At 33.6% G+C, this 57,671-nt stretch carries 43 protein-coding genes, 6 tRNA genes, 7 rRNA genes, 1 pseudogene, 1 riboswitch and 2 other annotated features (2 of these 60 cut by a window edge); of the genes and pseudogenes, 12 read left to right on the forward strand and 45 right to left on the reverse strand.

Annotation, left to right across the window (positions count from 1 at the left end):
- From disA to EBB51_RS12545, 18 genes are all read right to left on the reverse strand, one after another.
- Positions 1–999: the 5' portion of a DNA integrity scanning diadenylate cyclase DisA gene (gene disA / locus EBB51_RS12460; protein WP_123054753.1), read on the reverse strand. The gene continues 60 nt to the left of window position 1, outside the view; the window shows 999 of its 1,059 coding nt (coding positions 1–999); its start codon is at positions 997–999; its stop codon lies off the left edge, out of view.
- A 15-nt stretch (positions 1,000–1,014) separates the two neighbouring features.
- Positions 1,015–2,370: a DNA repair protein RadA gene (gene radA / locus EBB51_RS12465; protein WP_123054754.1), complete on the reverse strand. Its 1,356-nt coding sequence runs from the start codon at positions 2,368–2,370 to the stop codon at positions 1,015–1,017.
- Between the two features lie 192 nt (positions 2,371–2,562).
- On the reverse strand, positions 2,563–5,010 hold the full coding sequence (locus EBB51_RS12470; protein ID WP_123054755.1) for an ATP-dependent Clp protease ATP-binding subunit: 2,448 nt from the start codon (positions 5,008–5,010) through the stop codon (positions 2,563–2,565).
- Between the two features lie 19 nt (positions 5,011–5,029).
- Positions 5,030–6,061, reverse strand: a complete 1,032-nt coding sequence (locus EBB51_RS12475) for a protein arginine kinase (protein WP_123054756.1) — start codon at positions 6,059–6,061, stop codon at positions 5,030–5,032.
- Between the two features lie 12 nt (positions 6,062–6,073).
- Positions 6,074–6,592 carry a UvrB/UvrC motif-containing protein gene (locus EBB51_RS12480; protein ID WP_123054757.1) on the reverse strand — a complete coding sequence of 173 codons (519 nt, stop codon included), beginning with the start codon at positions 6,590–6,592 and terminating at the stop codon, positions 6,074–6,076.
- A 27-nt stretch (positions 6,593–6,619) separates the two neighbouring features.
- On the reverse strand, positions 6,620–7,084 hold the full coding sequence (locus tag EBB51_RS12485) for a CtsR family transcriptional regulator (protein ID WP_123054758.1): 465 nt from the start codon (positions 7,082–7,084) through the stop codon (positions 6,620–6,622).
- A gap of 189 nt (positions 7,085–7,273) precedes the next feature.
- Positions 7,274–8,224, reverse strand: a complete 951-nt coding sequence (locus tag EBB51_RS12490; RefSeq protein WP_123054759.1) for an ROK family protein — start codon at positions 8,222–8,224, stop codon at positions 7,274–7,276.
- 57 nt (positions 8,225–8,281) lie between these two features.
- Entirely contained in the window at positions 8,282–8,524 is a 243-nt protein-coding gene (locus tag EBB51_RS12495; protein WP_123054760.1) for a hypothetical protein, read from the reverse strand.
- 140 nt (positions 8,525–8,664) lie between these two features.
- The gene (gene fusA, locus EBB51_RS12500) at positions 8,665–10,749 is read right to left on the reverse strand and encodes an elongation factor G (protein ID WP_123054761.1); all 2,085 of its coding nucleotides are present in this window, start codon (positions 10,747–10,749) and stop codon (positions 8,665–8,667) included.
- A gap of 327 nt (positions 10,750–11,076) precedes the next feature.
- Positions 11,077–11,151, reverse strand: a tRNA-Asn gene (locus EBB51_RS12505).
- A 14-nt stretch (positions 11,152–11,165) separates the two neighbouring features.
- Positions 11,166–11,282: ribosomal RNA gene (gene rrf, locus EBB51_RS12510) — 5S ribosomal RNA — on the reverse strand.
- 238 nt (positions 11,283–11,520) lie between these two features.
- Positions 11,521–14,420, reverse strand: a 23S ribosomal RNA gene (locus tag EBB51_RS12515).
- A gap of 244 nt (positions 14,421–14,664) precedes the next feature.
- Positions 14,665–14,741: transfer RNA gene (locus tag EBB51_RS12520), tRNA-Ile, on the reverse strand.
- Between the two features lie 90 nt (positions 14,742–14,831).
- Positions 14,832–16,344, reverse strand: a 16S ribosomal RNA gene (locus EBB51_RS12525).
- Positions 16,345–16,634: 290 nt separating this feature from the next.
- Positions 16,635–16,710 (reverse strand) — tRNA-Ala (locus EBB51_RS12530).
- Between the two features lie 4 nt (positions 16,711–16,714).
- A tRNA-Ile gene (locus EBB51_RS12535) sits at positions 16,715–16,791 on the reverse strand.
- 6 nt (positions 16,792–16,797) lie between these two features.
- Positions 16,798–16,914 (reverse strand): 5S ribosomal RNA (rrf, locus tag EBB51_RS12540).
- The 16S, 23S and 5S rRNA genes sit together here with 4 tRNA genes alongside, the layout of an rRNA operon.
- Positions 16,915–17,066: 152 nt before the next feature.
- Positions 17,067–18,206, reverse strand: coding sequence for a glycerate kinase (locus EBB51_RS12545; protein WP_123054762.1), 1,140 nt, complete (start codon positions 18,204–18,206; stop codon positions 17,067–17,069).
- A gap of 313 nt (positions 18,207–18,519) precedes the next feature.
- On the opposite strand from EBB51_RS12545, the gene fsa reads away from it, so the two are divergent.
- Positions 18,520–19,167, forward strand: a complete 648-nt coding sequence (fsa, locus tag EBB51_RS12550; protein ID WP_123054763.1) for a fructose-6-phosphate aldolase — start codon at positions 18,520–18,522, stop codon at positions 19,165–19,167.
- Positions 19,168–19,293: 126 nt separating this feature from the next.
- Here the strand turns inward: fsa and EBB51_RS12555 are convergent.
- The 5 genes from EBB51_RS12555 to murD all read right to left on the reverse strand — a co-directional run bounded on the left by EBB51_RS12555 (position 19,294) and on the right by murD (position 26,506).
- Positions 19,294–19,368: transfer RNA gene (locus EBB51_RS12555), tRNA-Asn, on the reverse strand.
- Between the two features lie 14 nt (positions 19,369–19,382).
- Positions 19,383–19,499, reverse strand: a 5S ribosomal RNA gene (rrf, locus tag EBB51_RS12560).
- A gap of 239 nt (positions 19,500–19,738) precedes the next feature.
- Positions 19,739–22,638 (reverse strand): 23S ribosomal RNA (locus EBB51_RS12565).
- 376 nt (positions 22,639–23,014) lie between these two features.
- A 16S ribosomal RNA gene (locus EBB51_RS12570) occupies positions 23,015–24,527 on the reverse strand.
- 599 nt (positions 24,528–25,126) lie between these two features.
- The gene (murD, locus tag EBB51_RS12575) at positions 25,127–26,506 is read right to left on the reverse strand and encodes a UDP-N-acetylmuramoyl-L-alanine--D-glutamate ligase (RefSeq protein ID WP_123054764.1); all 1,380 of its coding nucleotides are present in this window, start codon (positions 26,504–26,506) and stop codon (positions 25,127–25,129) included.
- 201 nt (positions 26,507–26,707) lie between these two features.
- On the opposite strand from murD, the pseudogene EBB51_RS12580 reads away from it, so the two are divergent.
- Positions 26,708–27,193, forward strand: a pseudogene (locus EBB51_RS12580) (nicotinamide-nucleotide amidohydrolase family protein); the annotation flags it as partial.
- 154 nt (positions 27,194–27,347) lie between these two features.
- On the opposite strand, the gene EBB51_RS12585 reads toward EBB51_RS12580, so the two are convergent.
- The 15 genes from EBB51_RS12585 to EBB51_RS12660 form a co-directional block, all read right to left on the reverse strand.
- Positions 27,348–28,127, reverse strand: a complete 780-nt coding sequence (locus tag EBB51_RS12585) for an alpha/beta hydrolase (RefSeq protein ID WP_123054766.1) — start codon at positions 28,125–28,127, stop codon at positions 27,348–27,350.
- A gap of 60 nt (positions 28,128–28,187) precedes the next feature.
- Positions 28,188–28,709, reverse strand: coding sequence for a cysteine hydrolase family protein (locus EBB51_RS12590; protein WP_123054767.1), 522 nt, complete (start codon positions 28,707–28,709; stop codon positions 28,188–28,190).
- A gap of 90 nt (positions 28,710–28,799) precedes the next feature.
- Positions 28,800–29,054 (reverse strand): CPCC family cysteine-rich protein, encoded by a 255-nt coding sequence (locus EBB51_RS12595; protein ID WP_123054768.1) that lies wholly within the window; start codon positions 29,052–29,054, stop codon positions 28,800–28,802.
- A gap of 469 nt (positions 29,055–29,523) precedes the next feature.
- Positions 29,524–32,109: an FtsX-like permease family protein gene (locus EBB51_RS12600; RefSeq protein WP_123054769.1), complete on the reverse strand. Its 2,586-nt coding sequence runs from the start codon at positions 32,107–32,109 to the stop codon at positions 29,524–29,526.
- Complete coding sequence (locus EBB51_RS12605; protein WP_123054770.1) at positions 32,096–32,788, reverse strand: ABC transporter ATP-binding protein; 693 nt, start codon at positions 32,786–32,788, stop codon at positions 32,096–32,098. Before EBB51_RS12605 ends, EBB51_RS12600 begins: the two co-directional genes overlap by 14 nt.
- A gap of 124 nt (positions 32,789–32,912) precedes the next feature.
- Entirely contained in the window at positions 32,913–33,932 is a 1,020-nt protein-coding gene (locus tag EBB51_RS12610; RefSeq protein ID WP_123054771.1) for a HAMP domain-containing sensor histidine kinase, read from the reverse strand.
- Entirely contained in the window at positions 33,919–34,614 is a 696-nt protein-coding gene (locus tag EBB51_RS12615) for a response regulator transcription factor (protein WP_123054772.1), read from the reverse strand. The genes EBB51_RS12610 and EBB51_RS12615 overlap by 14 nt, the downstream gene beginning before the upstream one ends.
- Before the next feature lie 156 nt (positions 34,615–34,770).
- Complete coding sequence (locus EBB51_RS12620) at positions 34,771–35,016, reverse strand: GIY-YIG nuclease family protein (RefSeq protein WP_123054773.1); 246 nt, start codon at positions 35,014–35,016, stop codon at positions 34,771–34,773.
- Positions 35,017–35,734: 718 nt separating this feature from the next.
- Positions 35,735–36,358: an endonuclease III gene (gene nth / locus EBB51_RS12630; protein WP_123054774.1), complete on the reverse strand. Its 624-nt coding sequence runs from the start codon at positions 36,356–36,358 to the stop codon at positions 35,735–35,737.
- Positions 36,359–36,469: 111 nt separating this feature from the next.
- Complete coding sequence (locus EBB51_RS12635) at positions 36,470–37,168, reverse strand: lysophospholipid acyltransferase family protein (protein ID WP_123054775.1); 699 nt, start codon at positions 37,166–37,168, stop codon at positions 36,470–36,472.
- 258 nt (positions 37,169–37,426) lie between these two features.
- Positions 37,427–38,020, reverse strand: a complete 594-nt coding sequence (gene epsC, locus EBB51_RS12640; protein ID WP_123054776.1) for a serine O-acetyltransferase EpsC — start codon at positions 38,018–38,020, stop codon at positions 37,427–37,429.
- 116 nt (positions 38,021–38,136) lie between these two features.
- The gene (cysK, locus tag EBB51_RS12645; protein ID WP_123054777.1) at positions 38,137–39,048 is read right to left on the reverse strand and encodes a cysteine synthase A; all 912 of its coding nucleotides are present in this window, start codon (positions 39,046–39,048) and stop codon (positions 38,137–38,139) included.
- 138 nt (positions 39,049–39,186) lie between these two features.
- Positions 39,187–39,420: a binding site (T-box leader), on the reverse strand.
- Between the two features lie 97 nt (positions 39,421–39,517).
- Positions 39,518–40,228 carry a spore cortex-lytic enzyme gene (sleB, locus tag EBB51_RS12650; protein WP_123054778.1) on the reverse strand — a complete coding sequence of 237 codons (711 nt, stop codon included), beginning with the start codon at positions 40,226–40,228 and terminating at the stop codon, positions 39,518–39,520.
- Positions 40,229–40,452: 224 nt separating this feature from the next.
- Positions 40,453–41,676, reverse strand: coding sequence for an Nramp family divalent metal transporter (locus tag EBB51_RS12655; protein ID WP_123054779.1), 1,224 nt, complete (start codon positions 41,674–41,676; stop codon positions 40,453–40,455).
- A 16-nt stretch (positions 41,677–41,692) separates the two neighbouring features.
- A complete protein-coding gene (locus EBB51_RS12660) occupies positions 41,693–42,955 on the reverse strand; it encodes a CBS domain-containing protein (RefSeq protein WP_123054780.1) in 1,263 nt (420 codons plus the stop codon).
- 244 nt (positions 42,956–43,199) lie between these two features.
- A riboswitch (M-box (ykoK) riboswitch) is annotated at positions 43,200–43,366 on the reverse strand.
- Between the two features lie 384 nt (positions 43,367–43,750).
- Here EBB51_RS12660 and EBB51_RS12665 point away from each other — a divergent pair.
- Positions 43,751–45,601 (forward strand): YgiQ family radical SAM protein, encoded by a 1,851-nt coding sequence (locus EBB51_RS12665; protein ID WP_123054781.1) that lies wholly within the window; start codon positions 43,751–43,753, stop codon positions 45,599–45,601.
- A 27-nt stretch (positions 45,602–45,628) separates the two neighbouring features.
- On the opposite strand, the gene EBB51_RS12670 is transcribed toward EBB51_RS12665, so the two are convergent.
- From EBB51_RS12670 to EBB51_RS12685, 4 genes are all read right to left on the reverse strand, one after another.
- Complete coding sequence (locus EBB51_RS12670; protein ID WP_123054782.1) at positions 45,629–46,282, reverse strand: hypothetical protein; 654 nt, start codon at positions 46,280–46,282, stop codon at positions 45,629–45,631.
- 64 nt (positions 46,283–46,346) lie between these two features.
- Positions 46,347–47,237 carry a YegS/Rv2252/BmrU family lipid kinase gene (locus EBB51_RS12675; protein ID WP_123054783.1) on the reverse strand — a complete coding sequence of 297 codons (891 nt, stop codon included), beginning with the start codon at positions 47,235–47,237 and terminating at the stop codon, positions 46,347–46,349.
- Between the two features lie 132 nt (positions 47,238–47,369).
- The gene (locus tag EBB51_RS12680) at positions 47,370–47,798 is read right to left on the reverse strand and encodes a CBS domain-containing protein (protein ID WP_123054784.1); all 429 of its coding nucleotides are present in this window, start codon (positions 47,796–47,798) and stop codon (positions 47,370–47,372) included.
- A 70-nt stretch (positions 47,799–47,868) separates the two neighbouring features.
- The gene (locus EBB51_RS12685) at positions 47,869–48,528 is read right to left on the reverse strand and encodes a TVP38/TMEM64 family protein (protein ID WP_123054785.1); all 660 of its coding nucleotides are present in this window, start codon (positions 48,526–48,528) and stop codon (positions 47,869–47,871) included.
- 217 nt (positions 48,529–48,745) lie between these two features.
- Between EBB51_RS12685 and pssA the strand changes: the two genes are divergently transcribed.
- A complete protein-coding gene (pssA, locus tag EBB51_RS12690) occupies positions 48,746–49,291 on the forward strand; it encodes a CDP-diacylglycerol--serine O-phosphatidyltransferase (RefSeq protein WP_123054786.1) in 546 nt (181 codons plus the stop codon).
- 59 nt (positions 49,292–49,350) lie between these two features.
- Here the strand turns inward: pssA and EBB51_RS12695 are convergent, their stop codons facing one another.
- Together EBB51_RS12695 and EBB51_RS12700 are read right to left on the reverse strand one after the other, a co-directional pair.
- Complete coding sequence (locus EBB51_RS12695; RefSeq protein WP_123054787.1) at positions 49,351–49,734, reverse strand: hypothetical protein; 384 nt, start codon at positions 49,732–49,734, stop codon at positions 49,351–49,353.
- 199 nt (positions 49,735–49,933) lie between these two features.
- Positions 49,934–51,595, reverse strand: a complete 1,662-nt coding sequence (locus EBB51_RS12700) for a nucleoside kinase (RefSeq protein ID WP_123054788.1) — start codon at positions 51,593–51,595, stop codon at positions 49,934–49,936.
- 178 nt (positions 51,596–51,773) lie between these two features.
- Between EBB51_RS12700 and EBB51_RS12705 the strand changes: the two genes are divergently transcribed.
- The 3 genes from EBB51_RS12705 to fba all read left to right on the forward strand — a co-directional run bounded on the left by EBB51_RS12705 (position 51,774) and on the right by fba (position 53,990).
- A complete protein-coding gene (locus tag EBB51_RS12705) occupies positions 51,774–52,460 on the forward strand; it encodes a DUF421 domain-containing protein (RefSeq protein WP_123054789.1) in 687 nt (228 codons plus the stop codon).
- A 41-nt stretch (positions 52,461–52,501) separates the two neighbouring features.
- Entirely contained in the window at positions 52,502–52,882 is a 381-nt protein-coding gene (locus tag EBB51_RS12710; protein ID WP_123054790.1) for a DUF4363 family protein, read from the forward strand.
- A gap of 184 nt (positions 52,883–53,066) precedes the next feature.
- Complete coding sequence (gene fba / locus EBB51_RS12715) at positions 53,067–53,990, forward strand: class II fructose-1,6-bisphosphate aldolase (protein ID WP_123054791.1); 924 nt, start codon at positions 53,067–53,069, stop codon at positions 53,988–53,990.
- A gap of 67 nt (positions 53,991–54,057) precedes the next feature.
- Here the strand turns inward: fba and EBB51_RS12720 are convergent, their stop codons facing one another.
- Positions 54,058–54,555, reverse strand: a complete 498-nt coding sequence (locus EBB51_RS12720; RefSeq protein WP_123054792.1) for a DUF6106 family protein — start codon at positions 54,553–54,555, stop codon at positions 54,058–54,060.
- A gap of 153 nt (positions 54,556–54,708) precedes the next feature.
- Between EBB51_RS12720 and EBB51_RS12725 the strand changes: the two genes are divergently transcribed.
- The 5 genes from EBB51_RS12725 to EBB51_RS12745 all read left to right on the forward strand — a co-directional run bounded on the left by EBB51_RS12725 (position 54,709) and on the right by EBB51_RS12745 (position 57,433).
- Positions 54,709–55,245 (forward strand): CYTH domain-containing protein, encoded by a 537-nt coding sequence (locus tag EBB51_RS12725; RefSeq protein ID WP_123054793.1) that lies wholly within the window; start codon positions 54,709–54,711, stop codon positions 55,243–55,245.
- A gap of 55 nt (positions 55,246–55,300) precedes the next feature.
- Complete coding sequence (locus EBB51_RS12730) at positions 55,301–56,182, forward strand: DUF5685 family protein (RefSeq protein ID WP_123054794.1); 882 nt, start codon at positions 55,301–55,303, stop codon at positions 56,180–56,182.
- Entirely contained in the window at positions 56,166–56,768 is a 603-nt protein-coding gene (locus EBB51_RS12735; RefSeq protein ID WP_123054795.1) for a DnaJ domain-containing protein, read from the forward strand. Before EBB51_RS12730 ends, EBB51_RS12735 begins: the two co-directional genes overlap by 17 nt.
- Positions 56,769–56,786: 18 nt before the next feature.
- Positions 56,787–57,302: a hypothetical protein gene (locus tag EBB51_RS12740; protein ID WP_123054796.1), complete on the forward strand. Its 516-nt coding sequence runs from the start codon at positions 56,787–56,789 to the stop codon at positions 57,300–57,302.
- A 56-nt stretch (positions 57,303–57,358) separates the two neighbouring features.
- A tRNA-Gln gene (locus tag EBB51_RS12745) sits at positions 57,359–57,433 on the forward strand.
- A 136-nt stretch (positions 57,434–57,569) separates the two neighbouring features.
- Positions 57,570–57,671: a binding site (T-box leader), on the forward strand; it runs 101 nt beyond the window's last position.

Raw genomic sequence — 57,671 nt, forward strand, 5'->3', positions numbered from 1 at the left:
CCTTGCTTCACCTATACCTTCAACATTATCAAGCTGTTCATAGGAAGCTTCCATTACTCCCTTCAATTGTTTGAAATTTTTAACAAGGTTTTCTATTACATTTGAAGGTATTCGCGGTATCTTATTAAGCATCCTATAACCCCTCGGTGATATTAGTGTATCGACAAGCGGGACACCCACATAGCCTAATGCTCTTGATATACAATCTAAATTTAGTATTTCTTCTGATGTCATCTTCTGAATATTTTTATATATTTCGTCATAATTCATATCATCTCGACAGTAATCTCTTATTAAGAAAATACCATCTTCTTCAACACTTCGTATTAGCTCATTTAGCTGCATAGAAATAAGTCTGCCTTCATTGCCAAGCTCACATATATATCTTTCTATTTCCGAAACTATCCTCATAACCATCTCAGTTCTTTGAATTGCTGTCATAACATCAAATAGAGTAACTAAATCTTGAAATTCAAGAACATTAAGATTAACTACAACCCTATCTAATACAGAAATGTATTTTTCTAAAGTCTGCAGCGCTTGATTTGCTTTTGCTAAAATAACACTGCTGTCCCTTAGTACATACTTAATATTGCCCTTATATACTGTTATTATATTTCTTCTCTGTGATATAGCAATGACTATAGCTCCTAGCTGCTTAGCAACTCTATCTGCAGTTCTGTGCCTAGTACCAGTCTCAAATGTTTGTACGTTCGATTCAGGTATAAGTTGGGCATTTGCACAAACTATTCTCTTTAAATCGCTGCTTAAAACTATTGCACCATCCATCTTTGCTAGTTCGTATATATAAGATGGGCTGTATTCAGAATTTATCTTAAATCCTCCGTCTACTATTTTTAATATCTGCTCGCTGTCACCTAATACAATTAATCCACCGGTCTTTGCCCTTAAAATATTCTCAAGTCCATCTCTAAGCTGGGTACCTGGTGCTAAAAGCTTAAGGATACCCATAAGTTCCTTATCCTTTTCTAATCTCAATATTATCACCCTATACTAAAAAACTTTATTTATTGCCTCTACCAAAGAAGATACCCCAATTACATCAATATTTTTATTTTTTATTTTACCCTTATTTCTAAATGGTATTATAGCATTTTTAAACCCCATCTTTTCTGCCTCATTTATAAGTCTGTCACAAAAGGTAATAGGTCTTACCTCTCCTGTGAGTCCTATTTCTCCAACTACAATAAGCCTTTCAAGTGATATTGCCTTTGATTTAACACTGGACAAAAGAGCCAATGCCAACCCCAAGTCTCCAAAAGTTCCATCTATATTGAGCCCACCTACTACATTAACATAAACATCACAATTGTAAAAGTAGACTTTCAGTTTTTTTTCTAAAACTGCTAATATTAAACTCAATCTTGAACTGTCAACTCCTACAGCTGTTCTTCTTGGTATGACTGCTTTAGTTTCAGTTACAAGAGCTTGTATTTCAACTAATATTGGTCTTGTTCCTTCAATTATCCCTATTACAATAGAGCCCTCTTTTTGAAATCCTGTTTCCTCTAGGAATGCAGCTGATGGATTTGATATTTGCCTTAATCCTTCTTGGGACATCTCAAATACACCAATTTCACTAGTATTACCAAAACGATTTTTTATGGTTCTAAGTATTCTGAATTCTTCAGTCCTTTCGCCTTCAAAAGAAAGTACAGTATCTACCATATGTTCTAGCACCCTTGGTCCTGCTAATTCTCCTTGTTTTGTTATATGTGCTACTATAAAAAATGGTATATTTTTTGTTTTGCCTATACGCATAATATCGTTAGAATTTTGTCGTACTTGAGATACACTTCCCGGTGCTGAAGTCATAGACTGTTTAAAAAGCGTTTGTATTGAGTCAATTACAACAAATATTGGATTTGTATTTTTTATATGTTCCTCGATTTTTTCCATATTGGTTTCAGAAATTATGTAAAGATTTTCTGATAGAGAATTTAATCTATCTCCCCTCATCTTTATCTGTTCCTCAGATTCTTCTCCTGATACATATAATACCTTACCATATTTATTGGCAATATTGTTTGCTGTCTGTAGAAGTAACGTTGACTTTCCTATACCTGGTGCACCTGATATCAATGTAAGTGATCCTTTAACTACCCCCCCACCTAACACTCTATTTAACTCAGATATTCCAGTATCAAGTCTCTCATATTCTCCAGATTTTATACTTGTTATGCTGCGCGGTACACTGTCTAATGCAGTACTCAATTTAGAAGAGCTTTTTTCCTCTTTTGCTTCTTCAACCATACTGTTCCATGTATTACAATTAGGGCACTTACCAAGCCATCTTAACGATTCATATCCACATTCCTGACAAACAAAAATGCTTTTGTTTTTTGCCATTAATTTTACCACCCATCGCTCAAATTATAACCGTTTATTATTATTTCCTTTTATTGCTGATAATAACTAAAAGTTATAAAAATATTTCCTTCATTATAATTTATTCTTAAACTAATTTAAATATATCAATTCAAAATTATAAAAATACTATCAAATCCATAGTATACACTAAATGGACTTGATAGTATTATATTAAACATTCTCATTACAACTTACAAATTCTAAATCATCATTGTTTACATCAACCTTAACAATATCACCTTTTTTAACATTGCCTTTTAACATTTCTTCTGAAAGCTTATCTTCTACAGTTTTAGTTATAGCACGTCTTAAAGGCCTTGCCCCATAAGTTAAATCTGTTCCCTGCTTTGCAAGAAATTTTTGAGACTCTTCGCTAAATTTTATCTTTATACCCTGCTCTTCAAGCCTCTTTGAAACTGTCTTTAACATGAGTCCTACTATCTTCTTCAAATCTTCCTCTTGAAGCTGATGGAATACTATTATATCATCAATTCTATTCAAAAATTCAGGTCTAAATGATCTCTTAAGTTCTTCCATGACGTTATCTTTCATTTTTTCATATTCATCCTTAGATGCTGAACTATTATCAAGTGCAAATCCCATGGATTTTTGTCTCTTTATAGTGGATACTCCAACATTTGAAGTCATGATTATTATAGTATTTTTGAAATTTATAGTTTTTCCTTTTCCATCTGTAAGTCTTCCATCTTCAAGTATTTGAAGTAATATATTAAATACTTCTGGATGAGCTTTTTCTATTTCATCAAACAATACTACGGAATAAGGATTTCTTCTAACCTTTTCGGTAAGCTGTCCTCCTTCTTCAAAACCAACATATCCTGGAGGCGATCCTATAAGTCTAGATACTGTGTGTTTTTCCATGTATTCTGACATATCTATCCTTATCATATTATTTTCATCACCAAACATTGCCTCTGCAAGTGCTTTAGATAGTTCAGTTTTTCCAACTCCTGTAGGACCTAAGAATATAAATGAGCCAATAGGTCTCTTAGGATCCTTTAATCCAACTCTAGCTCTCCTAACAGCTCTTGCTATGGATTTTACAGCTTCATCCTGTCCTATAACTCTATTATGAAGTATTTCTTCAAGCTTTAATAACCTTTCAGATTCTTTTTCGGTAAGTTTTTCTACCGGTATATTGGTCCATCTTGATACTGCCGCTGCTATTTGCGGTTCACCTACAGTAAGATTTGATACTTCCTTTTCAGTTTTCCAATTTTTCTTCAGATTTTCCAGCTTATTTTTCATTTCTTTTTCTTTATCTCTTAGTCTAGCAGCTTTTTCAAAATCTTGAACTCTTATGGAATCTTCTTTTTCCTTTGTTACATTGTCTAATTCACTTTCTAAGTTCTTTAAATCAGGTGGAGCAACTAAATTTTCAATTCTAATTTTTGCCGCTGCCTCATCCATCAAATCTATAGCCTTGTCAGGCAAATATCTATCAGTTATATACCTGTCAGATAAGTTAACTGCTGCTTCTATAGCTTCATCTGTTATCTTTACTCTGTGGTGTGCCTCATATTTGTCTCTAAGTCCCTTTAATATGAGTACAGCTTCTTCCTTAGTAGGTTCACCTACAATTATAGGTTGAAATCTTCTCTCCAAAGCTGAATCCTTTTCTATATACCTTCTGTATTCGTCTATAGTTGTAGCACCAATACATTGAATTTCTCCCCTTGCTAGTGCAGGCTTCAATATATTAGATGCATCTATAGCTCCTTCTGCTGCTCCTGCCCCTATTATGGTATGAATTTCATCTATAAACAATATTATATTACCTGACTTCCTTATTTCATCCATAACTTTCTTTAATCTCTCTTCGAATTCTCCTCTATATTTTGAGCCAGCAACTACGGATGACAATTCTAGGGTAACAACTCTCTTATTTTTGAGTATTTCAGGAATATTACCAGACATAATTCTTTGAGCCAAGCCTTCAGCTACAGCTGTCTTTCCCACTCCAGGATCCCCTATAAGACATGGATTATTTTTAGTCCTTCTACATAATATTTCAAGTACTCTTTGAGTTTCCTTATCTCTTCCTATTACAGGATCTAACTTACCTTCTTTAGCCATGTTTGTTAAATCTCTGCCAAACTGATCCAATGTTGGTGTAGATTCACCCGCATTTTTGTTCACGTCTCCGTTTGATGTATTTTGTTCTCCAGAAAGTACATCTATTAACTCTTTTCTAAGCTTATCAAAATCTGCTCCAAGATTATTTAAAATAGTAAAAGCAACACCTTCACCTTCTCTTATAAGCGCCAGTAATATATGCTCAGGACTAATATAATTATGATTCAAATTACGTGCTTCAAATAAACTTAATTCTAAAAGCCTTTTTGTTCTAGGAGTAAGTGGTATTTCATTCTTATATAAATCCATATCACCTCTTCCTTCATATTCTTCCACCAATCTTCTTACATCATCTGCTGTTATATTTATACTATTAATTAGCTCTTTAGCTGCACCATCTTCTCTTAATATCCCTAAAAGTATATGCTCTGTTCCTACATATCCATGTCGTAAATTTTGTGCTTCTTCTTGAGCGTAAAACAATACTTTTTGAGCTCTTTCAGTAAACCTTCCAAACATCATACTCTTCTCACCTTCCTTTTTATTTATTCTGAGTTAAGGTTTCCCTAACAATCTTTGCTCTATTAAAACTCATCTTTTCTTCAGCCGAATTTCGAGGTTTTGAATCATTAATTAAAAGGCACTGTGTTTTTACTAATAGTTCATTCAACATAACTAAATCAACATCTTTAATTATTCCCATTTCAACTCCTAATCTTACATCAGATAAAAATTTTAAGCATTCATCTGAATTTAAAAGTACAGCCGATTTTAATATGCCTAATGCCCTATATATTCTATCTTCTATACTATATTTATAGGTTTTAAACATAGTATTTCTCGCTATAATTTCTTCATTTACAATTTGATTTACAACTCCACTCAAGTTGTTGATTATTTCTTTTTCATTAAGTCCTAAACTTACCTGATTGGATATTTGATAAATGTTACCATAAACTTTCGAACCCTCACCATATAGTCCTCTTATAGTCATACCAACTTGACTTATTGCATTTAATATACCTGCTATCTTGTTGCTAAGTGACAATGCCGGTAAATGAACCATAACAGATGCTCTAAGACCAGTTCCAACATTAGTAGGACAAGAAGTTAAATATCCTAACTTTTCATCAAATGCATAATTTAAGTCCTCTTCCAATAAATCATCTATCTTATCGCAATAGTCATATGCCTCTTCCAAATTTAATCCTGCTGTTATACATTGAATTCTTATATGGTCTTCTTCGTTTATCATTATGCTAGTAGTTTCATCATTATCCACAATAAAAGCACTTTTACTACTATTATTTAAAAGATTTTTACTTATAAGATGTTTATCAAAAAAAATCCTATTAGAAGCAGCATCATTTTGCCATAAATATTTAGTACTAAATTTATCGTTTATTGCCTGTGATTTATAAAATGCATCTTCTACTAACTTTACTATCTTTCTTCCTCTTTCTTCATCTAATCTATGTGGAAAAGGAGCTGTATCAATATTTCTGGCAAGCCTTATCCTGCTGCTAAGTACAAGTTTATTATTATCATTACTCGATTTGATCCAATTCTCCATAACACACATCTCCTATTCCTTATTGATTTCTTTTATCTCATCTCTAATTTTAGCTGCTTTTTCATATTCCTCATTATCTATACATTTTTGGAGCTCATTCTTTAACTCTAATAACTTGTTCTTGTGTATAAGGTTTTTACCAACTCGTTTAGGTATCTTACCAGTATGCTCTAGGTTACCCTGTACTCTTTTTATTATAGGAATTAAAGTTGAGCCGAAGTTTTTATAACAATTACTACATCCAACTAAACCTGTCCTCTTAAACTCTTCAAAGTTCAAATTACAATTACTGCAAGTGACATTGAAATTATACTGAGCTGTATTATTAGAATTACCTATATAATCCATCATTCCACTTAACACATTTTGAAAAGTAAATGGTGCTGAAAAAAAATCTATTTGAGGAACAAAATTAAATTCCCCATTTTCATTTGCACACTTTTCACATAAATTAAGTTCTTTTTTAACACCATTTATTATTTTAGTTATGTGAACAGTAGCTTCATTTTTTTTACAAGATTCACAAAGCATAAATACCACCTCTTAATTACATAAAAATTATATATCGCTCAATACTACTAGCATTGCAGCTTTTAGAATATTGGCTCTTAGTATGTTTTTATTTTCTTGGAAACTAATTAAAGTCCTATCATTAATAACTGCTTTTAATATATAAGCCTCCCTCTTAGTGATAATCTTTGACTCAAGTAACCCATTTATTATTTGAATAGAAGAATTATATGTTATACTTTCACCAATTTTATCATTTATAATTTCAGCAAGTGACTTATTGTCATTCATTTCCACCTTTTTTATTATTATACATCCTCCACCGCCTCTTCTGCTTTCTATATAATATCCCTTATCTACAGTAAACCTCGTTGTAAGTACATAATTTATTTGTGAAGGGGCACAGCTAAAATAATTTGCAAGTTCATTTCTAACTATTTGGAGTTCACTTTCTTGACTGTTATCCATCGCTTGTTTTATAAAATCTTCTATTACATCTGATAACCTTGCCATAAAATCACCTTCTTGACTTTGCCTTTCTTTGACCTTAGTTACATAATAATATTTTTGCTTTATAATTTCAATATTAACATTCCATTAAATTATGCATTTTATGATAAAAAATATCGATTATATAATATTATCTATTATATAATCCACATTTTCTTTCATTTACTATCTATTATAGTATATCTATGTAAATTAACCTTTTACTATTGCAGTGGCAACTGCACCAACTAATCCACTATCATCACCTAAACCAGCTTTAACTATTTTGCAAGATTTAGCCATTGAAGCAAAGCACCTTTTTTCAACAACTTCTTTGATTTTATCAAAAACTATTTGTCCACCTTTCGAAACTCCACCGCCTATTACTATAATCTCAGGATCAAATATGGTAACTAAGTTAGCTATTCCTATTCCTAAGAATCCAAGACTCTTGTCTAATATATTTTTAGACACCTCATCTCCATTTGCTGCTTCTTTAAAGACCTCAAAAGAAGTAACCTTTTCATACTTTGAAAGTGAAGTATCCTTTCCATCCTTGATGGCTTGTACTGCCTGATTTTTTATAGCTGTTCCAGACGCTGCAGCTTCAAGGCATCCATAATTTCCACAATTGCATTTAGGCCCATCTGGCAATACTGTCATATGACCTATTTCAAGTGCATTACAAGTGTTTCCTTCGTAAAGTTTTCCATCTAATACAGCACCTCCCCCTATACCAGTACTTACAGTAACATACAGCATGTTTTTACTGCCTTTTCCTGCTCCAAACATAAATTCACCTATAGTTGCTGCATTAGCATCGTTTTCCAGGTAAGTCTTTATTCCATAACTATCTTCCAACTTTTTCACAAGCTCAAAATTCTTAAATGGTAAATTAGATGATTTTAAAATAACACCTTTTTTTACATCAAGTGGTCCTGGAGAGCCTATCCCTATTGACTTTATATCGCTTATTTTAAGACTTGACTTTTCAATAACTTGATCAATAACGCTTTTTATATTTTTAAATACTTCATCGCTGCCTTTTTGGGAATTAGTAGGTGTCTTATACCTGCTTACTATATTTCCACTACTATCGGCAGCAGCACCACTTATTTTTGTTCCACCTAGATCTATTCCAACTATGTATTTATCTTTTTCCATAATATTTACCTCCAACACATAAAGTTACTTTTTATCTTTTACGTACAAATTAACCTCCTATCCATAGTATTTCTTGGTAGCATTTATATAATACTTACCATTTGGATTTTTTACTGATGAAACTACATTAAATCTATTTTTCTCCAATATTTTATAAATCATTTTAGCTTCATTATCATTATTATCGTCGAAAGTAACTAAAAGATTATCATTTTCATTAACTATAGCCATATAATCGTCAATACTGCTATAATCCATTAAACGTATTTTACCATTTATATCTATCTGATATTGTGACATAAGGCATCTCCTCAAAAATAAAATTTTCAATTTAAATAATAAGATTATTTTCTGTCATATACTCTTAAAATATTCAATAATTTATCACTAAATAAAAGTCAAACAAAGACGCCATTAAATTTTAACAGCGCCTTTGTAAATCATTCGGCAAGTTTTACCTTTTTACTACATATTATTTTCTTTGCCTCAACCTCCGGAACTTCTTCATATCTTTCGAACTTCATACTAAAGTTTCCTCTTGCTTGAGTCATAGATCTTAAATCAGTAGCATACTTAAACATTTCTGCTTGAGGAACTTCTACTATTATCCTTTGGTTGTTTCCGCAGGGTTCCATTCCTAAAACTCTACCTCTCTTTTTATTTATATCACCTATTATATCTCCCATGTATTCATCAGGTACTACTATTTCAGCATGCATTATAGGTTCTAACAATATAGGTTTAGCTTCCGTAAGTCCTTTTTTATAAGCTATTGAAGCTGCAACTTTAAAAGCCATTTCAGATGAATCAACCGAATGGTAAGAGCCATCATGAAGTGTAGCCTTTAATCCTATAACTGGATATCCTGCAAGTACCCCATGCTTCACACAATCTTTTAGTCCTTTCTCAACTGCTGGTATATACTGTCTTGGAACAACTCCCCCTACTACTTTATCCACAAACATCAAATCTGTCTCACCATCGCATCTAGGTTCAAACTTGATTACAACATCACCATATTGACCATGTCCGCCGGACTGCTTTTTATGTTTTCCTTGAACATCTGAGGTCTTTTTGATAGTTTCTCTATAAGGAATTTTTGGTACCTGCAGTTCAACGTCTGTTCCAAACTTTGTTTTAAGTTTGGATGCTATTACATCTAAGTGAGTTTCTCCAAGCCCAGAAATTATAGTTTCAGCATTTTCTACATCTTGTGACACTTTAAATGTTGGATCTTCATCCATAAGCTTATTTAAGCCATTTGATATTCTATCCTCATCATTTTTAGATTTAGGTAATACTGCCATTGACATTACAGATTCAGGAAATTCAACTTTGTCGAATATTATAGACATATCTCTAGAACATAATGTATCCCCAGTTGTCGTAAATTGTAATTTTGAAACAGCACCTATATCTCCTGCTGTAATTTCACTAGTTGGTATCTGTTGTTTTCCTTTTAAGTAATACATACTTCCTATTTTTTCATTTTTATCCTTTTGAGAATTATATACAACCGAGTCTGATGTCATTTTGCCCGTCATTACCCTGAAGAGAGATAACTTACCAACGAAAGGATCTGCTATAGTTTTAAATACAAAAGCAGATAGTGGAGATTTATCATCTATCTTGACTTCTAACCTAGAATCATCCTTAGCATACCTTGCCCCTAAACTTGCTGACTTTTCGGGAGAAGGAAAACATTCAACTATATCCTCGAGAAGGGTTTCAATCCCAATAATCTTTACTGCTGATCCACACATAACTGGAGCTATATCACCTTGAGCACATCCATTTATGAGTCCATTATATATTTCATCATCACTTAATTCTCCATCATTAAAATACTTGTCAAGTAATTCTTCATCTGTCTCTGCTACAGCTTCTACTATCATGTTTTTGCATTCTTCAACTTTTGAAATAAGCTCCTCAGGTATTTCAACTTCTTTCATTGATTTAGTTTTGTAATCGAAAATTCTAGCCTTACCAGATATTACATTTACTACACCTTTAAAGTTTTCCTCATTTCCTATAGGATATTGTACAGGGACAACTGACATTCCAAACTTGTCATTTAATCCTTTAAATACTTTATCAAAATTAGAATTTTCTCTATCAAGTTTATTTATATAAAATGCTCGTGGAAGTTTACATTTATTTATATATTCCCATGACTTCTCAGTGCCTACTTGTATTCCTGATACGCCTGACGTAACGATTACAGCTACATCTACAGCCTTAAGTCCTTCATAAACTTCTCCAATAAAATCAAAATACCCTGGCATATCAACTAAATTAATTTTTACACTATTCCATTCACAAGGTATTATGGATGTATTTATAGAAATTGTTCTCTTTTTTTCTTCTGCATCATAATCACTAATAGTATTGCCATCTTCAACTCTACCAAATCTATCTGTACCTTTTGTGTAATAAAGTATTGATTCTGTTAAAGTAGTTTTTCCTGAACCACTATGACCTATTATACCTATATTTCTTAGATTTTTAGTTGCATAATTTTTCATAAGTAATTCCTCCTCTCACTTTCACTTAAATATATAATTCTACTTCAACTTTAAAAATCCTCTTAAGTTAATTAAATTTTCTAAATACTTTAATTAGGGTAATATTTACATAAATAGAGAACAGAAAACATAAAAACAGATGACAGAGGACAATTGACAGAGTTGGAATTTGTTATTTAGTTAAGAACTATTACTTCTTAACTCAACGATAAATTTTGCTTTATATATTAGATTATATTGATTAAACCGTAAAAATAAAAGCTATAAAATTAAGTACTCTTTCTTAATTCTACAGCTACATATATCAACTTTTACAAAAAATAAAAATGGCTCCGCGAAAAGGATTCGAACCTTCAACCCTTCGGTTAACAGCCGAATGCTCCACCGTTGAGCTATCGCGGAACAATATGTTTTACACCTGGCAGCGACCTACTCTCCCGCAGGGTCTCCCCTGAAGTACCATCGGCACTGTAAAGCTTAACCTACCTGTTCGGTATGGGAAGGAGTGTTACCTTTACGTCATAACCACCAGATCTATTTAAAAATTGCTATAAGCTTCACAATACTGCTTCAAAATTCTCCTTGCGGTGCTCATTTACATTATAGTAAACTCCGCTCCTCACTCAAATTTTTCATTGTCTTGCTCGCTTCTATCAATTTTTATTGCTAATTGATACATATTGCATATTGTGTATATCATTTTTATTGAGAAATTGTTCTCTCAAAATTGCACAGTTAAGTTAAAAGTCAAATTAAATGATTTAAGTTAATTTGGTCAAGCCCTCGACCTATTAGTATCAGTCAGCTGAATATGTTGCCATGCTTACACCTCTGACCTATCAACCTTGTGTTCTTCAAGGGGTCTTACTAGCTTGTGCTATGGGAAATCTAATCTTGAGGTGGGCTTCACGCTTAGATGCTTTCAGCGTTTATCCCGTCCCGACATAGCTACCCAGCCGTGCTCCTGGCGGAACAACTGGTACACCAGAGGTCAGTCCATCCCGGTCCTCTCGTACTAAGGACAGCTCCTCTCAAATTTCCTGCGCCCGCAGCGGATAGGGACCGAACTGTCTCACGACGTTCTGAACCCAGCTCGCGTGCCGCTTTAATGGGCGAACGGCCCAACCCTTGGGACCTACTTCAGCCCCAGGATGCGACGAGCCGACATCGAGGTGCCAAACCTCCCCGTCGATGTGGACTCTTGGGGGAGATCAGCCTGTTATCCCCGAGGTAGCTTTTATCCGTTGAGCGATGGCCCTCCCACGAGGTACCACCGGATCACTAAGCCCGACTTTCGTCCCTGCTCCACCTGTATGTGTCGCAGTCAGGCTCCCTTCTGCCTTTGCACTCTTCGAACGATTTCTAACCGTTCTGAGGGAACCTTTGGACGCCTCCGTTACTTTTTAGGAGGCGACCGCCCCAGTCAAACTGCCCGCCTAACAATGTCCCGTGGCCAGTTTCATGGCCTCCGGTTAGAATCTCAGTACTGTCAGGGTGGTATCCCAAGGATGACTCCGCTAGGGCTGACGCCCTAGTTTCTAAGTCTCCCACCTATCCTGTACAGACAATACCGAAACTCAATGTTAAGCTGCAGTAAAGCTCTACGGGGTCTTTCCGTCCAACTGCGGGTAGCAAGCATCTTCACTTGCACTACAATTTCGCCGGATTTGCTGTTGAGACAGTGCCCAAATCATTACGCCATTCGTGCGGGTCGGAACTTACCCGACAAGGAATTTCGCTACCTTAGGACCGTTATAGTTACGGCCGCCGTTTACTGGGGCTTAAGTTCATACCTTCGCTTGCGCTAAGTATTCCCCTTAACCTTCCAGCACCGGGCAGGCGTCAGCCCCTATACTTCAGCTTTCGCTTTAGCAGAGACCTGTGTTTTTGCTAAACAGTTGCTTGGGCCTATTCTCTGCGGCCGTCCGTAAGGACGGCACCCCTTATCCCGAAGTTACGGGGTCAATTTGCCGAGTTCCTTAACAGCAATTCTTCCGATGGTCTTAGGATTCTCTCCTCACCTACCTGTGTCGGTTTGCGGTACGGGCACCAGTTTCCTCCATAGAGACTTTTCTTGGCAGCGTGGAATCGGATACTTCTTTCTTAGAAAAGAAATCCCTGTAACACCTCAACTAATCCCAGCGGATTTACCTTCTGGGCACGTCTAAGTGCTTAGACACACATCCAACAGTGTGCACATCCTATCCTCCTGCGTCATCCCATCTGTCAAATGGAAGCTGGCGGTATTGGAATGTCAGCCAATTGTCCATCACCTACGCCTTTCGGCCTCGGCTTAGGTCCCGACTAACCCTGGGAGGACGAGCCTTCCCCAGGAAACCTTAGGTTTTCGACCAATAAGATTCTCACTTATTTCTCGCTACTTATGCCAGCATACTCACTCCTGTACAGTCCACCGCTCCTTACGGTACAGCTTCAATCCATACAGGAAGCTCCTCTACCACTCTTTCGAGTCCATAGCTTCGGTGGTAAGTTTTAGCCCCGGACATTTTCGGCGCAGGATCTCTCGACTAGTGAGCTATTACGCACTCTTTAAATGAGTGGCTGCTTCTAAGCCAACATCCTAGTTGTCTTAGAAATCCCACATCCTTTACCACTTAACTTACACTTTGGGACCTTAGCTGATGATCTGGGCTGTTTCCCTTTTGACCGCGGATCTTATCATTCGCAGTCTGACTGCCGAGATACGAGTATATGGCATTCGGAGTTTGATAAGGTTCAGTAACTGTTTTCAGCCCTTAGCCTATTCAGTGCTCTACCTCCATTACTCAATCTCGACGCTAGCCCTAAAGCTATTTCGAGGAGAACCAGCTATCTCCGAGTTCGATTGGAATTTCTCCGCTATCCACAGCTCATCCCATGGTTTTTCAACACCAACGCGGTTCGGACCTCCACGGAATTTTACTTCCGCTTCATCCTGTCCATGGATAGGTCACTCGGTTTCGGGTCTGCAGCATGCAACTAGTCGCCCTATTCAGACTCGGTTTCCCTTCGGCTCCATACCTTAAGTATTTAACCTTGCTGCATACCGCAACTCGCTGGCTCGTTCTACAAAAAGCACGCCGTCGCACTTAAATGTGCTTCGACCGGTTGTGGACACACGGTTTCAGGTTCTATTTCACTCCCCTTCCGGGGTTCTTTTCACCTTTCCCTCACGGTACTGCTTCACTATCGGTCACCAGGTAGTATTTAGCCTTGGGAGGTGGTCCTCCCAGCTTCCCACAAGGTTTCACGTGTCTCGTGGTACTCTGGAATAGATCTAACTTAAATTTCTTTTTATTTACAGGGCTTTTACCTTCTGCGGCGGAGCCTTCCAGCTCTCTTCAATTAGGAAATAAAAGTGTTTATGATCTACCCGCAACCCCAGGAACAAGTTCCTGGTTTGGGCTCTTTCTCTTTCGCTCGCCGCTACTTAAGAAATCGATTTTTCTTTCTCTTCCTCCGGGTACTTAGATGTTTCAGTTCCCCGGGTTTGTCTCTATAAACCTATGAATTCAGTTTAAAGTACATGACGTTAGTCATGTGGGTTTCCCCATTCGGAAATCTCCGGATCACAGGCTATTTGCGCCTACCCGAAGCTTATCGCAGCTTATCACGTCCTTCTTCGACTCCTGGTGCCATGGCATTCACCATGCGCCCTTTGTAGCTTGACCTTTAAGTTAAAAATTGCTATAAGCAATTTTTATTTCATTAATAATAAGTTATACACTATTATTAATGTTTGTTTGTTAGTTGATATATTATTACACCAACTATAACTATAAGAATCTTTTAATTCTACAAAGTACGATTAATTATATTAATCTTCATTCAGTATAAATATTCTTTTTAGAATAAATATACATGAATATGCTTTACTTTTAACTTATTTTCTCTGTGCAATTTTCAAAGAACAAATGGTGGGCTTAAATGGACTCGAACCATCGACCTCACGCTTATCAGGCGTGCGCTCTAACCAGCTGAGCTATAAGCCCTCAAAAAAAAATAAACATTAGTGCATCAAACAGAGTATCGACATTAAACCAGTCTTTTAAGATAGAATTAACTATCTTACGACTCCTTAGAAAGGAGGTGATCCAGCCGCAGGTTCTCCTACGGCTACCTTGTTACGACTTCACCCCAATTATTAACCCCACCTTCGGCCGCTGGCCCCTTACGGTTGCCCCACGGACTTCGGGTGTTGCCAACTCTCATGGTGTGACGGGCGGTGTGTACAAGGCCCGGGAACGCATTCACCGCGGCATTCTGATTCGCGATTACTAGCAACTCCAGCTTCATGCAGGCGGGTTTCAGCCTGCAATCCGAACTGAGGTGAATTTTGAAGTTTGGCTCACCCTCGCGGGTTTGCATCTCTCTGTATTCACCATTGTAGCACGTGTGTAGCCCTAGACATAAGGGGCATGATGATTTGACGTCATCCCCACCTTCCTCCCGGTTAACCCGGGCAGTCTCACTAGAGTGCTCAACTTAATGGTAGCAACTAATGATAAGGGTTGCGCTCGTTGCAGGACTTAACCTAACATCTCACGACACGAGCTGACGACAACCATGCACCACCTGTCTCCCTGCCCCGAAGGGCTTCCCTAATTACAGGTAATTCAGGGGATGTCAAGTCTAGGTAAGGTTCTTCGCGTTGCTTCGAATTAAACCACATGCTCCGCTGCTTGTGCGGACCCCCGTCAATTCCTTTGAGTTTTAATCTTGCGATCGTACTTCCCAGGCGGAGTACTTACTGCGTTTACTGCGGCACAGAAGGGGTCGATACCTCCTACACCTAGTACTCATCGTTTACGGCGTGGACTACCAGGGTATCTAATCCTGTTTGCTACCCACGCTTTCGTGCCTCAGCGTCAGTTACAGTCCAGAAAGCCGCCTTCGCCGCTGGTGTTCTTCCTAATCTCTACGCATTTCACCGCTACACTAGGAATTCCGCTTTCCTCTCCTGCACTCTAGATATCCAGTTTGAAATGCAGTCCCCAGGTTGAGCCCGGGGTTTTCACATCCCACTTAAATATCCGCCTGCGCACCCTTTACGCCCAGTAAATCCGGACAACGCTCGCCACCTACGTATTACCGCGGCTGCTGGCACGTAGTTAGCCGTGGCTTCCTCCTTTGGTACCGTCATTATCGTCCCAAAAGACAGGGCTTTACAATCCGAAAACCTTCATCACCCACGCGGCGTTGCTGCATCAGGCTTTCGCCCATTGTGCAATATTCCCCACTGCTGCCTCCCGTAGGAGTCTGGACCGTCTCTCAGTTCCAATGTGGCCGATTACCCTCTCAGGTCGGCTGCGCATCGCTGCCTTGGTAAGCCGTTACCTTACCAACTAGCTAATGCGCCGCGGGCCCATCTCAAAGTGGATTTCTCCTTTGGTTATTTTACCATGCGATAAAATAACTTTATGCGGTATTAATCTCCCTTTCGGGAGGCTATCCCCCTCTTTGAGGCAGGTTGCCCACGTGTTACTCACCCGTCCGCCGCTAGATCCATTCCCGAAGGAATTTCTCTCGCTCGACTTGCATGTGTTAGGCACGCCGCCAGCGTTCGTCCTGAGCCAGGATCAAACTCTCAATTTAATTTCTTATATATAAACTCTTTTCAGAGTTTCAAGTTCAATTTAAGCTCATTTACTTACTCTTAAGCTGTTTTCACAGCTTTCAAAAGAATTGCTGGTTTATTATTCTCTTCTCTGTTTGATTTTCAAGGTTCACTAACATTTACAACGACTAATATGTTATCATATTGAATTTGTATTGTCAAGAAAATATTTTAAATAAAATTCAAAAATATTTTAATTACATTTTCTTTATAACAATACTACATAATAGAAGAAAAAATAAGAGATACTAAGTATCTCTTGCTTTTTTGGTGGAGATAAAGAGACTCGAACTCTTGACCCTCTGCGTGCAAGGCAGATGCTCTCCCAACTGAGCTATACCCCCATAATGGTGGACCTTCAGGGACTCGAACCCCGGACCAACCGGTTATGAGCCGGTTGCTCTAACCAACTGAGCTAAAGATCCATTAAAACCTGGCAACAACTTACTCTCCCACAGAGTCTCCTCTGCAGTACCATCAGCACTATAAAGCTTAACCTACCTGTTCGGCATGGGAAGGAGTGTTACCTTTACGTAATAACCACCAGATATATTTACCTTATCAACAGTAATTAAATTACTACTGATTACATTTAAAAATTATACTAGACTTATATTATTTTGTCAATAGACCTTTTATTAATTTTTAGACATAATTTAGTGTAATTATTGCATGACTTGCTAACTTTATTTTAAGCTTATTAAAAATTCATCAACCTCATTATATTTTCAATAGTTTTTTCTACATTGCTTTGTCCATTTTTTAATGCATTATCTAAAGTTGTAACACCTCTGACTATGCTAAAAATTGAATCTATGCCCTTTTCATAAAGTATATCTATGTCATCTCCAACACTTCCAGCTACTGCTATAACATGTTTCCCATACTTTTTTGCTAACCTTGCAACTCCAACTGGAGTTTTTCCATATTGCGTCTGAAAGTCTATGCTGCCTTCACCTGTGAAAACTATATCGGCATCTTTTAATTTTTCCTCCAGTTTAGAATATTTAATAACTATGTCTGCTCCATTTTCAAGCTTTCCATTTAAAAATGCAATAAGAGCTGTTCCCAACCCTCCGGCAGCTCCAGCACCTGGTACATTCATGACATCTATTTTAAATTGCTCTTTGATTACATTTGCATAATGTCTTAAATTATTATCTAAAATAGCTATCATTTTAGGAGCGGCACCCTTTTGTGGTCCGAAAACATTAGATGCTCCATCTTTCCCACAAAGTGGATTTGTTACATCACAAGCTACTTCTACATTTAGATCTTTTAAACGAGGGTTAAGATTAGTTAAATCAATTTTGTATAATTTGTTTAATTCACCTCCGCCAAAGCCAATTTCATTTCCATGTTCATCTAAAAATCTTCCACCTAAAGCTTGAATTGCACCTACTCCTCCATCATTGGTACAACTTCCTCCAATACCTATTAATAGTTTTTTTATTCCGTGATCTAAACAATTTCTTATTAATTCTCCTGTTCCATAAGTAGTAGTTATCATTGGATTCCTTTTTTCCTTTGGCAAAAGCGCTATCCCACTTGCACTTGCCATTTCTATAATTCCAGTTTGACCATCTCCTAAAATTCCATATTGTGATTCTATTTCATAACCAAGTGGACCAATTACATTTGACTTGTATACTTTACCATTCGTAGCATCTACAAGGGACTGCATTGTTCCTTCTCCGCCATCTGCCATAGGTACATGTATACAATTAACATCTTTATTTACTTTCTTTATCCCCCTCTCCATAGCTTCACAGACTTCTTTCGCAGTCATACTTTCTTTAAAAGAATCCGGTGCTAATAAAATGTTTAAACCTTTCTTCATGTTTAATCCCCCCAACTTACAATATATTTAGAACTTCCAATCTGCCAGCTTAAATTTATACCTCTATAAAAAAATAACTCTGTTTTCTTAGTATTATACTACTTTATATATCAAATGCTGTAATTTGTAGTATAAAAATATTGCAATGCAAATTTAAAAGATATTAGAAGAGAAACTACAAAATAGTGATTTAAAATAAATTTCAACTGTAATATAAGGGTTAAATTACAGTTGAAATTTACTTACGATATTTGATAATTTAGTTATAGATGCTTATCTCAAACAAAATATAAAACATCAGGGGGGAATTTATATGAAACTATTTATAGATACAGCAAATGTAGATGAAATAAGAGAAATTAATGATATGGGGGTTATTTGTGGAGTTACTACAAATCCTTCACTAATAGCAAAGGAAGGAAAAGATTTCAATGAAGTAATAAAAGAAATCACTTCTATTGTAGATGGACCTATAAGCGGCGAAGTAATTGCACTTGATGCAGATGGAATGATAAAAGAGGGTAGAGAAATTGCAAAAATTCATAAAAACATGGTTGTAAAAATACCAATGACTGAAGAGGGTCTGAAGGCTGTAAATGTTTTATCAAAAGAAGGAATAAAGACAAATGTAACACTTATTTTTTCAGCTGGTCAAGCATTATTAGCAGCTAGATCAGGTGCTTCTTACGTTAGTCCGTTTCTTGGAAGAGTTGATGATATATCTGATAACTCCATAGAATTACTATCTTCCATATGTAAAATATTTAGAATTCATAACATAAAAACACAGATAATAGCAGCAAGTATAAGAAATCCTATGCATGTTGTAAATGCCGCAGCTTGTGGTGCACATATTGCCACTGTACCTTATAAAATTATAAAACAATTAATCAAACATCCTTTAACTGATCAGGGAATAGAAAAGTTTATGAAAGACTGGAAAGAAGCTTTTGACAAATAAATGTCTTTTCTTAATCTATCAATTAATATGTAAATAAAAAAGGCAGTCAAATAACTGCCTTTTTGTATTCAATTCAAATATAATTAAGTAATCATCTATTGCGATATTCCTTACAAAAAATAAAAATGGCTCCGCGAAAAGGATTTGAACCTTCAACCCTTCGGTTAACAGCCGAATGCTCCACCGTTGAGCTATCGCGGAACAATATGTTTTACACCTAGCGGCGACCTACTCTCCCGCAGGGTCTCCCCTGAAGTACCATCGGCACTGTAAAGCTTAACCTACCTGTTCGGTATGGGAAGGAGTGTTACCTTTACGTCATTACCACCAGATTTACTTTAAAAATTGCTATAAGCTTCACATTACTGCGTCAAAACTCTCTCTGCGGTGCTCATTTACATTATAGTAAACTCCGCTCCTCACTCAAATTTTTCATTGTCTTGCTCGCTTCTATCAATTTTTATTGTTAATTGATACATATTGCATATCGTGTATATCATTTTTATTGAGAATTTGTTCTCTCAAAATTGCACAGTTAAGTTAAAAGTCAAATTAAACGATTTTAGTTAATTTGGTCAAGCCCTCGACCTATTAGTATCAGTCAGCTGAACATGTTGCCATGCTTACACCTCTGACCTATCAACCTTGTGTTCTTCAAGGGGTCTTACTAGCTTGTGCTATGGGAAATCTAATCTTGAGGTGGGCTTCACGCTTAGATGCTTTCAGCGTTTATCCCGTCCCGACATAGCTACCCAGCCGTGCTCCTGGCGGAACAACTGGTACACCAGAGGTCAGTCCATCCCGGTCCTCTCGTACTAAGGACAGCTCCTCTCAAATTTCCTGCGCCCGCAGCGGATAGGGACCGAACTGTCTCACGACGTTCTGAACCCAGCTCGCGTGCCGCTTTAATGGGCGAACGGCCCAACCCTTGGGACCTACTTCAGCCCCAGGATGCGACGAGCCGACATCGAGGTGCCAAACCTCCCCGTCGATGTGGACTCTTGGGGGAGATCAGCCTGTTATCCCCGAGGTAGCTTTTATCCGTTGAGCGATGGCCCTCCCACGAGGTACCACCGGATCACTAAGCCCGACTTTCGTCCCTGCTCCACCTGTATGTGTCGCAGTCAGGCTCCCTTCTGCCTTTGCACTCTTCGAACGATTTCTAACCGTTCTGAGGGAACCTTTGGGCGCCTCCGTTACTTTTTAGGAGGCGACCGCCCCAGTCAAACTGCCCGCCTAACAATGTCCCGTGGCCAGTTTCATGGCCTCCGGTTAGAATCTCAGTACTGTCAGGGTGGTATCCCAAGGATGACTCCGCTAGGGCTGACGCCCTAGTTTCTAAGTCTCCCACCTATCCTGTACAGACAATACCGAAACTCAATGTTAAGCTGCAGTAAAGCTCTACGGGGTCTTTCCGTCCAACTGCGGGTAGCAAGCATCTTCACTTGCACTACAATTTCGCCGGATTTGCTGTTGAGACAGTGCCCAAATCATTACGCCATTCGTGCGGGTCGGAACTTACCCGACAAGGAATTTCGCTACCTTAGGACCGTTATAGTTACGGCCGCCGTTTACTGGGGCTTAAGTTCATACCTTCGCTTGCGCTAAGTATTCCCCTTAACCTTCCAGCACCGGGCAGGCGTCAGCCCCTATACTTCAGCTTTCGCTTTAGCAGAGACCTGTGTTTTTGCTAAACAGTTGCTTGGGCCTATTCTCTGCGGCCGTCCGTAAGGACGGCACCCCTTATCCCGAAGTTACGGGGTCAATTTGCCGAGTTCCTTAACAGCAATTCTTCCGATGGTCTTAGGATTCTCTCCTCACCTACCTGTGTCGGTTTGCGGTACGGGCACCAGTTTCCTCCATAGAGACTTTTCTTGGCAGCGTGGAATCGGATACTTCTTTCTTAGAAAAGAAATCCCTGTAACACCTCAACTAATCCCAGCGGATTTACCTTCTGGGCACGTCTAAGTGCTTAGACACACATCCAACAGTGTGCACATCCTATCCTCCTGCGTCATCCCATCTGTCAAATGGAAGCTGGCGGTATTGGAATGTCAGCCAATTGTCCATCACCTACGCCTTTCGGCCTCGGCTTAGGTCCCGACTAACCCTGGGAGGACGAGCCTTCCCCAGGAAACCTTAGGTTTTCGACCAATAAGATTCTCACTTATTTCTCGCTACTTATGCCAGCATACTCACTCCTGTACAGTCCACCGCTCCTTACGGTACAGCTTCAATCCATACAGGAAGCTCCTCTACCACTCTTTCGAGTCCATAGCTTCGGTGGTAAGTTTTAGCCCCGGACATTTTCGGCGCAGGATCTCTCGACTAGTGAGCTATTACGCACTCTTTAAATGAGTGGCTGCTTCTAAGCCAACATCCTAGTTGTCTTAGAAATCCCACATCCTTTACCACTTAACTTACACTTTGGGACCTTAGCTGATGATCTGGGCTGTTTCCCTTTTGACCGCGGATCTTATCATTCGCAGTCTGACTGCCGAGATACGAGTATATGGCATTCGGAGTTTGATAAGGTTCAGTAACTGTTTTCAGCCCTTAGCCTATTCAGTGCTCTACCTCCATTACTCAATCTCGACGCTAGCCCTAAAGCTATTTCGAGGAGAACCAGCTATCTCCGAGTTCGATTGGAATTTCTCCGCTATCCACAGCTCATCCCATGGTTTTTCAACACCAACGCGGTTCGGACCTCCACGGAATTTTACTTCCGCTTCATCCTGTCCATGGATAGGTCACTCGGTTTCGGGTCTGCAGCATGCAACTAGTCGCCCTATTCAGACTCGGTTTCCCTTCGGCTCCATACCTTAAGTATTTAACCTTGCTGCATACCGCAACTCGCTGGCTCGTTCTACAAAAAGCACGCCGTCGCACTTAAATGTGCTTCGACCGGTTGTGGACACACGGTTTCAGGTTCTATTTCACTCCCCTTCCGGGGTTCTTTTCACCTTTCCCTCACGGTACTGCTTCACTATCGGTCACCAGGTAGTATTTAGCCTTGGGAGGTGGTCCTCCCAGCTTCCCACAAGGTTTCACGTGTCTCGTGGTACTCTGGAATAGATCTAACTTAAATTTCTTTTTATTTACAGGGCTTTTACCTTCTGCGGCGGAGCCTTCCAGCTCTCTTCAATTAGGAAATAAAAGTGTTTATGATCTACCCGCAACCCCAGGAACAAGTTCCTGGTTTGGGCTCTTTCTCTTTCGCTCGCCGCTACTTAAGAAATCGATTTTTCTTTCTCTTCCTCCGGGTACTTAGATGTTTCAGTTCCCCGGGTTTGTCTCTATAAACCTATGAATTCAGTTTAAAGTACATGACGTTAGTCATGTGGGTTTCCCCATTCGGAAATCTCCGGATCACAGGCTATTTGCGCCTACCCGAAGCTTATCGCAGCTTATCACGTCCTTCTTCGACTCCTGGTGCCATGGCATTCACCATGCGCCCTTTGTAGCTTGACCTTTAAGTTAAAAATTGCTATAAGCAATTTTTATTTCATTAATAATAAGTTATACACTATTATTAATGTTTGTTTGTTAGTTGATATATTATTACACCAACTATAACTATAAGAATCTTTTAATTCTACAAAGTACGATTAATTATATTAATCTTCATTCAGTATAAATATTCTTTTTAGAATAAATATACATGAATATGCTTTACTTTTAACTTATTTTCTCTGTGCAATTTTCAAAGAACAATTTTTGAGAGTGATGACAGATAATTAATTCATTATCTGTTAAAAACCATTTAGGTTTTTAATCCCTCAAAATCAAACAGAGTATAATAAAACCAGTCTTTTAAGATAGAATTAACTATCTTACGACTCCTTAGAAAGGAGGTGATCCAGCCGCAGGTTCTCCTACGGCTACCTTGTTACGACTTCACCCCAATTATTAACCCCACCTTCGGCCGCTGGCCCCTTACGGTTGCCCCACGGACTTCGGGTGTTGCCAACTCTCATGGTGTGACGGGCGGTGTGTACAAGGCCCGGGAACGCATTCACCGCGGCATTCTGATTCGCGATTACTAGCAACTCCAGCTTCATGCAGGCGGGTTTCAGCCTGCAATCCGAACTGAGGTGAATTTTGAAGTTTGGCTCACCCTCGCGGGTTTGCATCTCTCTGTATTCACCATTGTAGCACGTGTGTAGCCCTAGACATAAGGGGCATGATGATTTGACGTCATCCCCACCTTCCTCCCGGTTAACCCGGGCAGTCTCACTAGAGTGCTCAACTTAATGGTAGCAACTAATGATAAGGGTTGCGCTCGTTGCAGGACTTAACCTAACATCTCACGACACGAGCTGACGACAACCATGCACCACCTGTCTCCCTGCCCCGAAGGGCTTCCCTAATTACAGGTAATTCAGGGGATGTCAAGTCTAGGTAAGGTTCTTCGCGTTGCTTCGAATTAAACCACATGCTCCGCTGCTTGTGCGGGCCCCCGTCAATTCCTTTGAGTTTTAATCTTGCGATCGTACTTCCCAGGCGGAGTACTTACTGCGTTTACTGCGGCACAGAAGGGGTCGATACCTCCTACACCTAGTACTCATCGTTTACGGCGTGGACTACCAGGGTATCTAATCCTGTTTGCTACCCACGCTTTCGTGCCTCAGCGTCAGTTACAGTCCAGAAAGCCGCCTTCGCCACTGGTGTTCTTCCTAATCTCTACGCATTTCACCGCTACACTAGGAATTCCGCTTTCCTCTCCTGCACTCTAGATATCCAGTTTGAAATGCAGTCCCCAGGTTGAGCCCGGGGTTTTCACATCCCACTTAAATATCTGCCTACGCACCCTTTACGCCCAGTAAATCCGGACAACGCTCGCCACCTACGTATTACCGCGGCTGCTGGCACGTAGTTAGCCGTGGCTTCCTCCTTTGGTACCGTCATTATCGTCCCAAAAGACAGGGCTTTACGATCCGAAAACCTTCATCACCCACGCGGCGTTGCTGCATCAGGCTTTCGCCCATTGTGCAATATTCCCCACTGCTGCCTCCCGTAGGAGTCTGGACCGTCTCTCAGTTCCAATGTGGCCGATTACCCTCTCAGGTCGGCTGCGCATCGCTGCCTTGGTAAGCCGTTACCTTACCAACTAGCTAATGCGCCGCGGGCCCATCTCAAAGTGGATTTCTCCTTTGGTTATTTTACCATGTGATAAAATAACTTTATGCGGTATTAATCTCCCTTTCGGGAGGCTATCCCCCTCTTTGAGGCAGGTTGCCCACGTGTTACTCACCCGTCCGCCGCTAGATCCATTCCCGAAGGAATTTCTCTCGCTCGACTTGCATGTGTTAGGCACGCCGCCAGCGTTCGTCCTGAGCCAGGATCAAACTCTCAATTTAATTTCTTATATATAAACTCTTTTCAGAGTTTCAAGTTCAATTTAAGCTCATTTACTTACTTTTAAGCTGTTTTCACAGCTTACAAAAGAATTGCTGGTTTATTATTCTCTTCTCTGTTTGATTTTCAAGGTTCATCATCGCTTCATCTAAGCGACTTCTATATACTATCATGTATATTTGAAACTGTCAAGAACTTTTTTTAACTTTTTTTAATTATTTTAACTTTTCATTAAGTAATTAATTTTTGTATTAAAAGTTCTTTTCTTGATTACCGCTTATTCACTCAAGCGACATGTGTTATTCTATCACCTTTCACTATCATATAAGTTACTCAGTCCTATTATTATTCAAAATTATATATATTATTCTCTATTTTTCTCTTTATTTATAACTTTTTTATATGTGGACACTCCATGTTAAGTTTACGATGTTTTTAGCCTAATTATTAAAGCTAATTCATGAGTAAATCATATTTTATCACATTAATTTATATAATTAGAATGTATTTATATGAATTACTCACAAATTAACTTTAAACAATAAAATATATTAGGTCGCTAAATAACTAATATTACAATTCTTTTATTCAACAATAATAATTATTCTAAATTATTTACTATTTCCTTGAATCTATTTCCCCTAGCTTCAAAATTAGGAAACATATCAAAACTTGCACAAGCTGGTGATAATGTAATTATATCTCCCTGCTTAGAATTTTCCTTTGCTTTCATAATTGCATCTTCAAAACTATCAGCTATTATAATTGGCAATTCGATTTTCCTATCTTCTATAACTTTATCAAAGCTTAATTTTATCTTGTCTTTAGTATTACCTACTAAAATTAAAGTCTTAATGTACTTATATCCTTCTTGTGCCAAAGGTTCAAACGGTATGTTTTTATCGTAACCTCCTGCAATTAAGATAACTGGCTTTTCAAAAGCCTTTAACCCAGCTAATGTTCTAGTAGGACTTGAGGCTATTGAATCATTATAGTATTTTACTCCATTTAGTTCTCTTACAAATTCACATCTATGTTCTACTCCTGTAAATGAAGAAGCTACTTTCTTCATAGTACTAATATCAACATCTTCAGATACAGCACAAAAAGCTGCCAATAAGTTTTCGACATTGTGCATACCTTTTAGCTTAATGTCTCCTAATTTACATACTTCATTATTATTTATATACAACTTATCATTTTGAAAATAAGCACCATCATCAATTTTTTGCTTTATACTAAATTGCATCAACCTTCCATTTGCTTCACAAGTCATAGAATCAGTTAATTCATTATCTTTATTCAAAATAAGCAAATCATCTTTTCCTTGATACTTGAATATATTTTTCTTAGCATTTATATATTCATCCATATCTTTGTGTATGTCTAAATGATTAGGACTTAAATTTGTTATTATAGAAATTTCAGGTGATACATTCATTGTCATAAGTTGAAAACTGGATAACTCTAATACTACTTTATCGTCCTTATTTATTTCTTCTATTTTACTAAATAGAGGTGTACCTATATTTCCTCCTACCCATGTTTTATATCCCTGTTCTTTTAAGATGTTATATATCAAAGTAGTAGTAGTAGTTTTACCATCACTACCTGTTACTCCATATATTTTAGCTGGACAATACTTTATAAATTCCTCCATTTCAGAAGTTATATATGCCCCTGCTTTCTTAGCTTCTTGAAGTTCTGGCATATCTATTCTCATAGAAGGAGTTTTAAATATCACTTCAAAATTCTTTAAGTTTTCCATATATCCAGTGCCCAAAACTAACTTAACACCTTTTTTACTAAGCTGGTCTGCAGTTTTTCCCAACTGTTCTTCATTCTTTTTATCGAACGCACTGACATCTGCACCTAGATTTAATAATAAATCTATCAAGGGTTTATTGCTAATTCCTATACCAACTACAGCTGTTTTCTTTCCTCTTATAAATTTTTTAAAATCTATAAAGCTACTTTTCATAATCTAAGCCCTCCAAGACATAAATATTAGTAAAATTACTATTTTAATTATACCACTTTGCATAAATATTTAAATTCAACATTTTATTAAATGATATAGTAAAAATTTAGCCAAATTAATGGTATTATGATGTTAATACAATTTTGAAAAGGAGCATCTAAAATGAGTAATGAAAATGTATCTTACTTTGGACCAGAAAGTGAAGATGAAACCAGTATTGAAGCAGTAATTGGAAACTTACTTATGAAAAAAAAGCTGACTTTAGCCACTGCTGAATCATGTACAGGCGGACTTATAGCAGCTAAACTTGTAAACTATCCAGGAATTTCATCAGTTTTTATGGAAGGTGCTGTAACCTACAGCAATGAAGCTAAAATGAGACGATTAGGTGTAAAACCTGAAACTTTAAATAGATTTGGTGCAGTTAGCAAAGAAACTGCTTACGAAATGGCAGAAGGCATTTCCAAAACTTCTGGTACAAATATAGGATTATCAACCACTGGTATTGCCGGACCTGGAGGCGGAACTCCTGAAAAACCTGTAGGTTTAGTTTATGTTGGTCTTTGTATAAATGATAAAGTTCAAGTAAAAAGGCTTCAATATTCAGGGACCAGAGATATGGTAAGAAAAGAAACTACAATGTACGCACTCGACTTCTTAAGAAAAGAACTGCTCAAACTTAAGTAGCCTTTTGCAATTTGCTTAAGCTGCATTGTGGCAAAATAAATGTTCTAAGGAAGCTTAGTGTTGGTAGCACTAAGCTTTTCTTACTTATATTATATCAAATTACTAATTTATAATACTCAATCTGAAATTGTAATTTATATATTTATTGTAGTGGCTATAATTCTCGTGCATAAGAAATGCCCTTTTTAATTGCTTCTGCTAATCCCTTTGGATTTTCCCAAGCCATAGAATGTCCTGCCGATTTTACAATTTCAATGTTTATCATTCGTCTTTCCAGCTCAATTTTATCATTATCTTGTAAAGATTTTTCACCAAAAATGAATGTCTTTTTACATTGCAATGAATATAATATTTCACGCCATGATGGCTCTGCACCAGCAACTGCTGATTTTGAAATTCTACTAATTGCTGTAGAAGAACAAACTGATAATGTAGATGCCCACATAGAATTTACACTAGAATTTTCATTGACAACTTCATCAAATATTCCATTTACAAAATCTTCTTCTTGATAATTCCCAAATTCGTAACTTGATGAGCCTTTACTGCTTTTATCTAAATTAGCTTCACTAAGAATAATTGTTTCAATATTATCTCTGCATTTATCTGCAAGTTCAAGTGCAATAGGGCCTCCTAAACTATGTGCAAAAATAATAAACTTATCAAGTTTTAGATCTTGTACAAAATTATATAAATAGTTTGCATGTTCTTTTATCGTATATAAATAATCATCTGGTTTATCACTAAATCCACTACCAAGCAAGTCTATTAATATTCGTCTGTGATTTATTAAATCAGTTTGTGCTGCAACTTCAGGATAATCAAATGACCCAGAACATCCTAAGCCATGAATAAATAGTATTGGCGTATCTTTACCTGGTAAATCATGATACCTCATTTTATTATTTTCATTATCAACTATGTATTCCTTCATACAAAACCTCCATAATTAAACATAAATTTTTTTATCTTTTTCTAAATAATTGGAATTTAGCTATTTCATTCTTTTAATTGTTTCATCCAGTGAAATACATTCTGAATATCTGCCATTCCACATAAATTCATTGTAATATTGATAGCTTTGCTTAGCTGACATAAATTTATTATTAACTGTTGTATTTGCATATGCTGGAACAATAATATTAAACCCATGTTCAAATCCACATTTTATAGTAGTATCAATACAATAATCTGTTTGAAGCCCTACAATAATTATATCTTTTTCACCTTTACCTATTAAATATTCTAACAATCCAGTCCCTTTAAAAGCACTATTAACCTTTTTATCAAATATTTTTTCATCATTCATTGGTTGAAACTTTTCATATATTTCAAAGCCGTCAGTTCCTTTTGTTAATTCATTCCCTATTCCATCATCATGACGTACATATATTACTTCAATATTATTTGTCCTAGCCTCATGTATTATTTCTTTAACATTAGATACAAACCTATCAAATTCATATAATTCTTCATTTGTTATTAACTTTTGTGTATCAACAACTAATAAAACCATTTTAATCTCCTTTTAAAATTTACTATCTATAGTATTCAACCTTAAATTGAAAAATTGAAAATTTAACAATTTAATATCATTTTTATAATATTACCAATCAACTCCTGTTAGTTCACCTGGCTTAGGTTTTCTTACGTGAATAATCATTTCATATTCACATGCTCCAAACTTCAAAAAATTCTTTTGTGCTTGGATTAAACTAACATGATTAGCTCCACCCTCATATGTTGGATCTTTCAACTGAATTGGATCATCTTCCCAAAAACATATTTCGCATATATCATAATTTCCATCAGGCTCTTCATCAAATGTATAATAACCACAACATGGACATTTATATTTCATAACTAGTCTCCTCGTATAATAAGTTTATAGTCAGTTAAAGAACTGCTATAGACTTATTTATTTTTTGCATTTTGTATAGATTAAGAAAGCACTTTGAATTATAAAGCAATCCGTAATTCAAATTACTATTTAATTTTTCTGTATCTCAATAATTTTTTTCAATTATAATTCTACATATCTATTTTCATCAAACATTGTAGATGTTGTATCTTACATAGATGAAGTTGCCTTTGCAATAACTCCTGTTGGTGGAGCTATATCATCAACATTCAATTCAGTTTTTTAACATAACAAAACTACATCCTAATTTATGTTAACACAAGAATTATTATATAATGTTTCCTAGGCATGTCCTAGTAATTTGATGTATTAATTAAATTCCATAGTAATATAGATAACCACTTCAGACACTTAACTTATACGCAAATATATGTTGCCAAAACTGAAGACACATATAAAAACTTATTTATTATTCTATTTCTCTAAGTCTTTCAACAATGCTCATCTTTCTTGTAGTTTTATAAAATATCCATGGAATAATCATAGAAATTGCTATTAAAAATGGTATACATGCTAACACAGGCAAAATAGTAACATTATATGAGAAAAACCATATATCTGCTGCTATGACCGACACTATTCCATAAGTTAGTGGCATTCCAAGTATAACCACTATTATTATCGTAAACAAAGCATAATATAAACCTTCAAAAATCAGCATCTTATTAAGCTGTTTACCTGTCATTCCTATGCTTTGCAGTATTGCATATTCTTGTCTTCTTGCTAAAATGTTTGTAGACATTGAATTTATGAAATTAAGTATTCCAATTACCGCAACAATTAAACTAAGGGAATATCCAACAACTTCATAAGTTGATTTAGTTTTTGCAAACTCTTTCTTATACGTATCCCTAGATTCATAGCTAAGCATTGGCTCTTTTGTTTCTATAAGATTTTGAATATATTTTTCTGTACTATTTATATATTGATCTTTTACATCAAATATAGTTGTCATTATTACTGGATTTTTAATCTGCTTTTTAAATTCCTCTGACGGCATAAAAATATCTGTACCATCGCCGCGTCTTACTGTAAGGTTATTTTCAATATATGCAATTGCCATGACTTCATATGTTTTTACATTTCCATTACCATAATCAATTTTAATATTATCTCCAACATCATAGTAAGATGCTGTATGATTTCTATCCGCATTTTGTATTTTATCAATATCTTTATTACAATTAAATTCAACATCATGCGGCATCCCAATTACAATATAATTCCCCGAAGCAAATTTTTCTGAATCAAATCTTCCTTTTTTTATCTCAAGTTTATCCCAAATAAATTTATCAATCCCATTGAGATGAATGTTTATTTCACCATTTTCCATTACTTTTTTGGCTGCATTTTTTGCATAGGAATCATCACTATTTAAATTAACTGAATCTTTAAACCATTCAAAGGAATTATCACTAAGTTTATGTTTATCCTCTTTAAAATATATTCTTCCAATACCTTCTATGCCATCTAAAGAGCTTATTTCTTTTACAATATCTTCAGTTAAAGTATTTTGGCCTTTAAATGTGATGGTTGGAGTAAAATATGCTTTATCCCCTATTGCAAAATCACTTGACATAAACCCACTTAAATACTTATCCATGTCAAATCCTTTAACTATTGAATAAAAACTATTTAGAAGAATTATACTTAACGAAAGTGAGGCCATCACCACAAAAGACTTCCTTTTATTCCTGAAAATATTAGATAAAGCCATCTTATAAATCTTTGCTCCATTTGAAGATTTCTTTGATTTTCTCTTTATTTCAGTTGAAACATCAGAATATCTCATTGATTCAACAGGAGATATTCTTGAAGCAATTCTTGCTGGTTTACTACAGCTTATAAACACAGTTATAAGAGAAAATAATGAGGCTCCAATAAATATTAATGGACTAAAAGAAATTGTAGTTATATCAGCAATTGCTAATGATTGCATTGCAAAAGGTAAGAGTATTACTCCTAATCCATACCCTAATATTAATCCAATTGCTATTCCAAAAACTGAAAGAATTAAAGCTTGCCTCTTTACAATGAATTTTATTTGTTTTGGCGTAGTTCCTATGGTTTTTAGTATTCCATAAAATTTTATATCCCTTGTTACCGCAATATTAAAAATATTATAAATTATAAAATATCCTGCAAGACCAATAATAAATGCCGCTCCTATTAATTTTAGTATTGTACCAATTCCTAATTTAAAACCAGACAATGAATATGCCCAATTAACTCCTATGGGTATATCTTCTTGCGTATATCCACTATCACTTAGTACTTTTAAAAGCTTTCCTTCTATATTAAAGCTATTTGAAAACATAACATCGGCACATATTAAACCTGACATTGATCCATTTTCCATCACGTGTTCTTTTACACTTTTATTATCTATATTGGAAAGTCCTGCTTTTATAAATTCATCTGATACCCATGCCATACTTGCTGATCCTGAAGTAATTTTCTCAAAATATCCTGAAAGAACAAACTTATATGTATATTTTTTACCGTTTATGCTATATGTTAATTCTACTTCTTCTCCTATTTTATGTGGAACGCCTAATTTATCAAGAACTTTTGTATCAGTTACTAGTTCATTTTCCTTTTGCGGCATCCTTCCTACACTAGGCTTTGAAAACGTCATGGCTGCTTCATTATCAGTTCCATATCTGATTTCTACCTGCTGAGTCTCAAGTTCCTTGTTTTCTGCAATACCAACCAAAACTGAATAGCCAATTTCCTTAATTAGTTTGTTACTTTTTATCTTATTAAACTCTTCAGATGTTAAATACTTAAAACTTCCATGTGCACTCCCGCCAACTTGAAGCATATTACTCTTTTCTAAAGATTTCATCATACTTATTCCTATAGTAAATAAGCTTGTGAAAAGCAAAGTTGTCAGCGCTATTGCCACTATAGAAAATATATTTCTCAGCTTATTAGCTTTTAAAGTTTTTGAAGAGATATTTTTGATTGCCTTTTTATTTCTAGTTCCTATCATCACTCTTCACCTTCTTACTATAAATCCTTCCATCTTCAATTCTTATGATTCTATCAGCCATTTGAGCTATATCCTCATTATGAGTAATCATAACTATCGTTTGATTAAATTGTTTTCCTGTAGTTTTTAATAACCCTATAACATCAAGGCTTGTTTTACTATCAAGATTACCTGTTGGTTCATCTGCAAGAATAATTGCTGGTTTTGTTGCTAAAGCTCTTGCAATTGCTGCTCTTTGCTGCTGACCTCCTGAAAGATTATTAGGAAGGTTATATAATTTTTCTTTAATGCCAAGCACAGAAATTACATTATCAACATATCTTTTATCGATTTTATTTCCATCAAGTTCTATTGGTAATACAATATTTTCATAAACATTTAATACAGGAATCAAATTATAATTTTGAAATATAAAACCAATGTTTCTTCTTCTAAAAATAGTTAATTCATTATCATTTAACTTAAATATATCTTTTTTATTTACTATAACTTGTCCATCACTTGGTCTGTCAAGTCCTCCGAGCATATGTAGTAAAGTACTCTTTCCACTTCCAGATGTACCTACTATAGCTAAAAATTCTCCTTCATTAACCTCTAGGTTTATCCCATCTAAAGCCCTTACAATATTTTCACCTTTTCCATAATACTTTCTTAAATCATTCGTCTTTAAAATTACCATAAGTTTACCCCCTATGCTTAAGTTTATGACTCATTTACAACATAAACTATAGCAATTAAATCTTTCTAGAATCTTTCTGAAATCTAACAGTATTGAAAGATTTGCTGATAATTTTGATTGTTCCTTATCTTATATTAGGTATAAACACAGAAAATATTGACCCAACTTTAGGTTCTGACTTAACCTTAATATAACCTCCCTGAAATGTTATAATCTCTCTAGCCAAAAATAATCCTATACCAATTCCCTCATATTGACTTACATCACTTGAACGATAAAATCTCTTGAAAATATTATTAATTTCTTTTTCATTTATTCCAATTCCTGTATCAGAAATATTTATATTGGTAAACATCTCATATTGATTTACGGATATTGTGACTTTTCCACCTATAGGTGTATATTTTACTGCATTATCTACTATGTTATATATTGCTTCTTCCATCCATTTTGAATCAAAAAAGCCTTGAACCTCATCTTTGCATTGCAAATTTATACTAATATTTTTTAATGAAGCTTTATTCTCTATTGCATTAATTACATTTTCTAATAACTTATTTATTGAAGATACCTGGCTTTTTGCATTTATTATTCCTGTTTCTAGTCGTGACATTTTAACTAATGTTTCAATTAAAAAACTTAATTTTTCTGATTGGGCTGTAATTTCATTTATAAATTCTTTGGATTGGCAATTGCCTTCTTCACATTCCTGCAATAATTGTGAATATAACAATATGTTAGAAATCGGTGTTTTAGTTTGATGTGAAATATCAGATATTAAACTCTTTATAGTATTTTTTTCTTCTTCTCTCTTACTTAATATTGCTTTCGACATAGACAAAAAACGATTTAGCTTATTTTCAAGAACTGAAAGTGTAGTTTCATCATAACCTAGTTGTAAATCCTCATGATTAATTGCTTTTTCCACCATGTTGTCCAACCTTTGCACTATAGCTTTAACTTTCTTACCAATTGTTAACACAAAAAATATTGCAATAACAAATACAGTTAACACATAGAAACTAATCGCAAACAAACTTTGATCTTCAAATGAAAAAATCACAGCAAACAAAATAGAAGCCAACACAAATAATATGCTAAATAGTATGTAAATTAATTTAAAAGATAAATTACTTTGTTTCATTTTTATCGCATCCCCACATATAGCCAATTCCATATACTGTTTGAATATACTTTGACTTATTGGGGTTATCTTCTAATTTATTTCTTAATCTGCTGATTGTTACTGATAATGCATTTTCATCTACGTATTCTGCACCATCTGTCCATATCTTTTCAATAAGAAGTGCACGTGGTAAGACACTATTTTTATTTACAACCATAATTTTTAATAATTTTTGTTCTGTTTTGCTTAATATTATTTCCCTTCCACTTTTCCTGAATTTCATTTTTTCAAAGTCAAATATAAAATCATCAATTTCAAACTTATTAGCTTTTACAGCGGTTTCAGTTCTTCTTAAAATAGCTAATACCCTTGCTCTTAAAATAATTAAGCTAAAAGGTTTTGTAATATAATCATCTCCTCCAAGTTCAAAGCCTGTAACTACATCAATTTCCATATCATTTGCTGTAAGGAATATAATTGGTACAGAAGATTTTTTACGAATTTCACTGCAAAAATTCAATCCACTGCCATCTGGTAAATTAATATCTAAAATTATTAAATCAAATTCATTTTTTTTTGCATACTCTTCGGCCTCTTTTATTGTGAATGCTTGACTAAAATTAAAATCATTTTGCCTTAATGATAAAACAATTCCATTATTTAATGCTTTATCATCTTCAACTACAAGTATTTTTTTCATATCATCACTTACCTTACTATTTTTATATTTTCTATCAATCTAATAGCTAGTAATTTTTCAAATGCCTTTTCATAATCTCCTGCAATAGCACTATATTTATCTAGCCATTCTTCTATATCAAACAAACTTATTTCATAAATATAAGCTCATGATAGTTCATCTAATATTTGATATAAGTTTCATTTTATTTTCTCTGCTCATTTGCTTTATGTAATATTCTCTTTTCATCGCATCACTCTTTGTTTCATAAGCTTCGGAGTAAACAAGCTCCACCGGAAGCCTGCATCTAGTATACTTTGCTCCTTTACCGCTGTTGTGAGTTTTTATTCTTCTTTCTAAATTATTAGTGTATCCTGTGTAAAGAGTACCATCTTTACACTTTAAAATATATACGTAATTCACTTTCCATTCCCCTTAAAAATTTCAAATTGCAGCTATGCATTGATGATACATTTTTTCAGCCACTGTCTTAAAAATTGCAGTTGCTCTTCGGTATAGAAATAGTGTTCTCCATGTTCCATTACTTGTAAATCGCAGTGAGAGCATTCAGCAAACTAAGCTAAATTAATCTAAATTCGGCTCCGAACAAGACTTTGTTCTATATTTTTATGTAGTCTTTGCACGGAGCCACAAACAATAGCGCGCCATCGTCTATATCTCATACATATTACCTCCAATTAATTTTACCTAACATATATTAATCCTTTTTTCGGATATCATTTTCTTGTATATATTAATTTTTTTCTCAAGATGCATCATATTTTCTTCTGTTAATCTTGTCCCTTTCAGGATAAGTTAATCCAAGTTTCTCACAATATCTTAATATATCAATGCCTAAACCAATTTTTTAGAAAATTTCTAATATACGGTTTCCAGTTCATGCATTAACTTACACGTAGGGATATATATACAGCCTGAAGGCACATTAAAAACTTTTATTACAAGTTTTAGCGAAATATTTTAGAAAATTCTAGGGGATCAAATACTGTCTGAGCCTGCGAGTTTATTTGAGCCTCTTGAATTTTCAAAATAAGAGCTTTAAATTTGTAATAAAAGTTTTTACAGTGTCAAAGGCTGTATATATATTCCGGAGTGTAAGTTAAGTTGCAATTTAGGAATCCTACAATGTGTATTCACAATACGGTGAAAGAGGACATTCTTCACACTTTGGTTTTCTCGATTTACATATAAGTCTTCCATGCCAAATTAAGTAATGATGCGAGGCACTCCACATGTCTTTCGGTATATTCTTCATAAGTTCCTTTTCAACTTGTTCTGGAGTTTTTCCCTTTGCTATACCAAGTCTATTTGATACTCTAAACACATGTGTATCTACAGCTATAGCCGGTATTCCAAATGCATTTGAAAGTACAACATCAGCTGTTTTTCTGCCAACCCCCGGAAGTTTTAATAGTTCTTCCATAGTACTTGGGACTTTACCATTGTAATCTTTCAATATGTATTTACTTGTATTTAAAATATTTTTACTTTTATTTTTATAAAAGCCGCAGCTCCTTATTTTTTCGCTCAATTCTTCTTCTGTTAAAGTTACCATTTTATCTGGAGAATTGTATTCTTTGAATAATTCATTTGTAACTTGATTTACCCTTACATCAGTACATTGTGCAGATAGTATCGTAGATACAAGTAATTCATATGGTGAATTAAACTTTAAAGCACATTTTGCATCCGGATAAGTTTTTTTTAATACATCTAAGATATTATTAATAGTTGATTTATCCACATTAACACCTTCTTATTTTGAAAATCTTTAATTTATATTATATATAAAAGACACCAAGCTGCAAACTTAGTGTCTAAAAATCAAATTTAACATATAGCAATTTTTATAAAATTATTTATATACCCCCTTATACTCTTCTGGAAGCAAATTAGCAATACTTCTCATGAACACATCAAGCAATCTGCCTTCGTAATCATGTTTAGTTTCACCTTCCACTTTTGGAGGAATTTCTAATTTTTTACCTATGCTGAGTTTTACTTTTGCATACTGAAATTTTTCAAGTGCCATATCCTTATCATCTATTGGAAGAAGTTTTTCACTTCCAGAGATTCCTATTGGAACTATATTTGCCTTACTCAATTTTTGCATTAAGACAACTCCTCTTTTCCCATTTCTCATGCTTCCAACTCTACTTCTAGTACCTTCTGGGAATATAAGTATGTTATTGCCGCTCTTTAAAGTCTTTACAACCTTTGATATTGCATCCTTGTCTGCAGTATTAGGCTTTATACCAATCGTTTTAGTTATTTTCATGCCAAGATTAGTTAATGGATTGCTGCAAAGCTTTACCCCTGCAACAAAAGTTATATCCTCTCTTTTAAGTACTTTATCTATAACAAGTGCATCTGAATTACTCAAATGATTACATATAAATAAAATAGGTCTGTTTACATCGTTTAAATTTTCCATACCATGTACTTCTATATCGGCATATTTGTTAATATACCTATTTAAAATTTTTCTCGATGAATATTCTAGAAACCCCTGAGGAAGATAACCCATAGCTTTAACAATTATAGGAGATATCATATAAAGCCCACCTTTCCTATATGTATTATACTATATATTATAAATTATAGCCTAAAAACATTCCAAAAATCTACCCCAACAATTTTTTGCATAAAATCTCAGGCTAATAAAAAATGCTTAATAAATCAATTTTTATTATATATCATATTGCAAATAAATCAACTTATTTATCTATAAAAAAATAGTCCGTAAACTTCAAGTTTAGCGGACTTAATATATATATTTAAATATCCTTTACAATATAAAAGTATAAATCATTTATATGACCATATCATTATATATGTCCTTTTTCCTTCCGAGATAATCCTTTATTTCTATAATAGGTGCTGACTTCTTATATATAATTTTAGCAGGTACACCAACAGCTGTAGTATTAGCTGGTACATCTTTTACAACTACTGCATTTCCACCTATTTTTGCGTTATCTCCAACCTTTATTGGACCAAGTACCTTTGCTCCGCAGCCAATTATAACATTATTACCTATAGTCGGATGCCTTTTACCAATATCCTTTCCTGTTCCCCCTAGGGTTACACCATGATATAATGTAACATTATCACCTATTTCAGCTGTTTCTCCAATAACAACACCCATACCATGATCTATAAACAATCCTTTTCCAATTTTGGCTCCGGGGTGGATTTCTATTCCAGTAAAAAATCTTCCTAATTGAGATATTAATCTTGCCGTAAAGAACATTTTTTTCTTATAAAAAAAGTATGCTATTCTGTGATTTATAACTGCATGAATAAAAGGATATAAAATTAAAACCTCCAGTGAATTCCTTGCTGCTGGATCCTTTTTAACAGCATTCCTTAAATCATATTTTATAGATTTAAAAAATCCAAACATTTTTCTTTCCCACCTTTAAAATTAAATAGATATCATATATACTAAAATAGGTAGTTAGGGATGATTGTACAAGTATAGTAAAGTCATCCTTAACTTATTTTCACAATTTAAATTTATTAATCGTAAAGTCCCATTGACAAATACTTTTCTCCACCATCTGGAGCAACAGTTACAACTTTTTTACCTTTTCCAAGTTTTTTAGCAGCTTTTATAGCTGCAAGTATATTTGCACCAGAAGATATTCCAACTAATATTCCTTCTTCTTTTGCCATTCTTCTAGCATATTCAAAAGCTTCTTCATCAGTTATTGTTATAATCTCATCTATTAATTCCTTTTTGTATATGTCAGGAATGAAACCTGCACCTATTCCTTGTATTTTATGAGCTGATGCTTTTCCTCCAGAAAGTACTGGTGAATTTGCTGGCTCTACTGCTATTACTTTTATATCCTTATTAAATTCTTTTAACCTTTTACCAACACCAGAAACTGTTCCACCAGTTCCAACACCAGCTACAAATGCAGCTGCATCTTTTACATCCTCAATTATTTCTTCTGCTGTAGTCTCATAATGTTTAAAAGGATTTGCCTCGTTTATAAATTGCTGCGGTATATAGTATCCTTCTTTGCCGCTTCCTATTTCAATTGCCTTTTCTATAGCACCTTTCATCCCCTTTGCACCTTCTGTCAAAACTAATTCTGCGCCATAAGCTTTCATAAGGCTTCTTCTCTCTGCACTCATTGTTTCTGGCATTACTATTATAACTTTGTAACCCTTAAGTTTTCCTATCATAGCAAGGGCTATTCCCATATTTCCACTTGTTGGTTCTACAATAGTATCGCCTTTTTTGAGTAAATTTTTCTTTTCAGCTTTTTCTATCATTCCAAGTGCAGCTCTATCTTTTATACTTCCACCTGGGTTATACTTTTCTAGTTTTACATACACCTCTCCTGAATTTTCATCTACCAAGTTGTTTAATTTGAATAAAGGAGTAGCTCCTATTAGTTCTATTGCACTATTATAAATCATTTACAAATACCTCCATATAATAAAATTTATCAAAAATTTTTAATATTGCGAACAATATTAATCTAGAATTCCAGCAATCTAATAAATTATGTCATTTAAGGATTTTTGACGTCAAAAAAACTCCGTCTCTATTTATTATATAGAGACGAAGTTATAAACTCCGCGGTTCCACTCCCATTAGATTCAAAGAATCTCACTTTTCGAGTACGCGCTATACTCTATCACTATAACGGGTGAATCCGATACAACCTACTTAATTCGGCCTACTACTCCAAAGGGCACTTCGCTTAAATTTCCAATAAAAATCTTTCACCAATGATTTTCTCTCTTTCAAATTCTATCTAAGTTACTTTCCTTTTTCAAAGTATTTCAGAGTGTTTTACTGTGAATTGTTACTATATAACTATTATATAATTATATTTTATTTTGTCAATACATTTTCACAAAACATTTTATATAAAATTACACTTTATTTACAAAACCTGTGTTTACCTATAATTTTTATGAGCGGTCTTGACCATATCCAGCTGCTTGTAGCAGTAGCTGGGTTAAAATAATAAATTGCTCCCCCAGATGGATCCCATCCATTTAAAGCATCTCTTGCAGCATTTATTGAACTCTGTTCTAAATTTGCATTTATCTGTCCATCTACTATTGCAGTAAATGCTCCTGGTTGATATATTACACCCGCTACGGAAGATGGAAATTTTGGATTCCTAGTTCTATTAAGTACCACAGCTCCAACTGCTACTTGACCTTCATATGGCTCACCGCGTGCCTCACCATTTATAAGTCTAGCAAGTAAAGTTACATCTTGATTATTAGAAGTTGTTTTAGAATCAGCATTTGCTTTACCTGCAGTTCCAGTATTTATACCCAATGCATTAAGTGTACTATTTCCTACAACTCCATCAACATTTAAACCATTTTTAGCCTGAAACTTTTTAACTGCAGTATATGTCTTATATCCATATATACCATCAACATTTCCAGTATAGTAGTACCATGCTTTTAATTTACTTTGAATTTGATATACAATTCCTCCTCTAGAACCATAATATGCTGCAGTTTTTATATCATTCCCATATGGTAAAACCCAGATGCTAGTAGCAATGTATGTAAAAATTATTACAAGTGTACATATTATTTCTCTCTTAAACTTAAAAAGCATTTTTTTCATATAATCACTCCACTTCTCAATTCAACATAGATTTTAACTTTAGTATAAATTTCAAAGTATATTACCTACATGGACTTGAAAATTTAAAGACATACTATTTTTATAGTCATAGTGTATACGTAATTATATGAAAAGATACTATAAATACCTTTGGTAAATTAAAGCACAGCTTAAAAATAAAAATGCAGCCCGCCCGCTGCATTTGGTATGGCTGCTTCAATATATTAAATAAAGTTACCAGCAAAAGCTAAAATAGTTAAAACTATTATAAGTATAACTGTAGATTTTGCTATTATATTTTGAAGTAAATTATTAACATGCTTTCCCATTACTTCTTCGTCATTTACAAGTATTATCATAAAAATAAGTACTATTGGGCAAAGTATTCCAGCTAACTGCTGGGTTGCAAGTATTACATTTATAAGCGATATATTAGGCATCATTACTATTATGGCACTTACTACTAGCATTATAAAAAACAATCCGAAAAACACAGGTGCTTCTTTAATTCTGTTATCAATTCCACTTTCAAAACCAAAAGCTTCACACACAGCATAAGCTGTACAAAGTGGTATTACACAGCATGCTAAAAATGATGCACCTAAGAGCCCAACTGCAAATAGTATAAACGAGTAATTTCCAGCAAGTGGTTTTAATGCTAAAGCTGCATCTTGTGCAGTATCTATTCTTATTCCTGCTTTAAACAAAGTTTCTGCTGTACAAACAGTTATAAATAGTGCAGTCAAAATAGCCCAAAAAGTTCCAAAATATACATCAACTTTTTCATAACCATATTCTTTTAAAGATATGCCCTTATCTACTATGGATGACTGTAAATAGAACTGCATATATGGGGTAATTGTAGTACCTACAAGTCCTATAAGTACTAAAAAGTATCCTTTATCAAATTTAGCATGGGGTCTTACTATACTTGTAAATACATGACTCCAATCAGGTTTAATTAAAAAGGCTGTTATGAAGTAGCTAAAAAATGTTATCGTAAGCAGCAAAAATATTTTTTCAGCTTTTGAATAATTACCTTGTGTTACTATTATCCATATCAATATTGTAAGTATTGGGATAGATATATATTTGTTTACATGAAAAAGTTCGAGACTTGCTGCAACACCAGCAAAGTCTCCTATGCAAACACCTAAGTTAGCAATTAATAAAACAGCCATGGCAAAAAATGCCCATTTTACACCGAATCGTTCCCTTATTAAATCAGAAAGTCCTTTTCCCGTAACTACTGCCATTCTTGCATTCATTTCTTGTACTACGGCAAGACCTATGGCTATAACAAACATTCCCCAGAGCATTGAATATCCATAATGTGCACCTACAACAGAATAGGTAGTAACTCCGCCAGCATCATTACCAGCATTTGCCGTTATAAGCCCTGGTCCCAATATACTAAGCATTATTAAAAACTTATTTTTACTTTTCACGCGGCTCACCTTCCTTCTATCCTACCTTTTTAATCCTCTTTTTCCACATAGGCATTAATATATCTTCAACTAAATCATTTAATATAACAATGCCGCATAATTTGCCTTGTTCATCAATTACAGGTATAGATAAAAGGTCATATTTGGAACACAACTCAATAGCTTCATCGACATCCTCGTTGTCAGTTATTTTTGTAGGATTATCTGTCATTATTTCTTTAAGTTTTGTTTCAGAATCCGACAATAATATATCTTTTAATGAAACTACACCCTTTAAGTTTTGTTGATCATCAGTTATATATATATAATGAATTACTTCATCATCTGGATTAGTCTCTTTTAAAATATCTATAGTTTCACCCACAGTTATACTAATATTAAATGATATAAAATCTTGGTTCATTATACTTCCAACTGTTTCCTGTTTATAGTTCATAAGTGCTCTTACTTGATCTGCACTTTCCTTTTTCATATCCATCAATATTTTTTCCATAGTTTCTGAATCAACTTCATCCAATATGTCTGCTATTTCATCATTAGGCATTTCACGCAAAATTTCTCCTCTTTTAGACTGACTCATATTTTCTAAAATATCTGCTTGAATATCAGGTTCTATCTCTTCAAGTATATCTGCTGCTAAATTTTGATCCAAGCTTTCAATAACTTTCTTTCTATAGTTTATATCCATATCTTCCAATATATCTGCCAAATCTGCAGGATGAAGTTTAGATAACTTTTGATATGGAACTGCTAACTTCAAATTATTATTTACCATTTCAAGTGACTCAACATTATCCCATATTATTAAACTATCTGCTGGTACCTTATTAAATAATTTGTAAAAACTTTTTACTATTCCTTCTATTCCAAGCCTTCTGCCAAGTGCCAAAACTCCTGTGTCTACAGCTACTACTCTATACTCTCCTGCCATTTGTGCAATCCTAAGATCATTAACTCTAACAAGCTTTTTTCCGTTTATATCAACAATTTGTCTATCTAATAGATGTTTAGATAAAAGGTAAGAATATCTTTGTAAAATTATCTCCCTTACTCCTTCACCTTTTATAAGAATTTTATCATCATCATCATAAAATATAATATTTTTGAATTCACAATTAATTAGTTCTCCGTCTCTCTTTATCTGATAAGCTATTGCCCTAGGGAATCCATCCTCCGTAGTAACGTAAATATCGCATAACTTCCCTATATATTCATCAAACTCATCATATATCTTTTTATAGAGAACCTTACTTAAGAAAAAACTAGATAGTCTATTCACAAATATTCCTCCTTTCGCATGCAGGAGAATATTTGCGGTTTTCAATACTAACGAAATGTAAACTTAAAGATATGCCTTAACCTAAATATTCTTCTGCGCTCTTATTATTAAATTTTAATGTACAATTTAACCGACCGCTATAAGGACCAACGTCCATTTATAACACCACCTATTTAAATTAAAAATAAACTTAACCTTAATATCTTAAAATAAAAAAGAGCCCTTTAAAAGACTCTCAATAAACTAGAACTCACCTGTACGAGTTTTAGCACTATATAGCTTTAGACATCAAAGTCAAGCTGCATTAAGTAAAACCTTGAATCGGTAGTACCTGTTGACCCATTGGCATCTCTCGATGTTTCCGGGCAGTAGCGTATATCTATATAGGAGCCTCACCTAACATTAATTTATATTTCATTTCACATTATTTATTATATTACAAATTTCCGAAAATGCAACTGTAAACTTTAAATTTATCTAAATTTGCTTATTAAATTATTTTATTTGAACTTTGATTAGTTTTGCTATATATATCAATCAATTGTTTTTAATTCCTGCACTTATAACCAGAGGACAGAGGACAAATTCAGAGGACATAGGACATAGGACAATGATGGAAGATTTTTTGCAGCGCAGCGGAGAAAAATCCTCCTTCTCTGTCCTCTGTCCTATGTCCTATGTTAAAGACACTTATTTATATTTTTTTCTTGTTATGTTAATATAAGATTTAACATACTTTTATGTAAAGAGTCAATAATATAATTAATTATACAAATATTTGAATGGAGAGTTCTTATGATAATAAATAATAATTTTTTGCCTGTAAGTAAAAGCGACTTAAAAGACAGAAACATTGACAGATTGGATTTTGTTTTAATTACAGGAGATGCTTATATAGACCATCCTTCATTTGGAACTGCCATTATTTCTAGGGTTCTAGAGAGTCAAGGTTTTCTCGTTGGAATAATAGCACAGCCGTCATGGAATAATGCTGAAGATTTCAAAAAACTTGGTAAGCCAAAGCTCGGATTTCTCATAAACTCTGGTAATATAGATTCTATGGTAAATCATTATACTGCTGCAAAAAAGAAAAGACACAATGACCTTTATTCACCAGGAGGTGAGGAAGGTCACAGACCTGATAGAGCAGTTATAGTATATTGTAATAGAGCCAGAGAAGCGTATAAAGATGTTCCAATACTAATTGGAGGAATTGAAGCAAGTTTGAGACGATTTGCTCATTATGATTACTGGGAAGATAAAGTCAGAAGAAGTATTCTCATGGATTCAAAAGCTGATCTTTTAATGTACGGAATGGGTGAAAAAACTGTAGTTCAGGTTGCAAATCTATTGAAATACGGTATGAATATAAATGATATACATAATGTTCGCGGTACTGTTTATTCAGCTAAAACATTAGATAACTTAAAAGACTTTGTTGAAGTTCCTTCATTTGAAGATATATCTGAAGATAAAGAAGCTTATGCTGAAAGTTATAAGTTAGAATACTATGAACAAGATGCCATAAGCGGCAAAACAGTGGTTCAAAAACATGGTGATCATTATATTATACAAAATCCACCTCAATACCCGTTAAATCAAGAGGAAATGGATATAACTTACAACCTCCCATATACAAGGACATACCATCCAATGTATGAATCTAAGGGAGGAATACCTGCAATAAATGAAGTTAAATTTTCCATAACAAGCCATAGAGGTTGTTTTGGAGGCTGTTCTTTTTGTGCACTAAATTTTCATCAAGGGAGAACTATTCAAAATAGAAGTCAGCAGTCAATATTAGATGAAGCTAAATTACTTACAACACTTGATGATTTTAAAGGATACATACATGATGTAGGAGGTCCTACTGCAAATTTCAGACATAAATCTTGCAAAATTCAAGAAAAGGTTGGTGTTTGCAAAAATAGGCAGTGTGTATCTCCAACTCCGTGTAAAAACTTGGTAGTAAGTCATTCTGAATATCTAAGCTTGCTTAAAAAAATGAGGCAGCTGCCAGGTATAAAAAAAGTGTTTATAAGATCTGGAATAAGATATGATTATTTAATTTATGATAAGGATACAAGTTTTTTTGAAGAACTTTGTAAATATCATGTAAGCGGCCAGCTAAAAGTAGCTCCAGAACACATAAGTGATAGGGTTTTAAAGCAAATGGGTAAACCTTCAAGAAAAGTATATGAAAAATTTGTTGATAAATACTTTCGTATAAACAAAAAGCTAAACAAAAAGCAGTATCTTGTTCCATATTTGATGTCAAGCCACCCTGGAAGTGACTTAAATGCTGCTGTAGAGTTAGCTGAATACATTAAACATATGGGATATACGCCGGAGCAAGTTCAGGACTTTTACCCTACCCCAGGTAGTTTATCAACTACAATGTATTACACGGGTATTAATCCTCTAACAAATGAAAAAGTATACGTACCAAAGACACAAAAGGAAAAAAATATGCAAAGAGCCCTTCTTCAGTTTAGTGTTCCTAAGAACTACAAATTAGTAAAGGAAGCTCTTATAAAAACTCACAGGGAAGATTTAATTGGCAGTGGTCCAAAATGTCTTATTCCTTCTCATATGAGAGTACATTCAAAACATAAAACTAAAGTTAATAAAATAAATAAGAAATAAGGAAAGCTAATACTCTTTCCTTATTTCTTATTTCTTATTTATTTTAGCTACCTTTTTTATTCCATACATTAGAGATATAATCCACATGATATCTCCTATTATATTTTCTGGCAGCAAGCTTACTCCTATAATCCAAGTTATCATTTCTATTATAGTCATTAACGATGATGCTATTATAAGATAAATGCCTACTTTATTAATATTATTCTTGTTCAATAAGTACATTGCTAAAAACAACATAAAAGTATTTAGTGCTATGTATACCCAGTATACCCAATTATCTTTAAAAACTATAGTATATCCGCAGTAATCTAAACTTTTAACGCAGCATATACATTTATACATTACAGCAGCATACAAAAGTGTAAGTAAAACTGTAAATATAAAAGAATACGAAAAACTCATATTGTCTTTTCGCAAAAAAATATATAATGTAGTAATTGCTATAATTGGTACTGCAATAAAGTTCATAAAAAATACAGGTTTTAGCAAATATAGATACTGCATCTTGAATGATAAAAACAATATAATCAAGCTAATATATCTTAAAGACATAACTGAAACAATTATTATAACTATAGTTTTTATCTTTTTAGGGCAATAAAAACTTAATTTAAATATCTTTAGTAGTAGTAAAACAACTAGTATTAATAAAACAGCATATATATAAAGCTTTATCACACTTTCCTCCACTAAATATTACTATATTCATATTTATATGAGGAATTTATAAGATAAATTACATTTACTTTGATATATTCGTACCTAAAATCTCAAATCCTTCTTTTATACATTCTATAACAAGTGGGAAATCCGGTCCTTTTTCTCCATCTATATCCGTAACAATATCTTCATGGCATTCTATTTCTAATTTATTTGTTTTAAAGTATACCAATCCTGCTGCATCTTCAAGGTGCTCACCTTTTAACATTTTTATAAATAAGCTTATAATATCTTTCATCATGCCGCCTCGTACTATAAGTACATCTAACAGTCCATCATCTGCTTCTGCCTTATAGGCAAGCCTTAAGTTTCCTGCAGTCTGTCCATTAAATACTAACATCAAATACATATAGCCATCAAATACTTGTTCTTTAGACGTAACCTTTACCTTGAGTTTTCTTAAGTTAGGCAGCTGCTCTATTCCCTTTACGTAATAAGCAAGTTTTCCCATAGTGTTTTTTAAATTCACATCTGTTTTCTGGGACACATCTGTGAATAACCCTGTGCTGGCTACGTTTATAAAATATTTATCGTTTATCTTACCTAAATCTAACTTTTTAGGTTTACTATTTAATATTCCCTCACAAGCAGCTTCAACATCTTGAGGCATACCAATAAACTTTGCAAAGTCATTAGCAGTACCAACAGGAAGTATAGCTATAGGTAAATTTATATTCAGTTTTTTCATGCAATTTACAGCATTATCTATAGTTCCATCTCCACCTGCAACTAATATGTACTCATAAGTATCATCTATATCATCAAATGCATTACTCATTTCATATTCAAAACTAATCCTATATGGCACAACTTCATATCCATATTTTTGATTAACTTTTATAACTTTATCAATATCTGAAATTATGGTACTTTCACCGCAGTATGGATTATATATAAACTTAACTTTTTTCATATGAAACTCCTCTGTTTTTAATAAAATTTACTTTATTGTAAATTTAACTACTATATTATATCATCTTATATAATAAGTCCACAAGAATTTATTTATGTTCTTGTGGATTTATTTACAAATTATTAAATTTTACTACATTTCTGGAGTACTTGGTTCAGAAATATTGTTTAAAGCTCCCTCAGCTTCATTTTGAAGGTTTGGTTCTACAGCTACATCACCAAGTGCAACAATCCCAACAAGATTCTTGTTTTCAACTATAGGAAGTCTTCTTATCTGTCTTTCGCTCATGATTCTTGTAGCTTCTTTTACATCCATTTCAGGAGTTCCAATCACAGGGTTTGTTGACATAATGTCTCTAACGGTTTGGTTTTGCGTATCTTTACCATCAGCTGCAGACCTTATGCTTATATCCCTGTCTGTAACGACACCTATTACTCTTCCACTATCACATACTGGAACTGAACCAACATTATTGTCCTTCATTATTTGGGCAGCTCTTTGGATAGTGTCATTAAAGTTAATACTAACAACTTCTCTCGTCATTATTTCCTTAACCTTCATAGTAGAACACCTCTTTTTTATTATTTTCATAACTAAAATTAGTGTTCCCTATTAGTTATTATTCATTCTTTCAATTGTCCTTAACGTTACTAGCTTTATATATGTAGAATGAAATTAGTGCAATAACAAGCACCATAAGTATTGGAAGTAAAAACCTTATAGAAAACGGATGCCTAATACTTTCTCCCATAAATGAGTAAGAAATCATTTCTGGAAATATTCCAATTAAAGTTCCAAAGATAAAGTCCCTATATTTCATCTTTGATAGACCTGCTGCAAAACTTAATGTATCATATGGGAATATAAAAGATAGTCTCATTATAAGCATAACTTTAAATCCATGCTTTCCAATATTTGAATCCAGCGTCAAAGCCTTACCTTTTAATAACTTATCAACAAAAGATTTACCTAAAAACCTTGATATAAAAAATCCAATAGTGCCAGATCCAAAACACCCTACCATACTTAAAAATAGTGCCTTATATGGCCCAAATATATTTCCTGCAAGTATTGACATAATTGATGCTGGAACAACTAATACTATTGGTTTCAACGAATATGCAATAATAAATATTATTGAAGAAAACCTTCCATAACTCAAAATATAGTTTCTTATTTTATATACATTTAAGTTTGTAATCATATGTCTGTGACTTATTATAAAAAACACTGCCGTCATTAGAAAAAGAGCTGTAATTAAACACTTTAATATCCTCTTATTATTTTTCATATTATACTCAACTCTCCAAATTGTATTCTTTTATAATTATAAATATGACTTTTCAAACATAAGCAAGTATTATTTTAACAAAAAATTTATAATTTTTCTATAAAAATGTGCAATCTACACTTAAATATTTTTGTTAAATGAGTTATAATAGTCATAATATGATTTAGTTGTTTGTATTTATATTAGTTTTTATTACTATATTTTAGGAGTGATTATAATGGTTAAAATGGCTAGAAGTGCTGTACCTAATATATTTACGTTTGCTAATTTAGGCTGTGGTGTATTGTCATTAATGATGACTTTTCAGGAAAACTTTAAACTAGCAGCTATTTTTATAATACTTGCATGTTTAGCAGACAGATATGATGGTAGAGTGGCAAGATTCTTAAAAGTCGATAGTCCTATAGGAAAGGAATTAGATTCACTTGCTGATTTGGTTTCTTTTGGGGTAGCTCCTTCGATACTTGCATTCAATATTTTTGGTTTTTCGAACCTTGGATTTGCAGGTTATTTGATAGCTTTGTTATTACCTATATCAGGAGCATACAGACTTGCAAGATTTAATGTTACAGAATTTGATGGAGAATTTTTTGGTATTCCTATAACTTTTGCAGGTATGTTTATGGCTGTATATTGTTTGATATCAGCATTTTATTCAACACCAAATTATATTGCACCATCAGGAATCAGCATAATTACAATTTTGATAATGGCATCTTTGTCTTATCTTATGGTTTCAAAACATAGGGTTAAGAAATTTTAGTTAATCAATTATATATTATGATTAAGAGCTTTTGCGTAAGTGCAGGAGCTCTTAATTTTTTAACTGCTGCTGCCTTCTTTTTTTTCATTATTACCTTCAGGTTTATTGTTAACTTGATTCTTAAGTTGAAGTTCCTCATTTATTTCTGTAAGCACATATGCTTCGATTACCTTATTATTTAAAAACTTACATTTCAACTCACAATAATCGAAATAAGCGCAGCTTGACTTATCTAAAGATTTCATTACTTTATCTATGATATTACCTAAATCAACAGCTCTATCAATAGCGTCCCTGATTTGATTTTTACGTGCTAATCCTATACTGTTTAATTCTCCTGCCCCACCAATTAATAATCTATATGAATTGGTTAATTTATTTAATATATCTACTAAATTGCATATATCTGTGCAATAATCTTCCATGATTTTTCTATCAGACAATATTATCATCCTTACTAAATTTAATATCAATACTAATATACTATCGATATTAAAATTTAATTCAAAATACATTTTTAATTAAATTTTCTTAACAAAAAAGGGGCTGTCGCACTAAGAGTAATTTATACAATATGTTGTACTGATTTTTAATTTGCAAAACAACATATTGTATGTAAATTACTTAATGCAACAGTCCCTTTTAATATTTGTAAAAACAACTGCCTCCTACAAATTCTCTGAGTATTGAATTATCAGGTACAAGATTTACGTCAACATCTTTAAAGAAATGCAAAAAACTCTTAAGTCTTAACATTTCATAATAAACAGGACTTTCAGGAGTTATTTTTTCAAGTTCTTTTAATGCATATTTCTTAAGAACACATAACTCATATACCAAAGTTGAATTAAACATTACATCTGCATTTTCTTGAAATACAAATATGTTTTTTTCTTCTCCCCTTTTTATGGAAGGCCACATTTTTAAAGTGTCTTCTGCACCATATCCCCTAAATAGAGAATCCCTAACTATTCTTCTTAGAATTCTTACATCTGTAGTAGCTATTCTGTTATGATCATCTATATTAAGCTGTGTGAGTGCACTTATATATATTTTAAACTTATTTTTATATGGTATGGATGAAGTAAGCATTTCATTTAAACCATGTATACCTTCAATTATTATCAAGCCATTTGAAGGAAGTTTTATTTTATTTCCTCTCCATTCCCTGCATCCAGTTTTAAAATTGAAAAATGGCAGTCCCACTTCTTTTCCGCTTAAAATATCTTGTAAGTTTGAGTTAAATAGATTGAGATCAAGAGCATATATTGATTCAAAATCATATTCTCCATTTTCGTCCCTAGGTGTATGTTCTCTATCTACAAAATAATCATCTAAAGAAATCGGAATTGGTACCAATCCATTAACTCTAAGCTGAATACCTAATCTTCTTGCAAATGTTGTTTTACCTGAAGAAGATGGCCCTGCTATTAAAACTATTTTTACATCTTTCCTCTTGTTTATTTCATCTGCTATATATGCAATTTTCTTCTCATGAAGTGCTTCAGCTACTCTTATCATATATCCAATGTCTCCACTTACTACTTTGTCATTTAATGAACCAACATCTCCAACACCCAGTATGTTTCCCCATTGTTCCGTTTCATAAAATATCTTACTTAGTTTTCTCTGTTCAACAAACTTAGGCAGTTTAAGTGGATCTGCCTTTGCAGGATACCTTAAAATAAAACCTGGTTCATAATAAAGTAAATCAAATGCTTTTATAGCTCCTGTTGAATATGCCATAGAGCCATAAAAATAATCATATCTCCCATCTAGTTCGTAAAGTTTAAGTTTATCCGAAGATACATGTTTTAAAAGCCTTAACTTATCATACATTTTGTAATTTTCAAAAATTTTTACAGCTTCTTTTTTATCAAATGACATCTTCCTTATAGTTATGTCCTTTTTTATTATTTCGTCCATTCTAAGCTTTATTTTCTTTACATCATCCTCATTTAGCGGAATCTTTTTATGGATTTCTCCAAATAAAGCTTTTTCAATAGAGTGTTCTATTGTAATCTTTGCATCTGGGAATAAATCAATTACAGATTTTATAAGTATAAATTGTAAAGTTCTTATATATGCCTTATTGGCTAAACTATTTGTTATATCCACAGGTTCCACGGTACAATCCTCATAAATATGAGTTGTAAGCTCGCTGTACTTTCCATCAATCTTTGAAAGAACTATAGGAATATCACTTTTAAAACTTTGCTTTATTATACTATAAGCATCTATTCCCTCTTCAACTATTAATTTTTTATTGCTCACGTTAACCCTAATTTTAGACACAAAATCCATCCCCTTAAATTTTCTGCTGTATTATCATTATACTTTACTTTTATTAAAATGTTCAAACTTCAACCTATAATTTACGAATCTTTGCAGAAACTAAAAATAATAGATAATTTTTAATTATAGTATACTTTGGCTATAAGTTTACAAATAATAACTTTAATCTCAAAGGTAGGTGATTTTTTTGTTTATAGTGCTTATTAGAACTATAATTTTATATCTTGTAGTTGTTATATCAATGCGACTTATGGGTAAAAAGCAGATAGGTCAATTGCAGCCATTTGAACTTGCAATAGCAATAATGATATCTGAACTTGCTTCACTGCCTATGCAGGACACCAGACTTCCACTTATGCATGGAATTATTCCTATAATAACGCTTCTAATACTGCAGATTACAGTTTCCATACTTGAACTCAAGAGTGAAAAAATGAGACTCTGGTTTAATGGAAAACCAAGTATACTTATAAAAAATGGCAAGATAGATATAAAAGAATTAAATTATCAAAAAGTTAATATAAACGATTTAATAGAAGAATTGAGATTAAAGAATATTTATAATTTGGAAGATATAGAATATGCAATATTAGAAACAAGCGGTCAGCTTTCTATCATTCCTAAAACTGAGCTCTCTGGTGTTACAAAGCAGGATTTAAAAATAAAAGCTGTCCAAGAAACCCTCCCAATAACTTTAATTTTAGATGGTAAAATAAATACTAGTAACTTAAAACTTGCAAATAAAACTGAAAAGTGGCTTAACTCTCAATTGAAATCAAATAAAGTAAACTCCTATAAAGATGTGTTTATAGCACTCATTGACTCAAAAGGTGAATTTTATTACCAAGTAAAGGATAATATAAAAAATAAGTAATTACCTGCAAGTAATTTATTAGCAAAATGGAGAGTGATTTAATGAGAAATGTTATTATATCCTTTACACTTTTTATATGTATGCTAATCTTAAACATGTTTTCTGTCATGTATCTCAATAAAGTATGTAACGAACTTCAATCTTTAAATAGTACTATAGAAAGTCAAATTAATAGTGGTTCGTTTGACAATGCATATAATACTTCTATTGAATTTTTAAATAAGTGGGATAAGTATTCAAATACTATATCTATATTTGTTGATCATGCTGAAATAGATAATATAAACAATGAACTATGGAAATTAACACAATACACAAAGTGCAAAAACAAAGATGAATCTCTTGCTTCAGCACATGTACTCAAGTTTTTCTTGGAGCATATAGCTGATATGGAGAAGGTAAATGTACAAAATATATTTTAAAATATATATAAATTGATTTATAATTAATAAAGAAGTGGAAAATATTCGCTTGATGGATTATAATATTTAGGGTAAATCATTTTAAGTCCCTATGGGACATAGAATGCCCATTTTGATATTATCATTACTCATAGATATTTATATCTATAAATATAAAATTTTATTTCGGAAGGTGGAATATAAAATGGCATTAGTTACTACTAAAGATATGTTTAAAAAAGCATATGAAGGACATTATGCAATAGGAGCTTTTAACATCAACAACATGGAAATAATTCAAGGTGTTGTAAATGGAGCAAAAGCTGAGAAGTCTCCAGTTATATTACAAGTTTCATCTGGAGCATTAAAATATGCTGGACCAAAATACTTAAAAGCTATGGTTGATGCAGCAATAGCAGACACTGGAATAGATCTTGCACTTCATCTAGATCACGGTCCTGATTTTGAAACTGTAAAACTTGCTATAGAAACTGGTTTTACTTCTGTAATGTTCGATGGCTCTCATTTTCCATATGAAGAAAATGTAGCTAAGACTAAAGAAGTTGTAGAATATGCTCATGCTCGTGGAGTTGTTGTTGAAGCTGAGCTTGGAGTTTTAGCTGGAGTAGAAGATGATGTTAAGAGTGATGTTCACATTTATACAGATCCAGACCAAGCTAAAGACTTCGTAGAAAGAACTGGCGTTGATTCATTAGCTATAGCTATAGGAACAAGCCACGGTGCATATAAATTTGCTGGAGAAGCAAAATTAAGATTTGATATACTTGAAGAAGTTCAAAATAAGCTGCCTAATTTGCCAATAGTTCTTCACGGTGCATCTTCAGTAGATCCAGAATCTGTTGAAACTTGTAACAAATATGGTGGAAATATTGCAGGAGCTAAAGGAATTCCAACTGAAATGCTTAGAAAAGCAGCTTCCATGGGAGTATGTAAGATAAACATGGATACCGATATAAGACTTGCAATGACAGCTTCCGTAAGAAAAGTATTTGGTGAAAAGCCAAAGGAATTTGATCCTAGAAAATACTTAGGACCTGCAAGAGAAAACATACAAAAACTAGTTCAAAATAAGATAGAAAATGTTTTAGGTTCAGCTAATACACTATAGTTTAATAAATACTTACTCAACTTTTGCAGTTTTTTAAACTGCAAAAGTTGGGATACTTATTTTTAAGTTATGATTTTTTTACAACATTTCGATTATACCTAAAACACAATTCTACGAACTTTTCATCTGGTACAAATCTTAATTTTATTCTCTCATCATTTAATTTCAATATCGCTGCATAAATTTTCTCTTTTGAGGTTACAGGATAAAGATTCTTTTTTTTATGCGGTATATTTGCCAGAGCTTTTAAACTTTTACTTGATTCAGGCGATAATATTTCTATATCCTTTATATTAAATTCTATAAGTTTTTTTCTCATACTTTTACCTATTATTTTATATATTTCAACATTACCACTGTCAAATTTATATTCATACTCCACATATAAATATCTTTTAAAATAAAATGATGCTGCAGCTGCAATTATTAAAATAACTGCTGGTACTACTTGTCCAAAGAGTAACATCCAAATTGCTAGAATTATGCCCATAACAACTATAAAGTTTATACTTCTGTATTGAACTGTTTTATATGTAGTAACAAGTTGATTATATTTGTTGTCCACATATATCCCTCCTTTCCAAAATTTAAACTTTGCATTTGTAATAAATTGTTACACTTTTTTCACACACAAATTCCCATACATATATGATATAATATTATTAATTTGTATTGCAACAATTGTTATTACTTTAGTATATTAAGAGGTGCCCTTTTTATGAAAGAATTTGAAACTAGAATAATCAATATAGATGTAAATTATATAATATCAAAATTAAAAAACGTAAATGCAGTAAAGGTAAAACAAGAAAATCAAATCAACAATATATATGATTTTAAAGATAGAAGACTTATAAAAGATAAGGGATATGCCAGAATACGTGTAATTCAAGATATGCTTAACAGTTCTACTCATTACTTTATGACTACGAAGAAACTATTGAGTCAAGATAAGTTTAAAGTTATGGCAGAAAATGAAACGGAGATCCTGGATGCCAAAGCTGGAGAAAAAATATTTGAATCCCTTGGTCTTAAATTAGTAAATTCCATAAAAAAGTACAGAGAAAGTTATAAATATAAGAACAGCTTAATTGAAATAGACATAAATGATAAAAGTTTTTGTCCTTTTCCTTATATAGAAATTGAGACATCAGATGAAAATGAACTCGAACAAATAGTTCTTCTTTTGGGTTATACTATGAAGGATACTACTTCTCAAACGATATATGAGATACTTGAGCAGTTAAAAAAATAGTAAATTTAAAATAATAAATTTTGATAGATAGGTAACTACGAATGGAGAATGATTCATGTTTGGCTATGTTACTCCATGTAAAATGGAGTTAAAAATTAAGGATTATGAAAAATTTAAAGCTTATTACTGCGGTCTATGTAAGTCTATAAAGCTCAACATAGGTAATATACCAAGACTTTCCCTCAACTATGATATGACATTTTTAGCTATACTGCTTGATTCCCTATATGGAGAGAGAACAATTTACCGTAAACAAGTTTGTTCATTTCACTTTTTTAAGAAGAAAATTATAGTTAATGATAACAATTGTTTAAGATATGCAGCTTTCTGCAATGTGATTTTAGGTTACTACAAACTTTTGGATAATGTTAAAGATGATGCATCTATAAAGAGTAAAGTTTTCTGTACATTTTTTAAGAATTACAGAAAAAGTATTCCATTGAGCTTAAAAGATCATCTAAGTCATATAGAAAAGGAACTAAACAAATTAAATTTACTTGAGTCATCAAATGATGATAATAAATCCATAGATAGTATTTCTCATCCTTTTGCAGAACTTACAGGATTTATTTTATGTTCATATAAAGATGATCAAAATAAAAATGATTTATACTGGCTGGGTTATAATCTTGGAAAGTGGATTTACATAATGGACGCATGGGATGATTTAGAGAAAGATGTTAAAAATAATAAATTTAATGCTATAAATGCTTGTTTTAATAGAGAAAATCTTGACTGTAAAACTTTTTCTAAGAATATAGAAAAACAAGTCGACTTTATTTTAGTTTCTTGTGCATCACAATGTTTGTCAATTTTAAATAAGCTGCCTTTAAATAAAAACATAGATTTATTAAACAACATTTTGCAATTCGGATTGATGGAAAAAATGGATAAAGTATTTAAAAGGAGTGTTTACAACAATGAAAAATCCATATGAAACACTTGATGTAAGTGAAAATGCCTCAAAAGACGAAATAAAAAGTGCTTATAGGAAATTAGCTAAAAAATTTCATCCTGATCAATATGGTAATAATCCATTAAAGGATCTTGCTGAAGATAAAATGAGAGAAATAAATGAGGCTTATGATTACCTTATGAAAAATCCACCTCAAAGTGCTAGTTATTCAAGCAGCCGTACTGAAGGTAACAATTACAATAACTCAAATATATATTCAGAAATAGAAATGGATATTAGAAATGGAAACTTTGCTTTTGCAGGGCAAAAGTTAAATAAAATTAATACAAGAGATGCTGAATGGAATTATCTTATGGGATTAGTTAACCTTCAGCGCAGATGGTACAATGATGCCCTTAATAATTTAAATACAGCATGCCGTTTGGAGCCTTACAACATGAAGTATAGAGAAGCTTTAAATAGATTGAATAATTTAAATACATCTTATAGACAGCCTTACTATAATAATAGGAGAAATGATTCCGATATTTGTAACATTTGTTCAACATTATATTGTATGGACTGCTGCTGCGAATGCAGTGGTGGGGATTTTATAAGTTGTTGTTAAAAAGGAAGTGTATACTTTATGCACAAAGTTAATAAATCATCATATATAGCTAAGGGTGGTCTATTTACTGCCGTTGGAGTTATACTTGTTTATTTAAGTACAATAATTCCAGTAAATAAATTATTTTTACTTGTAATTGCTTCTTGTATAATACCTTTGTGTGTTATAGACTCAGGTCTTAAAAGTGCATTAACAGTCTATGTGTCTACCTCACTTTTATCACTGCTTATAGGTGGAATTAAGTCTTCAGTTATACTATACATAATTTTCTTTGGACTATATGGAATTGTTAAGTACTATATAGAAAAACTTCGTAAATTGTATATAGAATTACTACTTAAATTGGTGTTTTTTAACTCATGCATAGTTTTTATGTACTTAACTTATAGATTATTTGTAACAAATTTATTTAAATTCAAAATTCCTTTTTACTGGATTTTAATCTTAATGCAAATTGTATTTATACTTTACGATTATGCTGTAACTTTATTTATAAATTATGTATATAATAGATTTCACAAAAAAAGGTATTGACATATCATTTCATTTTGGTATAATATCTAGTGTTGAGAAGTTAAAATATTATATATTGCCCATTCGCCAAACGGTAAGGCACCTGCCTCTGGAGCAGGCATCTGTTGGTTCGAATCCAGCATGGGCAGCCATTTTTAGGAACTTTTCTTTGAAGGGTTCTTTTATTTTACATTTCAAAAAACCTTCTAAACTAGGGTTAAATAACTGCTTGACAAAGTATTTCCATTATTATAAAATCATTATTATATAAATTATAATAGATCATGTATATGTGCTTTGAAGAGGAGCAGTAATTTGTACATCATCTTAAGAGAACTGTCATTTGCTGAAAGGCAGTGTTGATGTAATATGAACTTACCTCAGAGCTTA

It is taken from the genome of Clostridium sp. JN-1, from assembly GCF_003718715.1.
In the GTDB taxonomy this organism is placed as follows: domain Bacteria; phylum Bacillota; class Clostridia; order Clostridiales; family Clostridiaceae; genus Clostridium_AV.

Bases quoted from the DNA above. Each gene is read 5' to 3' on its own strand.
- radA (WP_123054754.1), bottom strand. From the start codon at position 2,370: ATGGCAAAAAACAAAAGCATTTTTGTTTGTCAGGAATGTGGATATGAA.
- EBB51_RS12470 (WP_123054755.1), bottom strand. From the start codon at position 5,010: ATGATGTTTGGAAGGTTTACTGAAAGAGCTCAAAAAGTATTGTTTTAC.
- EBB51_RS12475 (WP_123054756.1), bottom strand. From the start codon at position 6,061: ATGGAGAATTGGATCAAATCGAGTAATGATAATAATAAACTTGTACTT.
- EBB51_RS12480 (WP_123054757.1), bottom strand. From the start codon at position 6,592: ATGCTTTGTGAATCTTGTAAAAAAAATGAAGCTACTGTTCACATAACT.
- EBB51_RS12485 (WP_123054758.1), bottom strand. From the start codon at position 7,084: ATGGCAAGGTTATCAGATGTAATAGAAGATTTTATAAAACAAGCGATG.
- EBB51_RS12490 (WP_123054759.1), bottom strand. From the start codon at position 8,224: ATGGAAAAAGATAAATACATAGTTGGAATAGATCTAGGTGGAACAAAA.
- EBB51_RS12495 (WP_123054760.1), bottom strand. From the start codon at position 8,524: ATGTCACAATATCAGATAGATATAAATGGTAAAATACGTTTAATGGAT.
- fusA (WP_123054761.1), bottom strand. From the start codon at position 10,749: ATGAAAAATTATGCAACTAAAAATCTAAGAAATATAGGTATAATAGGT.
- EBB51_RS12545 (WP_123054762.1), bottom strand. From the start codon at position 18,206: ATGAAGAAAGGTTTAAACATTTTATTAGCACCGGATTCTTTTAAAGAA.
- fsa (WP_123054763.1), top strand. From the start codon at position 18,520: ATGAAACTATTTATAGATACAGCAAATGTAGATGAAATAAGAGAAATT.
- murD (WP_123054764.1), bottom strand. From the start codon at position 26,506: ATGAAAAGTAGCTTTATAGATTTTAAAAAATTTATAAGAGGAAAGAAA.
- EBB51_RS12585 (WP_123054766.1), bottom strand. From the start codon at position 28,127: ATGAAGGAATACATAGTTGATAATGAAAATAATAAAATGAGGTATCAT.
- EBB51_RS12590 (WP_123054767.1), bottom strand. From the start codon at position 28,709: ATGGTTTTATTAGTTGTTGATACACAAAAGTTAATAACAAATGAAGAA.
- EBB51_RS12595 (WP_123054768.1), bottom strand. From the start codon at position 29,054: ATGAAATATAAATGTCCATGTTGTGGTTATTATACATTTGATGAAGAG.
- EBB51_RS12600 (WP_123054769.1), bottom strand. From the start codon at position 32,109: ATGATAGGAACTAGAAATAAAAAGGCAATCAAAAATATCTCTTCAAAA.
- EBB51_RS12605 (WP_123054770.1), bottom strand. From the start codon at position 32,788: ATGGTAATTTTAAAGACGAATGATTTAAGAAAGTATTATGGAAAAGGT.
- EBB51_RS12610 (WP_123054771.1), bottom strand. From the start codon at position 33,932: ATGAAACAAAGTAATTTATCTTTTAAATTAATTTACATACTATTTAGC.
- EBB51_RS12615 (WP_123054772.1), bottom strand. From the start codon at position 34,614: ATGAAAAAAATACTTGTAGTTGAAGATGATAAAGCATTAAATAATGGA.
- EBB51_RS12635 (WP_123054775.1), bottom strand. From the start codon at position 37,168: ATGATATCTCCTATAATTGTTAAAGCTATGGGTTATCTTCCTCAGGGG.
- epsC (WP_123054776.1), bottom strand. From the start codon at position 38,020: ATGTTTGGATTTTTTAAATCTATAAAATATGATTTAAGGAATGCTGTT.
- cysK (WP_123054777.1), bottom strand. From the start codon at position 39,048: ATGATTTATAATAGTGCAATAGAACTAATAGGAGCTACTCCTTTATTC.
- sleB (WP_123054778.1), bottom strand. From the start codon at position 40,228: ATGAAAAAAATGCTTTTTAAGTTTAAGAGAGAAATAATATGTACACTT.
- EBB51_RS12665 (WP_123054781.1), top strand. From the start codon at position 43,751: ATGATAATAAATAATAATTTTTTGCCTGTAAGTAAAAGCGACTTAAAA.
- EBB51_RS12675 (WP_123054783.1), bottom strand. From the start codon at position 47,237: ATGAAAAAAGTTAAGTTTATATATAATCCATACTGCGGTGAAAGTACC.
- EBB51_RS12680 (WP_123054784.1), bottom strand. From the start codon at position 47,798: ATGAAGGTTAAGGAAATAATGACGAGAGAAGTTGTTAGTATTAACTTT.
- EBB51_RS12685 (WP_123054785.1), bottom strand. From the start codon at position 48,528: ATGAAAAATAATAAGAGGATATTAAAGTGTTTAATTACAGCTCTTTTT.
- pssA (WP_123054786.1), top strand. From the start codon at position 48,746: ATGGTTAAAATGGCTAGAAGTGCTGTACCTAATATATTTACGTTTGCT.
- EBB51_RS12700 (WP_123054788.1), bottom strand. From the start codon at position 51,595: ATGGATTTTGTGTCTAAAATTAGGGTTAACGTGAGCAATAAAAAATTA.
- EBB51_RS12710 (WP_123054790.1), top strand. From the start codon at position 52,502: ATGAGAAATGTTATTATATCCTTTACACTTTTTATATGTATGCTAATC.
- fba (WP_123054791.1), top strand. From the start codon at position 53,067: ATGGCATTAGTTACTACTAAAGATATGTTTAAAAAAGCATATGAAGGA.
- EBB51_RS12725 (WP_123054793.1), top strand. From the start codon at position 54,709: ATGAAAGAATTTGAAACTAGAATAATCAATATAGATGTAAATTATATA.
- EBB51_RS12730 (WP_123054794.1), top strand. From the start codon at position 55,301: ATGTTTGGCTATGTTACTCCATGTAAAATGGAGTTAAAAATTAAGGAT.
- EBB51_RS12735 (WP_123054795.1), top strand. From the start codon at position 56,166: ATGAAAAATCCATATGAAACACTTGATGTAAGTGAAAATGCCTCAAAA.
- EBB51_RS12740 (WP_123054796.1), top strand. From the start codon at position 56,787: ATGCACAAAGTTAATAAATCATCATATATAGCTAAGGGTGGTCTATTT.